This is a genomic window from Variovorax sp. CAN15, assembly GCF_030462475.1.
GTDB lineage: Bacteria > Pseudomonadota > Gammaproteobacteria > Burkholderiales > Burkholderiaceae_C > Variovorax.
Map to the genome: position 1 here is coordinate 1 of NZ_JASMRZ010000047.1, position 42,585 is coordinate 42,585.

A 42,585-nucleotide genomic window follows, 5' to 3' on the forward strand; every position below is an offset into this window, starting at 1 on the left:
GGCGGCGCCGGGGGCGGCGCCGGGGCGGGTGCCGGCCCGCCMGCGGCCGCAGCCGCCGCCGCGGCAATGGCCGCCAGCGTCGCCGGATCGGCCCCGCCGCCGCCTCCTCCGCCCCCACAACTGGCCAGCGCCGCAGCGCAACAAGCGCCGAGCGTGGCGCGCCCCGCCAGCCGCCGGATTGCCGTCGTCCGTTTCATTCTTCGCCTTTCCCTGTGATGTGTGACACGAAATCAGCGGGCCTCCTGGCACGACTCGTGCGGCCGTTCCGGGGAGGGTTCCACCTCTTTGTCTGGATGACGGCTTTATGAAAACATGCGCCCCCGACAGGTGTCGAACGAGTTTTTGTTGAACAAACTGATAACAAAAACTCAACAGACTTGGCAATCAGGGAGAAGATTCACCAATGAACACGCGTTTTCTCGAGACGCTGGTCATGCTCGACCGGCTCAAGAGCTTTCGACAGACGGCCCAGGTCCTCTGCACCACCCAGGCGGCCGTGTCCAAGCGAATCGAAGCGCTGGAAGAGGAACTGGGCGTCCCGCTCGTCGACCGCTCGCAGCGTGCGTTCAAGCTCACCATCCTTGGAGAGCAGGTGGTCAGCCAGGCCGAGCAGATGCTCACGCTGGAGCGCCAGCTCAAGCTATCGGTCCACCCCGACGCGCCGCCCTCGGGCCGGGTGCGCATCGGCGTCATCGAGACCGTGGTCCACACCTGGCTGACTCAGCTGATCCAGGCGCTGAGCGAGCGGCTGCCGGCCATCGAGCCCGACATCACGGTCGACACCGCCTACAACCTGCGCGAGCAGTTCCGCCAGCGCAGGTTCGACCTGCTGATCCAGAACGACGACATGACCGAAGCGGCCGGCGATGGCGACACGGCCGTCGCGCCGCTGTGCCGCTTTCCGATGCAGTGGATCGCGCGCCCCGCGATGCTGCCCAAGGAGCGCGACCTGCGGCTGGAAGACCTGGAACGGGTGCCTGTGCTCACCTTCTCGCGCACCTCGGGGCCGCGGGCGCATGTGCGGGCGCTGTTCGCGGGGCGCCCTGCCGAGCCGCGCGTATGCAGCTTCCCCTCGGTGCAGTCGATCATCCAGCTGACCAAGGGCGGCTTCGGCGTGGCGGCGATCCCGCCGATCTTCGTGCGCGACGAGCTGGGCGCGGGCTGTCTCGAAGTGCGCGAGGGCCCCGTGCTGCCGCCCATGACGATCACCGTGGCCCATCTGCGCGACACCGCGCCGGCCGCGCACGCTGTCAGCAGGCTGACGCGGGACATCGTGGGCGAGTACTGCGCCGAAGCTGGGGAAAGCTGGGTCAGCGACCTGACCGCTGGAAGCCCGGCATAGCCGGCATCAAGCGCGCACGGCGATGCCCTCGGCCTCCAGCCGCTCGCGGATGCGGCGTGCGAAGGCCAGCGCGTGGGCGCCGTCGCCGTGCAGGCAGACGGTCTGCGCATTGACCGGCACGACGCTGCCGTCGATGGCGGTCACGCGGCGGTCGCGCACGAGCGAGAGGGTCTGCGCGAGGGACTGCTCTTCGCTCTCGATCAGCGCGCCGGGCTGGCTGCGCGGCACGAGACTGCCGTCGGGCATGTAGCCGCGGTCGGCGAACACTTCCTCCACGGGCTCGAGGCCCGCGCGGCGGGCCGCGTCGATCATGTTGCTGCCCGCCAGGCCGAAGAACTTGAGCGAGGGGTCGAAGCGGCGCACGGCCTCACACAGCGCGTCGGCGAGTTCGGGCTCCTTCACCGCCTGGTTGTAGAGCTGGCCGTGGGCCTTCACGTGCGAGAGCTTGCCGCCCTCGGCCTTCACGATGGCCGCGAGCGCGCCCACCTGGTAGAGCACGTTGGCGACGATCTCCCCGGGCGGCAGGTGCATGGTGCTGCGGCCGAAGTTCTCGCGGTCGGGAAAGCTGGGGTGCGCGCCGATGGCCACGCCGTTGCGCATCGCCCAGCGCACGCACTGCTGCATGGTCTTCGCGTCGCCCGCGTGCCAGCCGCAGGCGATATTGGCGGAGCTCACCAGCGCGAGCAGCGCTTCGTCGTTGCCGGCGCCTTCGCCGAGGTCGGCATTCAGATCGATTTGCATCGTGGGCTTCCTTTTTCTCTCTCGCGCTTTCTCGCGATTTCCGGGCAGTCTATGCCGCGTTCGGCCAGCCCGCAGCGGCAAGGCCTTGCGCCACCTGCGACAGGTAGCGCTGCTGGCCGGCCCACGCGGCCAGCGCCTGCGGCTGGTCGACCTGTACCAGGCGCAGCCTGCCGTTGAGCGGCGCCTGCGCGAGCTTCCAGAGGTCGGCGCGGATGACCACGCCGATGCGCGGATAGCCGCCGGTGGTCTGCGCGTCGCCCATCAGGATGATCGGCTGGCCCGAGGGCGGCACCTGGATCGTGCCGGGGATCACGCCCGAGGAGAGCATGTCGCCGCCGCGCTTGCGCTTGAGCTCGACGCCTTCGAGGCGGCTGCCCATGCGGTTGCTCTGCGGCGTGATGCGCCAGCGCTCGCCCCACAGCTGCTCGCGCGCGGCCAGCGTGAACAGCTCGAACTCGGGGCCGGGCAGCACGCGCAGGGCGATGGCGCCGTCGTCCTCGGCCGGGCCCCAGTCGGGACCGCGGATGCCGAAGGGTCGGCGTTCGCGTTGCGCGGCATCGAGCGTCGAAACACCCGTCGCCAAACGGTCGCCCTTGCGCAGCGGACGGCCTTCGAGCCCGCCGAAGCCGGCCTTGAGATCGGTGCTGCGCGAGCCGAGAACCGGCGGCACGTCGATGCCGCCCGCAACCGCCAGCCAGCTGCGCACGCCGGTCTTCTTCGTGCCGGCGGCGTTCGCGCCCGCGAGCCTGAGCGTCTGGCCGGCCGCGACGGGCACGCTCCAACAGGGCCAGATCGGCACGCCGTCGAGGCTGGCGCCGAAGTCGTCTCCCGCGAGCGCGATGCGCGTATCGGTCTCGAACTGCAGCTCGCAGCCGCCCATGGTGAGTTCCAGGCCGGCCGCGCGATCGGCATTGCCCACCAGCCGGTTGGCCAGCGTGAGCGCGAGCACGTCGAGCGCGCCGCCCGGGCAGATGCCGAGCTGGCGATGGCCGTGGCGGCCCAGGTCCTGCACCGAGGCGAGCACGCCGGGTCTGCGTACGACGATCATGTCTGCACGCTCTCGGCAACGAAGCGCACGCGGTCGCCGGGGCGCAGCAGCGTCGGCGGTTCTGCCGCGGGGTCGAACAGCTCGAGCGGCGTGCGGCCGATCAGCTGCCAGCCGCCCGGCGACACCAGCGGGTAGATGCCGGTCTGCTCGCCGCCGATGCCGACCGAGCGCGCGGGCACCGCGAGGCGCGGTTCGGCGCGGCGCGGCGTGGCGAGTTCGGGAGGCAACCCGCCCATGAAGCTGAAGCCGGGCAGGAAGCCCAGCAGGTAGACGACGTACTCGGCAGCGGTGTGGCGCCGCACCACCTCAGCCGGCGTGAAACCGGTATGGGCCGCAACCTCGGCCAGGTCGGGCCCGTGCTCGCCGCCATAGGCCACGGGGATCTCGACCAATCGGCCCTCGACCGCGCCGGCGGACAGCTTCGGCCAGGCTTCGAGCACGCGCGCGGTGAGCGTGTCGAGGTCGATCTCGGTCGGATCGAAGGTAAGCGTGAGGTTGTTCATGCCCGGCAGCGTCTCGCCGACGCCGGGCCACTGCCGCGCATGCTCGGCCAGCGCCCAGATGCGCTGCTGCTGCGCCAGCGTGGCGGGCGCGGGCAGATCGCACAGCAGCGCTGCATCGCCCAGCAGATGCAGGCGGGGCAAGGGCAGGTCGTTCACTTCAAGTCGGCCCGCGGTCAAGGCCGGGCTTTTCGCGGGACACCGTGGAACCGGCTCTGCCGGGCCACCGGTGTCGCCCCCGGTGAGGGGGTTGGCGAAGCGACACGAAGTGCGCGYAGCCTGGGGGAGAGCTTATTCACGTCCGAGGCTGCGGACTTTTGCAGCGAGCTGCTGCTCCACGTTCGGGGAGACGAACTTGTGGACCTCGCCGCCGAGCATGGCGATCTCGCGCACGAAGGTGCTGGAGATGAACTGGTACTTGTCGCTCGGGGTCAGGAAGACGGTCTCGACGTCGGGCATCAGCGAGCGGTTCATGCCGGCGAGCTGGAACTCGTAGTCGAAGTCGGTCACGGCGCGCAGGCCGCGCACCATGGCCTTGCCGCCGCGCGCAACGACGAAGTCGCGCAGCAGGCCGGAGAAGCTCTCGACCGACACCTGGTCGCTGTAGGGCTTGACGGCCTCGCGCGCCATGTCCATGCGCTCGGAAAGCGTGAACAGCGCCTTCTTGTGATGGCCCGCCGCGACAGCGACGATCACCTTCGAAAAGAGCTGGGTGGCACGGCGCACCACGTCCTCGTGACCGAGGGTGATGGGATCGAAAGTGCCGGGATAAACCGCGATGACGTTGCTGGCCATGGTTGCTTCTTCCTCATGCTGCCGGTGCGGCTTGTCCGGCGGATTATGCAGTCCCCTGCGCGGCGGGCCTCAGCAGATGTGCGTGAACGGCGCCGGCCTTGAGATAGCGGAAGGCCGAGAGGCCGAGCGCCGCGAGCTCTTCGTCGCTCCAGCGGCGCGGCGCCTCGAGGTAAACCGAGCCCCCGGCGCGCAGCGCGCGCACGGCGGCACGCAAGGCCGGCTCGTGGAGCGCGGTGTTGTCGAAGGGCGGGTCGAGGAACACGACGTCGAGGCTGCCGGCCGGCACGCGTTCGAGCGCGGTGAGGCCGTTGCCGCGCTCGATGCGAACGGCCTCGGCCTCGAGCTTGGTCCTGACGGCCTGCAGCTGGGCGACGAGCGCCGCGTCCTGCTCGCACAGCAGCACACTGGCCGCGCCACGCGAAGCGGCCTCGAAGCCCAGCGCGCCGGTGCCCGCGAAGGCATCCACGCACTGCCAGCCAGGCAGCTCGCCGCCGCCTGCTCCGGCCAGGCTCGCGAGCCAGTTGAAGAGGGTCTCGCGCACGCGGTCGGGCGTGGGGCGCAGGCCGAGCTTGTCGGCCACGGCGAGGCGGGTGCGCTTCCATTGGCCGCCGATGATGCGCACCTCGCTGGGCTTCGACGGGCGCTTCACCGCGGGCTTGGGCTTGTTCCCGGCTGGCGCGGAACGGGAGGCTGGGGAGGCTTTCTTCTGGGGCTGGGGCATGCGGCGAGCTTAACGCCGCCACATCCGCCGATCTCTCAAGCCCCGGTGAGCGCACGCCGCGCCAGCATCGCCGCCAGCACGAGCATGGTGCCGCCGACCAGCGCATCGAGCATCTGCCAGGCGCGCGGCTTCGCGAACACCGGCGCGAGCAGCCGCGCGCCGAAGCCCAGCGAGGTGAACCACACCACGCTCGCCGTGGTGGCGCCCGCCACGAACCAGACCTTGAGCAGCCCCGCGTACTGCGCACCCGCGCTGCCCACGAGCAGTAAGGTGTCGAGGTACACATGCGGATTCAGCAGCGTGAAGCCAGCGGCCTGCGCCAGCACCGCCGCGCGCGACAGCGACGAAGCGCCCTGCGCCGAAGCCTGCAGCGCCGCGGGCTGCCGCGAACGCCACAGCGCCTTGAGCCCGTAGCCGCACAGGAAAGCGGCCCCCAGCCCCGCGAGCACGGTGGCCAGCATCGGCCGTCCTTGCAGCGCCTGCGCCATGCCGGCCACGCCGGCGCCGATCAGCACCGCGTCGCTGGCGGCGCAGAAGAGCACCACCGGGCCGACGTGCTCGCGGCGCAAACCCTGGCGCAGCACATAGGCGTTCTGCGCACCGATGGCGACGATGAGGACCAGGCTCATGAAGAGCCCGTTGGCGAAGGCGGTGGTGACGTGTACGGCTTGCATGCATTCGAGGATGCCGTCCGCACCGGATTAATTCAAACTAAACTTTCTTAAGCAGATTCAGTTTTTCTTCATTCCATCAGGCCCAGCCCATGCTCGACTACGCCGCCCTGAACGCCCTCGCCGCCGTCGTTCGCGAAGGCAGCTTCGAACGCGCCGCCCGCGCGCTGCACGTCACGCCCTCGGCGGTATCGCAGCGCATCAGGCAGCTGGAGGAACGCACCGGCGGGGCGCTGCTGGTGCGCGGCCAGCCCTGCGTCGCGACCGAGGCCGGCCAGCAGCTGTGCCGGCACGTCGAGCGCGTGGGCATGCTGGAACACGAGCTGCGCGACGCCCTGCCCGCCCTGGGCATGGGTGGCGACGAGGCAGGCAGCGAGCGCGTCACGATCCGCGTGGCGGTCAATGCAGACACGCTCGCGACCTGGTTCATCGCAGCCGCGGCGGCCTTCACTGCGCAGGAGCCGGGCGCACTGCTCGACCTGACGGTGGACGACCAGGACCACACGGCCGAGCGGCTGCGCAGCGGCGCGGTGCTCGCGGCGGTCACCGCGCTGGCCCAGCCGGTGGCGGGCTGCAACAGCGAGGCGCTGGGCACGACGCACTACGTGGCGGCCGCCAGCCCCGGCTTCGTGCGCGAGCATTTCGCCAAGGGCGTGGGCGCCCGCACGCTGGCGAGCGCGCCCAGCCTCGTGTTCGACCGCAAGGACAGGCTGCAGGCACGCTGGGTGCGGCGCATCTGCCACCGCAATGTCGAGACGCCGAGGCACTGGATTCCCTCGCCCAGCGCCTTCGTCGAGGCGGCGTGCTCGGGAATGGGCTGGGGCATGCACCCGGTCAGCATGGTGGCCGGGGCGCTGAAGGAAGGAAGACTGGTCGAGCTGGTGCCCGACTCGATGCTGCCGGTGCCTCTCTACTGGCAGCACGCGCGCGCGGCGCCCAAGCTGCTGGAGCGGCTCGGCGCCGCAGTGCGCGCGGCCGCCACCAGCGGCCCGCACGCATTGGACTAGGGCTGCGCCTTGGCGGTCTTGGCGTCCTTGGCGCCCACTACCACCGTCACCATGCGCTCGGGCTGCAGCTTGCGCTGGAAGGCGGCCTTCACGTCGGCGGCGGTGACCGCGTTCATGCGCGCGGTCCAGGTGTCGAGGTAGTCGAGCGGCAGGTCGTGCCAGGCGATGTTGGCGACGTTGCCGATCAGCTTGCGGTTGCTGTCGAGCAGCAGCGGGAAGCCGCCGATCAGGTTGTCCTTGGCGGCCTTCAGCTCGGCGGCGGTCGGGCCTTCGGCCACGAACTTCGCGAGCACTTCGCGCGACACCTTCACGGCCTCCTCGGCCTGGTCGGGCCGGGTCTGGAAGCCGACGCGGAACGCGCCCGCCTCGAGCCCCGGCGCGAAGCCGCTGTAGATGCTGTAGGTCAGGCCGCGCTTCTCGCGCACCTCGTTCATCAGGCGCGAGACGAAACCGCCGCCGCCGAGCACGTAGTTGCCCAGCGTGAGCGCGAAGTGGTCCGGGTCCTTGCGCGGGTAGCCGGGCTGGCCGATGAGCACGTGGGCCTGCGCCGAATCGAAGGCGATGCGCTCGTTCTTCGGCGCGGTCAGCGCCGCCACGGGGGCGACAACCGGCAGCGGCGTGCAGGCCTCGGGGCCGGGCAGGCGCGACAGCAGCGTGGTCGCGATGCTCTCGGCCTCGGCGCGCGAGACGGCGCCGACGATGCTGAGCTTGGCGCGGCACGGCACGATGAGCTGCTGGTAGCGCTGGCGCATGGCGGCGGTGTCGATTCGCGCGAGCGTCTCTTCCGTCACTTCCTGGCCGTAGGGGTGCGTGCCGTACACGTCGGCCGCGAAGGCGCGGCCCGCGACGGTCGCGGGCTTGGTGTTGGCTTCCTTGATGGCGGCGTTGATGCGCTCGCGCTCGCGCTGCCACACGTCGTCGGGGAAGGAAGGCTCGCCGATCTCGCGCGCGGCCAGCGCCACCGCCTTGTTCAGCAGCGCCGGATCGGACAGCGAGCGCAGCGAGTAGCTGGTGCGGTCGGTGCCGGCGCTCACGTCGAAGCTGGCGCCCAGATCGGCCCAGGCTTCGCCCAGGGCGTTCTGGTCGAGCGCGGGTTCGCCGCTCTTGCCGGCGCGCACGCCCTTCTCGACCATGGTCGCGGTGACGCTGGCCAGGCCGGCCTGCGGCGCCGGGTCACGGCGGCTGCCGGCGTCGAAGTCGAGCTGCGCATCGACGATGGGCAGCGCGTTGGTCGACACCAGGTAGATCCTGGCGCCGTTGGCCAGCGTCCAGTGCTGGATGGGCAGCGCGGCCTGCGCGCCGGTGATGCCCGCCACGGCGATCGCACCCGCGATCAGGGCGCGCCGCGCGGTCTTGATGAAAGTTTTCTGCATGGGAATCCTGACCTTTCAGCGCATCTCGCCCGCGGGCGCGGCGAAGCCACGGCCACGCGGCCTGGCTTCGGGCGGCAGGGGACGCAGCGTGGCGACGGTGAGCTGGTCGTCGCCGAAGTACTTGGCGGCCACGGCCTGCACCTGGGCGGCCGTGACGGATTGCAGCCGCGCGACGATGCGCTCGCTGGCATCCAGCGGCAGGCCCTGGATCCAGTTGCTGCCGAGTTCGCGCGCCTGTGCCATCACCGAGTCGCGCTTGTAGGTCTCGCTCGCCACCCACTGGGTCTTGACGCGGGCCAGTTCGGCCTCGCCCACGCCATCCTTGGCGATGCGCGCGACCTGGGCGCGCAACGCGGCCTCGACCGCTTCGGCGCTCTTGCCGGCGGCCGGCACGCCGTCGAGCACGAAGAGCTGCGGCCCGCGCCCGATGAAGCCCGAATAGGCGCCGGCCGAATCGGCGACGCGGTCGGGGCCCTGGGTCAGCGCGCGGTCGAGCCGGGCGCCGGAATAACCGTCGAGCACGGCGGAAAGCACCACCAGCGCCCAGGCGTCGCTGTTCACGTCGTCGATGCTGGCGAGCTGCGGCACGCGGTAGGCGAGCGACACGTAGGCCTGCTCGGCCGGCGCCTTCAGCTCGATGCGGCGGATACCGCGCTGCGCAGGCTCGATGCGCGGCTTGCGCGCGGGCACGGCGCGCGAGGGGATGCGGCCGTAGTACTTCTCGGCCATGGCGCGCACCTGGGCCACGTCGACGTCGCCGGCCACCACCAGCACGGCGTTGGCGGGCACGTACCACTGCCTGAAGAAGGCGCGCGCGTCCTCGGGCGTCATGGCGTCGAGGTCGCTCATCCAGCCGACCACGGGGCGGTGATAGGGAGAGGCGGTGAAGACCGCCGCGTTCTGCTGCTCGCCGAGCAGGGCGCGCGGCTGGTCTTCGGTGCGCAGGCGGCGCTCTTCCTTGACCACCTCGATCTCGCGCTTGAACTCGTCGTCGGGCCACTGGTTGTTGGCGAAGCGGTCCGATTCGAGCTTCATCACCTGCTCCAGGCTGCCGACCGGGATCTGCTGGTAGTAGCCGGTGTAGTCGCGGGTGGTGAAGGCGTTTTCCTGGCCGCCGAGGGCGGCCACGCGGCGGGAGAACTCGCCGGGCTTGATGTCCTTGGTGCCCTTGAACATCATGTGTTCGAGCGCATGGGCCACGCCGGAGGTGCCGTCGACCTCGTCGATGGAGCCGACGCGGACCCAGACCATCTGCACCGCCGTGGGCGAGCGCCGGTCGGGCTGCACGATCAGCGTCATGCCGTTGGCGAGCGTGAATTGCTGGGGGCCGGGAGCCGCGGCGGCAGCTGCGGCGGAAGGCGGGGCGGATTGGGCCCGGGCAGGCACGGCCCATGGCGCCAGGAGCGCCATCGCCAGCACCGCACCAGACGCAGCACGGCGTGGCGGAAGGTGTTTCATAGAATGGCTCGGATTGTAAAAAGCTCCTGATGTTCAGTTTCTTCAAGAAAAAACCGCCTGCCGAGACCCCCGACGCGCCGGCGCCCACCCCGCCGGCCCCGGCGGCGCCTGCTCCGGAACCTGCACCGGCACGCTCGGTGTTCTCGCCATCGAGCTGGTTCGGCTCGAAGCCGGTGGCGGAAGAAACGCCCGCGCCCTCCCCGGCACCCGCGCCCGTCGCCGCGCCGGCCCCAGTGGCTGCGCCGGCACCTGCTCCCGTCCCGGTTCCGCCGCCTGCCCCGGCCCCAGCTCCCGTTCCGGCGCCCGCACCGGCACCGGTCGCCATCGCGCCGGCTGCCGAACCCGTCATCGCCACCGAACGCAAGGGCTGGTTCGACAAGCTCAAGACCGGCCTGCGCAAGACCGGCACCGGCATCCAGGCCGTGTTCGTCAACGCGAAGATCGACGAAGAGCTGTACGAGGAACTCGAATCCGCCCTGCTGATGGCCGACACCGGCGTGAAGGCGACCGAATACCTGCTCGACGACCTGCGCGGCCGCGTGAAGCGCCAGATGGCCACCGATGCCTCGCAGGTCAAGGCGCTGCTGGCCGAGACGGTGGCCGATCTGCTGAAGCCGCTCGAGAAGCCGCTGGTGATCGGCCAGTTCACGCCCACCGTGATCATGGTGGCCGGCGTCAACGGCGCGGGCAAGACCACCTCCATCGGCAAGCTCACCAAGCACCTGGCCGACGAAGGCGCCTCGGTGCTGCTGGCGGCGGCCGACACCTTCCGGGCGGCCGCGCGCGAGCAGCTGCTGGTCTGGGCCGACCGCAACACCGTCGAGATCGTGAGCCAGGAAGGCGGCGATCCGTCGGCCGTCAGCTTCGACGCGGTGAACGCCGGCAAGGCGCGCGGCAAGGACGTGGTGCTGGTCGACACGGCGGGCCGCCTGCCGACGCAGCTGCACCTGATGGACGAGCTCAAGAAGATCAAGCGCGTCGTCACCAAGGCCGACGGCACCGCGCCGCACGAAGTGCTGCTGGTGATCGACGGCAACACCGGCCAGAACGCGCTGGCGCAGGTCAAGGCCTTCGACGAGACGCTGGGCCTTACGGGCCTGATCGTGACCAAGCTCGACGGCACGGCCAAGGGCGGCGTGCTGTGCGCCATCGCGCGTGAAAGGCCGATTCCGGTCTACTTCATCGGCGTGGGCGAGAAGCTGGAAGACCTGGAAACCTTCAACGCCCGCGAGTTCGCGCAGGCGCTGCTCGGATAAACCGGGCCGACAAGAAAAAAGCGGCCCCGGCTTGCGCCGGGGCCGATCACTTTTTCTCTCTCTCCCCTACCTACTCCTGTCGCGGAAACGCGATGCAGTGAAGATAGGTCACGGCGCAGATGTCCGCCAGTGCCGAAAGTCATGGGGTGCGCAGAAGACGACGCCTACACATCGCTTCTGCCGCCAAAAATAATAAAAACGAATTCAATTGCTGGCTGACGGAGGCCGGTGCCAGCTATCTCGCGCCCGTGAGCTCGGCCATCGCCTGCAGCAGCTGGTCGGCCGCCACCGGCTTGAAGAGCACGGGCACCTGCGACTCGCGCACCCGCTGCAGCCGGTCCGGCGAGGTTTCGCCGGTGATGAGCAGCAGCGGCATTGCCGCGCCGTCGACCTGGCTCAGGCGCAGGCCGGCATCGAGCCCGTCGACGCCGTCGGCCAGGCGGTAGTCGCACATCAGCAGGTCGAAGGGCCGGCCTTCGCGCGCGGCGTGGCGCAGGGCCGCATGGGCGGCAGCCTCGTTCGCCACGGCATGGGCTTCGATGGAGTGGGAGCGCAGCAGGCCCATCATGGCCTCGCGGATCTCCAGTTCGTCGTCGAGCAGCAGCACCCGGCCGGGCAGTGCCAGCATCGGCACCCTGCGCTCATCGGCCGCGCTCCCTCCGGCCAAGGAAGCCGGCAGCAGCCCGGCGGGCGCCCGCTCGGGGGCGCCCGCGACGGGCACCACCACCCGGAAATGCGTGCCCCGCCCCGGACGCGAATGCATCTGCACCGGATGCCCCAGCAGCCGCGACAGGCGCTGCACGATCGACAGCCCGATGCCCAGCCCCCGCGAGCGGTCGCGGCCCGGATTGTTGATCTGGTAGAACTCCTCGAAGATCCGCCCCGACTGCTCGGGCGCGATGCCGATGCCGGTGTCGCGAACCTCGATCCACACCGACTCTCCGCGCTCTCGCGCCGTGACGGTCACGCCGCCGCGCATCGTGTACTTGAGCGCGTTGTCCATCAGGTTCGACAGCATGCGGTGCAGCAGCTGCGGATCGCTGTGCACCCACAGGCCGCTGGCACGCACGCGCAATTGAAGCTCCTTCTGCTCGGCGCGTGCCGAGAAGGTGTGGTTGAGCGGCAGGAACAGCGCATCGAGCTGCACCGGCTGAGGCGTGGGCGTGATCACGCCTGCGTCCAGGCGCGAGACGTCGAGCATGGTGTCGAGCGAGGCGCCCAGCGCGTTCACCGCACGCATCAGGCGCTCGGCGTTGCGGCCTTCGGGGCGGTCGCGCAGTTCGTTCTCCAGAGCGGCGCCGAAGAGCGCGATGGCGTGCAGCGGCTGGCGCAGGTCGTGGCTGGCGGTGCCGAGGAAGCGCGTTTTCTCCTCGCTCGCGCGCTCGGTGGCGGCGATCTGCTCGCCAAGCCGCGCGGCCAGCGCCTCGTTCTCGAAGCGCAGCATCAGCGACTCGGTCAGCAGCTTGTGCTGGCCGATGCCGGCATGGAGTGTCAGCAGCAGGTAGGCCGCGCCGGCCGCCGCAAGGAACAGGTGCAGCCCGTCGCCCTGCCAGGCCAGCGCCGTGATCATGCCCAGCGACATCGGCATGGTGTAGCCGAAGAGCGCCGGCTTCAGCGGCCACAGCGACTGCGCCGCCCGCGCGCAGCTGCCGACGATCACCGCCATCAGCAGCGAGGTCATCGGCAGGTTGTTGTGCGGCACGATGAGCCAGGGCACCACCGCCGTGACCATGCTCACCAGCGTGACCACGCGCGAGATCTTGCGCGCCCAGTAGGCGCTCTCGCGCACAGGCCGCGACGGGGTCCAGCGCGGCGTGAAGAAGACATAGATGTCCGCCATCAGCAGGCCGGCGAGCCAGAACAGCAGGCTCGGGTCCCTCAGCTGCGAATAGATGATGGCGCCGAACACGACCACGAAGGCCATGTGCGTGAGCGTCGAGGCGCTGTAGGTGCTGTAGACCGAGGCGACGTGCTCGCGCAGCACCCGCTGGCCGAGCGCATGGTCGGCGGTCGGGGCGTTCGGCGTGGCGGGCGGCACGCTCAATGCAGAGTGCTGATCAGCTGGGCACGCGAGCGCATGCCGAAGAGCAGCAGGATGGTCGAGACATGGTTCTTCACCGTGCCTTCGCTCAGGTTCGCGAGCTGGGCGATTTCCTTGTTGGCCTTGCCTTCGAGCACCCACTGCAGCACCTGCATCTGCCGTGGCGTGAGCTCCTGCCAGGCGCTGGCATGGGCGAACTCGGCGTAGCCGCTGAGGGCCTTGCCGGGCAAGGCCGGGGCCGCCGCCGGTTGCTGCTGCTGTTGCGTGGCGTCGGGGCCGCCGTCGAGCAGGCCGCAGGCGCGGATGAAGCTCACGACCTCCTTCAGGTCGGCCGACTTCGGCAGGAAGGCGGCGGCGCCCAGCGCGAGCACGCCCTGCGCCAGCGTACTGTTGCCTGTGCCCGAGAGCACCACGATCCGTGCCTCGGGAAAGCGCATGCGGAACTCGGCCAGGCCGCTCAGTCCGTGGGTGTCCGGAAGCGCCAGGTCGAGCAGCACCAGGCCGATGGAAGACTGGTGGGCTTCGTAGAGCCGAAGCGCCTCGGCGACGTTGCTGGCCTCGAAGACTTCGATGCGCGCGTCGGAGGGACTGGCCTGGGCCTGCACCAGGGCGCAGACGCCCAGGCGCAACAGGTCGTGGTCGTCCACGACCAGGATCGCCCGAGGCGTGCGGGCGGCCGTACCGGACTCCGCGGCCGGCGATCGGGATGCGGGGGGAGAGTCGAAGGAAGGCACCAGCCGATCTTAGCCGTGCAACCTTCTGGAGACAGTGCCAAAAGTCAGGACGAGTGGCGTGGCTGTAGTGCTTTATGCTACTTATTTGATAGCATTTTCACATGGCATGCGCACTTGCCATCGGGCTTCTCTGTGGGCACCATGGAAAGTCCCGCCGCACCGCACGGCGCCCACGGAGACTCGCCATGACGCACACCGCCGCAGCCCCCCTCGAAGCCAGCGATCGCAAGGTCGACCGCCTGCTCGCCCATTACGAGGAGAGCCACCGCAACCCGACCAACGAGCTGATCCACTTCGTGGCCATCCCGGCCATCATGCTGAGCATCGTCGGGCTGCTGTTTTCGATCCATCCCTGGGTGGCCTACGGCTTCGTGGCCGCCAGCCTCGTCTACTACGCGTTGCTGCGCTCGCCGGCTTTCCTGCTGGCCATGGTGGCACTGACCGCCTTGGCCCTCGTGGTGGTGCATGCGCTGGGGGAACTTGTATTGCCGGTTTCCGCCGCTATCTTTGTAGTGGCCTGGATCTTCCAGTTCGTGGGCCACAAGATCGAAGGCAAGAAGCCGTCGTTCTTCGAAGACATTCAATATCTCTGGGTCGGTCCCCTTTTCGTCTTGTCCAAGCTCTTCCTAAGGCTGGGAATCGGCTGGTAGGCTTTGACTATTCTGGCGATAGGAATTCAAGGGAACCCTTGGATTAGCACTCCCTCTAATCGAGTGCTAATATGGCCAATACAAAGGAGTTTCCCCTGATGACAACGCTGTCTGGAGTCTCTGCCAACCAGCTGGCCGTCGCCAACCCTTGGTCGATGGTTCCCCCGCTGGGCAACCTGGACGCCTACATTTCGGCCGCCAACCGCCTGCCCATGCTCACGCTCGAAGAAGAGCAAGGCTACGCACGCAAGCTGCGCGACCACAACGACCTTGAAGCCGCAGGCGCACTCGTGCTGTCGCACCTGCGCCTCGTGGTGTCCATTTCCCGCCAGTACCTGGGCTACGGCCTGCCGCACGGCGACCTGATCCAGGAAGGCAACGTCGGTCTCATGAAGGCCGTGAAGCGCTTCGACCCCGACCAGGGCGTTCGGCTTGTGAGCTACGCGATGCACTGGATCAAGGCCGAGATCCACGAGTACATCCTGAAGAACTGGCGCATGGTCAAGGTCGCGACGACCAAGGCCCAGCGCAAGCTGTTTTTCAACCTGCGCTCGATGAAGCAGGGCTTCAAGGCCGACTCGGCCATTGCCGACACCGGCACGCACCGCGACACCCTGAGCCCCGACGAGGTCTCGCAGATGGCAACCCGCCTGAACGTGAAGCCCGAGGAAGTGCTCGAGATGGAAACCCGCCTTTCGGGCGGTGACGTGATGCTCGACCCGGGCCCGACCGACGACGGCGAAGAAGGCTTCGGCCCGATCGCCTACCTGGCCGACGCCTCGCAGGAACCCACCGCCCTGCTTGAATCGCAGCAGCGCGATCGCCTCTCGAGCGACGGCATCGCGACCGCCCTCGAAGCGCTGGACGACCGCAGCCGCCGCATCGTGGAAGAGCGCTGGCTCAAGGTCAACGACGACGGTTCGGGCGGCATGACGCTGCACGACCTGGCTGCCGTGTACGGCGTGAGCGCCGAGCGTATCCGCCAGATCGAGGTGGCGGCCATGAAGAAGATGAAGAAGGCGCTTGCGGAATACGCGTAAGCCCCCTGCCCATCACGAACAAGGCCCGGCACTGCCGGGCTTTTTCATTTCGAGAGCGTCCGCAGCGCCCGCTTCGCGATGTAGCGGGTTTCGGCGGCATCCGACTCCGCCAGCCACCGCGCGCAGAGCTTGTCGACCCACTCGGGCTGGCTCTTGCTCGCGTCGTTGAGCCAGTTCGCCACCGAGTTCTGCACATAGCGGCTGGTATCGGCGCGCAGCGGTTCGATCAACGCCAGCGCGCGCCAGGGCTCGGCCTTGAGCGCTTCGATCTGCGCACACCACACACCGCGCGGCCGCGTGAGCTCGCTGGCAAAGCGGCGGATGTTGGGATCGGCATCGAACACCCAGGGCTGCAGCAGCTCGAGCGCTTCGTCGAGCGATGCGTTCACCGCATCGCGCACCGCCATCCACGCGATCTCGCGCACGCCGAAGTGCGGGTCGGCGGCGAAGCGGCGCACCGACTCCAGCTGCGCCGCCAGCGGCAGGCCCGAGAGCGTGATCCACTGCGCCGCCCAGCAACGTGCCACGTCACTCGCATGCGTGGCCAGCCGGTGCGCGACGGCATCGCGCTTGTCGTGCAGCGCGGCCAGGTCGTAGAGCGCGCGCGAGATATGCCCATGCCGCTGCATCGGCTTGAAGGCACTCAACATCGCGATGGTGTCAGCCAGCCGTTCGCTCTCGGCGTCGAGCCCGATATGCCCTGCCACGCTGCGCGCGAGCCGGGGCAGTTCGAGCGCGAGGAATTCGTTGAGGTTGACGGTTTCGATCAGCCCGTCGTTGAGGGCATCGAGTACCTCGGGCGGGATGAGCGCGATGCGGAAGGCGCCCTTGCGTCCCTTCAGGTGCCCGAGCGGATCGGTGACGGCCATCGGATGTCGGCGCTTCTCAGGAAGCCAGCAGCGTCTTCAGGTCGGCCACCATCGGCGCCACGCCCGCGCCATAGCGCGCGTAGAGCCGCAGCCGGCCTTGCGTGTCGTAGACGTAACTGGCGGCCGAATGGTCCATCGAGTAGCTGGTCGGCGTCTTGCCGTCGACCTTCTTGTAGTAGACCTTGTAGTCCTTCGCCACTGCGGCCAGCTCGTCGGCCGTGGGGATCAGCGCGACGAAGCTCGGGTCGAACGCGCCCATGTAGGCCTTCAGCACCTCGGGCGTGTCGCGCGCGGGGTCGACCGTGATGAACAGCACCTGCAGCTTGTCGCCGTCCTTGCCGAGCTGCTGCTTGACCTGCGCCATCTCGGTCATGGTGGTGGGACAGACGTCGGGGCACTGCGCGTAGCCGAAGAACAGCACGACCAGCTTGCCCTTGAAGTCGGCCAGGGTGCGGACCTTGCCGTCGGCATCCTTCAGTGAGAAGTCCTTGGCGTAGTCTGCGCCGGTGATGTCGACGGCGTTGAAGCTGTGCCTGGTTTCGCTGCACGCCGAGAGACCCAGGCCGAGCGCGGCGCTGACGCCCACCCAGCCGGCGCCGGCGGCCATCAGTCGAAGAGCGTTGCGCTTGTTCATTGAAACTTGGTGCTCACTGGATGTAGTGATCCACGAGCAGCGCCAGGAACAGCACGCTCAGGTGGATCAGCGAGAAGCGGAAGGTCTTGCGCGCCAGCGCGTCGGAGTAGTTGCGCCACAGCGCGAAGGCGTAGCCGGTGAAGCCGATGCTCACCGCGACCGCCACCGCCAGGTAAAGCCAGCCGCTCATGCCGTGAATGAAGGGCATCAGGCAGGCCGCGAAAAGAATGAAGGTGTAGAGCAGCACCTGCAGCCGCGTGAACTCGTTGCCGTGCGTCACGGGCAGCATCGGAAGGCCGGCCTTGCGGTAGTCCTCCACGCGGTAGAGCGCCAGCGCCCAGAAGTGCGGCGGCGTCCACAGGAAGATGATGAGAAAGAGAATCCACGCGCCCGGATCGAGGCTGCCCGTCATCGCGGCCCAGCCCAGCACCGGCGGCATCGCGCCCGAGGCGCCGCCGATCACGATGTTCTGCGGCGTGAGCGGCTTGAGGATCACGGTGTAGACCACCGCATAGCCGACGAAGGTGGCGAAGGTCAGCCACATGGTGAGCGGGTTGACCATGAACCACAGCAGCGCGGAGCCCGCCACGCACAGCAGCGCCGAAAAGACCAGTGCCTGCCGGTCGCTGAGTTCGCCGCGCGCCGTGGGGCGCCAGGCGGTGCGCTTCATCTTCGCGTCGATGCCCTTCTCGACCAGGCAGTTGAACGCCGCGGCCGCGCCGGCCACCAGCCAGATGCCGATGCAGGCAACCACCGCGCGCTTCACCTCGGCCCACGACGGCAGCCCGGGAACGGCCAGCACCATGCCGATCAGCGCGCAGAACACGATCAGCTGCACCACGCGCGGCTTGGTCAGCGCGTAGTACTGGCGCAGCACGTTGGCGCTGGCGGTTTGCTGAACGGAAATCGGGGTGCTCACGCGGCGGCCTTCCTTTGACTGTTGTTGTTGCGACCGGCCGTATTTTCACTGGCATGGGCGATCCGCGCCGCCGGAGCGCGCCGGCTCTCGCACAGCGCCCAGGTGAGCACCACGGCTAGCGCCGCAGCGCCGCCGGTATGGAGCACGGCTGCGGCCAGCGGCCAGCCCAGCAGCACATTGCCCAGGCCGGTGGCCAGTTGCAGCAGCGCGAGGCCCGCGAGCCATCGCGCCTGCGGGCGCAGCGTGTCGACGCGGCGCATGCGCCAGGCCAGCACGCCGAGCGCGACGAACACCGCGTAGGCCATCAGCCGGTGCGCATAGTGGATGGCGGTGAGCGCGGAGAAATCGAGCGGCTGGCCCTCACCGGTCACGCCCAGATGGCGCCAGATCTCGAAGCCCTGCGCAAAATTCATCGGCGGCCACCAGCTGTCCTGGCAGGTCGGGAACTGCGTGCAGGCCAGCACCGCATAGTTGGTGCTGACCCATCCGCCCAGCGCGATCTGCAGCACGAGCAGCACCGTGGTCGCGATAAGGCCGTTGCGCAGCGCGGGCGACACAGGAATGGGCAGCCGGTCGGCGGCGGCCTGCCGGTAGTGCACTGCCTGGATGCACAGCAACGCCAGCAGCACCACGGCGCCAAGCAGGTGCAGCGTGACGATCGCGGGGAACAGCTTCCAGGTCACCGTGAGCGCGCCGAAGGCCCCTTGCAGGCACACCCAGACCAGCGTGAAAGCCGGCCACCACGCGCTCAGCGTGGCGTGGTGCTCCGCGCCCTTCTCCGGCGGGATGCGGCTCTGGCGCCGACGCACGATCCAGGTGGCGCCAGCAAGCGTGAGGATCAGCACGCCGACGCCGGTAGCCAGATAGCGATGGACCATCTCGACCCACGCCTTGCTGTGCGTGACCGGGCCGGTCGGCTGCGCGGACTGCGCCATCGCGATCTCGTGGCGCGCGCCGTGGGGGCTGGCGTTGCCGTAGCAGCCCGGCCAGTCAGGGCAGCCCAGGCCCGAATCGGTGAGCCGCGTGAAGGCGCCGAACAGCGTGAGGTCGAAGGTGAGGAACAGCGTGAGCACGGTGAGCGCATGCAGCCGCCGCGCCGGGCCGGCGCCCGCGTTGCGCCGCCACACCCACACCAGCGGGCCGAGCGCGATCAGCACGCCGGCCGCCATGAGCCAGGCGATGGGCGTCAGATCGTAGAGCGAGCTGGTGGTGTCCATGTTGCGGCGTGCCTGTCGTGTCTTCTCAGCGGCCCGGCTCGTCCCACGAGGCCGAGGCGCGCAGCAGGCGGTCGAGGTCGCGCTTGGCGCGGCTCGCGCCGGCGGCGTCCATGCGGGCGGGGAAGCGCATCATCAAGTTGCCCATGGGGTCGACCACGTACAGGTGCTCGGCCAGCGAATGGCCCTGCGCGGGCGCGAGCCACTTCGCCAGTTGCTCGGCCGGCACGCGCAGCACGGTCGCGCCATGCAGGCCGTTGTTCAAACGCTCGGGCACGGGAGCGGCGTCGCTCACGAGCCAGACGCGGTCCATGCGGTCCTTTTCGCGGCCAAGGCTTTCGCGCAGTTGCCGCGCCAGGTAGAGCTGCTGCTCGCACAGCGTGTCGCATGCGGCATCGGCCACCGACACCAGCAGCCACTGCCCCTTGAGCGTGCTCAGCTCGACGGGCGCGCCGCCGCGATCGGTGGCAACGATCTTCGGCAGTTCGCGCTGCGGATCGATCAGCTCGCCGTAGACGCTGCGCCCCTCGGGCCGGATCACGTAGTAGGTGAAGTACGAGGCGATGACCGGCGACGCGCACATCAGCATCACCGCGATCATCTTCCAGCGCCCGACGGCCGTGCGCCGGCCCTCCGCGCCGTCGAGCGCCTGGTTGGGCGACGGCATCGAATGCACCGTCAGGCCCAGCGGCTCGTCAGAAGCGGCCATCGCGTGCGCGGCGCCTTGAGCGGCGGAGGGGCGTGATGAATTGGAACCAGACATAGAGGATGACGACGAGGGCCGACAGGCCGAACCACTGGAATGCGTAACCGTAGTGCCTCTCGAGGCCCAGCGCCGGGGCCGGCCAGTCGCGCTGCAGGCCCTCGGAAGCCGGCCCGCCCTGTTGCAGCGACACGTCGGTGCGCAGGGGCAGCCTGGTTTCGGCACGGAAGGCCTCGAGGTCGAGATTCTGCCGGATGGGCGAATACCCTTGGGCGACCGGTGCCACAGCTGCGGCGGGCTCGGAAGCCCCTGCTGCAGGCGAAGAGGCAACGGGCGCGGGCGCCGTCGCGGAGGAGCCCAGCTCCAGCAGGTGGCTCGGCGGCGGCTCGATCAGGCCCGTGACTTCGACGATCCCGGCCGGCGTCTCAACCGCGCCCAGCTTCGTGCGGTCGACGAAATTGCGCTGGATCCAGCCGCGCTGCACCATCACCGTCTGCTCCGTGCCCTCGAGGGCGAAGGGCGTCAGCACATAGAAGCCGGGCGTGCCGTGCATCTGCCGGTTGTCGAGGTACACCGTCTGCGGCGTCAGCCAGAGGCCGCGCAGCCGTACTGCGCGATGCAGCGCGTCGGAGGCCTTGCCGAGGGCGAGGAACTCGGCCTGCGTCAGCGGCGGCTTCTGCCTCTCGGCGTCGATGCTGGCTTGCAGCGCTTCCTTCTGCGCGGCGCGCGAGAGCTGCCAGCGGCCTAGCGAAATGGTCGCCGACACGGTCATCGCGGCGGCAATGGTCATCACCAGGAAGCGGCCCCGGCGGGGGCGTTCTTCGGAATACAGGGGTACGGGATTCACTGGAGGGGACGGGGCGTGAGGCCGATAATGCAGGTCATGAAATACTTCGTCGCCCTGGTGTTCGTGGGCATCTTCGCGAGCCTCGCGTTTGCCCTGTACTTCATGCTGAAGGACGGGCGCAACGGGCGCGCCAAGAGCGGCGGCATGGCGCGCGCACTCACCGTTCGGATCGGCCTCTCGGTGTTTTTGTTCCTCTGCATGCTGCTCGCCTGGAAGTTCGGATACATCCAGCCAACCGGGCTCCCGCTTGGCAAGTAGATGGTGTTCATACCAGGAGAACCAAGAAAAAGGCGCCTTGCGGCGCCTTTTTTGTGGAATGCCGCCGGGGTCTGTCACCAATGAAACACCCTCGCGAAACCTTGTCGCGGGGCGCAGTATGCGTGACGGACCCTGGGCTCCTCGCTCAAAGCCAATAAACCAGCAGGTAGAGGCCGAGCCAGACCACGTCCACGAAGTGCCAGTACCAGGCTGCGCCTTCGAAGCCGAAATGGCGCTCCGGCGTGAAGTGGCCCTTGCGCAGGCGCAGCGTGATGAACAGCAGCATCAGCATGCCGATGAACACGTGCAGGCCGTGGAAGCCGGTCAACATGAAGAATGTCGAACCATAGGTGCCCGAGCTGAGCTTGAGGTTCAGTTCGGTGTACAGGTGGTGGTACTCGTAGCCCTGCACGCCCAGGAAGATCACGCCCAGCAGCACGGTGAGCCACATGAAGCGGATGGTCTGGGCGCGATGGCCGGCACGCAGCGCATGGTGAGCGATGGTGAGCGTGACGCCCGAGCTCAGCAGCAGCGCGGTATTGATCGTGGGCAGCCAGAATGGGCCGACGGTCTGGAAGGGCTCGACGATGCCGGCCGGCGAGCCGGTGGCACCAGCGGCGACGCTGGGCCACACGGCCTTGAAGTCGGGCCACAGCAGCGCGTTGTCCAGGCTGCCGAGCGTCGGCAGGGCATGGGTGCGGGCCCACCACAGCGCGGTGAAGAACGCACCGAAGAACATCACCTCGGAGAAGATGAACCAGCTCATGCTCCAGCGGAACGAGAGATCCACCTTGTGGCCGTACTGGCCGCTCTCGCTCTCTCCGATGGCGGCACGGAACCACACGAACAGCGTGCCGAGCCAGATCACCATGCCGGCCAGCAGCGACCATGCGCCCCACTCGTGCCCATTGATCCATTGAGCGGCACCCAGGATCACGAAGAACAGGCCGATCGCGGCCGAAACCGGATAGGACGAAGGTCCGGGCACGAAGTAGTAGGGCGTGGTTCCGTGGGTCGTTGAACTCATTTCAGCTCCTGGCTTTCTTTCTTCTCTCGATTCAATGGATTCTGCTTGTTGCGGAAGGCTTGTCTTCCGTCAGGCCCCGGCCGACGCGACCACATGACGCACCACCAGCACCAGAGCGACCACGAAGACAACCACCGCAACGAACGCCACCGCGATGATGTGCAGCGGATTCAGCTTGCGCAGGTCTTCCTGGTAGGCGCCGTTCTTGCGCACCCCGAAGAACGACCAACCCACCGCCTTCACCGTGTCCCACAGCGAAGCCTTCGGCCTGTTGGAGGGATCGGTCACGAGCGCGGCTCATTCGCGGTGCCGGAAACGGCGGCCACCGGGGCCGCGGGCGTCTTGCCGCCCACCTCGAAGAAGGTGTACGACAGCGTGATGGTCTTCACGTCCTTGGAAATCTTCGGGTCGATCACGAACGCGACCGGCCACTGCTTCTTCTCGCCCGGATCGAGCGTGTACTGATTGAAGCAGAAGCACTCGAGCTTGTTGAAGTACGGTGCGGCCTGCTGCGGCGCGTAGCTCGGAATGGCCTGCGCGGCCATGCGGCGGTTCTGCACGTTCTGGAACTCGTACATCACTGTGTTGAGCTCGCCCGGGTGCACCTGGATGGTCCGCTCCGCGGGCTTGAAGTCCCACAGGCCGCCGCGCACGTTCGAATCGAACTCGACCGTGATGGTGCGGCTCTTGTCGACCTGCGTGTTGTCTGGCACGCGCACGTTCTTGCCGCCGCTCGCGCCGCCCGGCACTTCGAGCTCGGAGAGCGCGAGGATGTTGATGCCGGTTATCTCGCAGATCGCGCGGTACATCGGCACCAGCGCGTAGCCGAAGGCGAACATGCCGCAGGCCACCACGGCGAGCTTGCCGACCATGCGGACGTTGGCGCGGCGGATGCGAGGACCGAGGCTCATGCGCTGTGCTCCCGTTCGATGATGACTGCTTGCGTGACCGACTGGAGCGCTCAGCGGCCGCTGAACCAGACCATGCGGACGATGAAGCCGACGAAGAACACCACGGCGATGGAGGCCAGCGTGAGCCCCATGCGGCGGTTGTTCCTTTTCTGTTCGGGCGTCATCGTGCTACGCGGACCAGCCGGTTCAACCGATCACCTTGGTGGCGGTCGCGTCGAGCTTGGGCGGGTTCTCGAAGGTGTGGAACGGCGCTGGCGAAGGCACTTCCCACTCGAGGCCTTCGGCGGCTTCCCATGGCTTCTGCGCGGCCTTTTCGCCCTTGCCGCGCATGGTGGGCAGCACGATGAAGAGGAAGAAATAGACCTGCGCGAAACCGAAGAAGAACGCACCGACCGAAGCCACGGCGTTGAAGTCCGCGAACTGCATCGGGTAGTCGGCATAGCGTCGCGGCATGCCGGCCAGGCCCAGGAAGTGCATCGGGAAGAAGGTCACGTTGAAAGAGATCAGCGACCACCAGAAGTGCACCTTGCCGCGCGTCTCGTTGTACATCACGCCGGTCCACTTGGGCGCCCAGTAGTAGAAGCCCGAGAACATGGCGAACAGCGAACCGGCCACCAGCACGTAGTGGAAGTGGGCCACCACGTAATACGTATCCTGCAGCTGCGTATCGATGGGCGCAACCGCCAGGATCAGGCCGGTGAAGCCGCCCATGGTGAACACGAAGATGAAGCCCACCGCGAACAGCATCGGCGTCTCGAAGGTCATCGAGCCCTGCCACATGGTGGCGATCCAGTTGAAGATCTTCACGGCCGTGGGCACCGCGATCAGCATGGTCGCGTACATGAAGAACAGCTGGCCGGTCAGCGGCATGCCGGTCGTGAACATGTGGTGCGCCCACACGATGAACGACAGGATGGCGATCGACGAGGTGGCATACACCATCGAGGCGTAGCCGAAGAGCTTCTTGCGGGCGAAGGCCGGCACCACCTGGCTGATGATGCCGAAGGCCGGCAGGATCATGATGTAGACCTCGGGGTGGCCGAAGAACCAGAAGATGTGCTGGTACATCACCGGGTCGCCGCCGCCGGCGGGGTTGAAGAAGCTGGTGCCGAAGTGGCGGTCGGTCAGCGTCATGGTGATGGCGCCCGCGAGCACGGGCATCACGGCGATCAGCAGGTACGCGGTGATGAGCCAGGTCCAGCAGAACATCGGCATCTTCATCAGCGTCATGCCGGGAGCGCGCATGTTGAGGATGGTCACGATGATGTTGATCGAGCCCATGATCGACGAGGCGCCCATGATGTGCATCGCGAAGATGCCGGCGTCCATCGAGGGACCCATCTGCAGCGTGAGCGGCGCGTACAGCGTCCAGCCCGCGGCGGGTGCGCCGCCGGGCATGAAGAACGAGCCCACCAGCATCAGCGCCGCCGGGATCAGCAGCCAGAAGCTGAAGTTGTTCATGCGCGCGAACGCCATGTCGGAGGCGCCCACCTGCAGCGGGATCATCCAGTTCGCGAAGCCCACGAAGGCCGGCATGATCGCGCCGAACACCATGATCAGGCCGTGCATGGTCGTGAACTGGTTGAAGAGTTCGGGGTTCACCAGCTGCAGCCCGGGCTGGAACAGCTCGGCGCGGATCAGCAGCGCGAGCACCCCGCCCACCATCAGCATCGTGAAGCTGAAGAGCAGGTAGAGCGTGCCGATGTCCTTGTGGTTGGTCGCGAACACCCAGCGGCGCCAGCCGGTGGGCGCGTGGTGGTCGTGATGATCATCGTGTGCGTGATCGCCGTGGGCTGCGTGACCGTGGGGGTCGAGGACTGCGCTCATGTCGTTGTTCCTTGCAATTTCTTCGTCGCGGGGCGCTGCCCGGTCACTTGCCGCGCAGGGCCTGGACTTCGGCCGGCTGCACCAGCTGGCCCGTCTTGTTCGACCAGCTGTTCTTGGTGTAGGTGGCCACGGCCGCGAGGTCGGTGTCGCTCAGCTGCTTCCAGGACGGCATGGCGCCGTTGTTCTGGCCGTTGAGCAGCACGTGCAGCTGCACCGTGTGGTCGGCGTCGAGCACCTTCGGGTCGCCGTCGAGCGCCTTGATCGGGCCTGCACCCTTGCCGTTGGCCTGATGGCAGGCGGCGCAGTTGGCGGCATAGACCTTCTCGCCGCGAACCAGCATGTCGGGCAGGGTCCAGACCTTGGTCGGGTCGTCGAGCTTGGCGGCGGCGATCTTGCGCTGGTTGGCCACCCAGGCGGTGTAGTCGGCGGCCGAAACCACCTTCACGTGGATGGGCATGTAGGCGTGCTCCTTGCCGCACAGCTCCTGGCACTGGCCATAGTAGTCGCCCACGGTTTCGGCGCGGAACCAGGTGTCGCGCACGAAGCCGGGAATGGCGTCCTGCTTGAGGCCCAGCTGCGGCACGGCGAAGGCGTGGATCACGTCGTTCGCGGTGGTGATGATGCGGACCTTCTTGTTGACCGGCACCACCAGTGGGTTGTCGACCTTGAGCAGGTAGTCGTCGGGCATCTGGCCCTTGGCGCCGGCGTCGGACATGGCGCGCTGCGAGCTGTCGAGCGTCGAGATGAAGGCCAGGCCCTCGCCTTCGCCGTTCAGGTAGTCGTAGCCCCACTTCCACTGATAGCCCGTGGTCTTGATCGTGAGGTCGGCGTTGGTGGTGTCCTTCTGGGCCACCAGCACCTTGGTGGCGGGCAGCGCCATGATGATGACGATGAGGAAGGGCACGATGGTCCAGATGACCTCGACCACGACCGATTCGTGGAAGTTGGCGGCCTTGTGGCCCACCGACTTGCGGTGCTTCCAGATCGAATAGAACATCACCGCGAACACGCCGACGAAGATGACCGTGCACAGGATCATCATGATCGTGTGGAGCAGATGCTGCTCCTGCGCGATCTTGGTCACGCCGACCGGAAGATTCAACTGGCGCACCGAAGGGCCGCCGGGCAGATCGTTGACTGCGTGCGCCGCGCTGCTGAAAGCCGCGCCGGCCGCCAGCAACAGATTCGCCGGCCTGTACTTATTGCGCCAAATGCTCTTCATCGTGTTCACGTTTCTTCAATTTTTCGACAAACCCAACCGTGCAGCACTGCGCGAGCCCCCTCAGGCGCCGCGTAACGCCATTCGAATCTCGCGGGCCAAGGCGGCACGCAACTCCGGGCGTACATAGCGCCCCACCCTGACCGATCGACCCTGCCCCGAGACCTCGATCAGCGAGCGATCGCCGGCCTGGGGTTCGATCCGCACCTGGTGCGGAAGAAATTCCGTGCGCTCGTAGTGCCCGCCGTTTTCGAGCTCCACGACGAGCCGTCCTTCCTGCAATGCGATCTTCTCGCCATCCGTCGCATGCCTTGCGTAGACCATGAAGGCAAATCCGACAGCGGCCAGCTCGAGCCAGGCAAAAGGCAGCACCATGGGCGCACCGTGCAGCCAGAACAGGGTGCCGATGCCGAGAGATACCACGCACAGCGAGGCGTAGAGCCAGCCCAGCTGGCTCGGCGTCACCGAGCAGTTGCGCTTCAGGAACCAGTGGATGCTCTGGCCTGAAACGGTGGCAAATCGAAACACGGAATTCGACACGGGCGAGTTCAGCAAATCGGTGCGTCGACGGTGGCCAAACCCTCTCGTACAAACAGGATCCGACACCCCTCGATCGCGGGACAATACCCGCGAGTTTCACGCAACGGCGGATTGTAGCGGGTAGATACCTGCGCCCGAGTGCCCTGTGGGACGCCTACGGGTCACTACTAGTAGGCAAGAAACGCCCTGTACGACATGCGTTTTCGGCACGTGTTTTCACACGCGCTCGCTGCCGCGCCAACGTCGATCGGCCACGCGACCGATCAGGCTCCCGGACGACCGCGCTGGAGCATCGATCGCATCTCGCGCAGCGACACCGCGCTCTCGGCCGACAGCGACACGCGCGGCACCGGCTTGAACGCGTGGCCGTAGACAACCTCGAAGGTCAGCGCGATGCGCCCGTCGCCACCTTCCGCCGGCGCGAGCTCGGGCAGCGCCTTCTTCAGCGACTGGAGCCAGCCCCTGCCGCGCAGCGCCGGGAAGCGCGCCGGATGCAGGTTGCGCCCGAGCGTGCGCAGTTCGGCGAGCGCCGCCTCGGGCGTGGCCCAGGTCAGCACGATGCGCTCCATGTCCATCACCGGCTCGGCGAAGCCGGCGTGGACCAGCATGTCGCCCCAGTCGTGCATGTCGGTGTACTCGTGGCCCGCGGCCGGCCAGCCCAGTCGGGCATGCAGCGCGCGCAGCTCGCGCAAGGTGTCGGGGCCGAGGCAGGAGAACATGAGGAAGCCGTCGGTCGCCACCAGCTTGTGCCAGTGCGAGATCAGCGCCTCGGGGTCGGCCGCCATGTGCAGCGACATGTTGGCCCAGAGCAGGTCGACGCCGCCCTCGGGTGGCGCCTCGAAGCGCGCCTTGCCGGCCTGCCAGCGCCGCGCGCTCCACCACGGCGCGGCGAGCGCCTGGCCGGTGGCCGCGGCGAGCGCGGGCTCGGGTTCGATCACGTAGGAAGCCGCGTCCTTGTAGCGGCGGGCGACGAGTTCATGGGCCTCGAGGCCGCTGCGCAGCGGGGCCCAGTCGGCCCAGCTGCGAGGCTGGGCCTTGATCCATTGCAGCCGGTCTTCCATGCGGCGGCCGATTTCCTCGTGCAGCCAGGGAGAAGCGCCGTCGGCGGGCGCGAGCCGGCGCCAGCGGGCGGCCGCCGTGGCATCGATGGTCGGCGGTCGTCTTGTGGGGTCGGTGGCCATGGGGCCGTGAGTATATTGAGCCGATGTCCAGCCACCGGGCCATGTGGCCTTTCGCTCCTCTTTCCCCTTTCGCGCCCTTCGCCTCGCTGCTCGCGCGGCTGCCCAGCCAGTGCGCGGTGTGCCGCGCCTGGCCCTCGCGCCCGGTGTGCGACGCCTGCGTGGCCCGCTTTGCCCCGCCCGTCGCGCGCTGCGGCGGCTGCGCCCTGCCCGTGCCCGATGGCGTGAGCCGCTGCGGCGAGTGCGTGAAGAACCCGCCGCCGCTGGATGCCTGCCTCGCCGCCTGCACCTACGCATGGCCCTGGCCGGACGCCATCGCGGCCTTCAAGTTTCGCGGCGAAGCCGGCTGGGCCGGCCCCTTCGCCATGCTGTTGCGTAGCGCGCCCTGGGTGGAACCTGCGCTGGAGGCCTGCGACATCGTGCTGCCGATGCCGCTGGCGCCCGGCCGGTTGCGCGAACGCGGCTTCAACCAGTCGCACGAACTGGCGCGCCGGCTGGCGCCGCCGAAGACCGACGCCACCCTGCTCCTGCGCACGCGCGAAACGCCAGCCCAAAGCGGCCTGTCGCGCGCCGAGCGGCTGCGCAACCTGCGCGGCGCCTTCGCCGTGGAACCGCTGCGCGCCCAGGAACTGCGCGGCCGGCGCATCGTGCTTGTGGACGACGTGATGACCAGCGGCGCATCGATCTTCGCCGCCGCCGGCGTGCTGCGCGAGGCCGGCGCGGCCCACGTCACCGGCATCGTGCTGGCCCGGACCGATCCGCCCCGCTGAGCCGGCCCGCCGACAATCGCCGCATGTTCAATATCGTCCTGGTCCACCCCGAAATCCCGCCGAACACCGGCAACGTGATCCGGCTCGCAGCCAACACCGGCTGCAAGCTGCACCTCGTGGAACCGCTGGGTTTCTCGATGGACGACCGCCTGCTGCGCCGTGCCGGCCTCGACTACCACGAGTACGCGGAAGTCAGGCGCCACGTCGACTGGCAGGCCCTGCTCGCCGCCGAGCAGCCCGCCGCCGACCGCATGTTCGCGCTCACCACGCGCGGCTCGCGCCCGGTGCACGAGATACGCTTCCAGCCCGGCGACTGGCTGGTGTTCGGCTCGGAAACCAGCGGCCTGCCGTCCGCACTGCGCGACGGCTTCCCCGAGGCCCAGCGCCTGCGGCTGCCGATGCGCGAGGGCCAGCGCAGCCTGAATCTCTCGAACGCGGTGGCGGTGACGGTGTTCGAGGCCTGGCGGCAGAACGGCTTCGGCTGAGGCGGCTGCCCCTTCCGGCAGCAGGGGCAGGACACATCCATTCGGCGAATCGCGTCGTATGTAAGACATGCCGGGCGCAAACCGCTCCGGCATTCATCCCCATCCACCCTGAACCAAGGAGTCCCGCCATGAACGCCAAGCCGATCGCTCTCGCCGCCCTCGCAACGCTCGCCTTCGCAGGCAGCGCGCAGGCATTCCAGGGAGAGCAGAACCCGCTCCCGCCCACCCCCTTCGAGTCGACGCTGTCCCGCGCGCAGGTCCAGGCCGACGCGCGCCAGCCGCTTCGCATCGGCAATGGCGGCACGGGCGTGATGCAGGCCAGGACCGGCGAAGCCGATCGCGACGCCGTGCGCGCCAGCGCACTGAGCATCACCCGCCAGGGCGCAGCCACCTACGGCGAAGTGACCGACCGCCGGATGTAAGAAGAAAGAAAAAAGAAGGAAAAGGGCGCGGCTGCTTCAGCGGTAGCGGCGCACCACCGACTCGGCCACGCAGGCCGGCTTGGCAGCGCCTTCGAGCTCGATGGTGGTTTCCCAGGTCATCTGGAAACCATCGTCGGCAATGGGCTCCGCCGTCAGCAGCTTCATGCGCGCCCGCAGGCGCTTGCCCACAGGCACCGGCGACATGAAGCGCACCTTGTTCAGGCCGTAGTTCACGCCCATGCGCGACTCGACCACGTCCAGCGCCGTCTCGTAGAAGCGCGGCAGCAGCGACAGCGTGAGGAAGCCGTGCGCGATCGGCCCGCCGAAGGGGCCGGCCTTGGCCCGCTCGATGTCGACGTGGATCCACTGGTGGTCGCCCGTCGCCTCGGCGAACTGGTTGACCTGCTCCTGCGTGATGGCGATCCAGTCGCTCACGGCGACTTCCTGGCCGACGCACGCGGCGAGATCCTGAAGGGTCTGGAATGTCTTCTTGGTCATGCGGGGCATTCTGGCGTCTGGGGTCGCCGCGCGGCTGTCGGCATCGCGACAACCGGGCTCAGGGTAAACCGGGAGCAGGCGGGAACGCCGCTCAGGCGTCGAGCCATTCGCAGATCGGCTGCCACTGCTCCAGGTCGCGCTGCACGCGGCCGGGCGCGATGTCGAACAGCGTGAGCCCGCGCGCGGCGAGCTGCACGTAGTTCTGCGTGTCGCGCAACTCGCCGATCACCGGCACGCCGAGCCCCGCGATGAACTCGTGGAGCCGGTCGGCCGCCAGCGTGCGGGCGTTCACCCGCATGCCGACGAGGCCGATCCTCGTCTTCTCGGCACGGCGGCTTTCAAGMAGCCGGTCGAGGAAGTCGCGCGTCGCGTAGATGTCGAAGATGCTGGGCTGCAGCGGCACGATCACCCGGTCGGCCAGCGCCAGCACCTCCTTGAAGCGCCAGCCGTGCAGGCCGGCGGGCGTGTCGAGCACCGCGTGCGTGGTGCCGCGCGGCGGGCGCACCACGGTGCTTTCGCCGGTGGCTTCCCAGGTGGAGATCGGCCGGGCCACCGGCGGGCGCAGGCCCAGCCACAGGCGGGAGGACTGCTGGCGGTCCACGTCGCCCAGCATCACGGCGTGGCCCCGGCTTGCGAAGTAGCCCGCGACATTCGTCGCGATCGTCGATTTGCCCACGCCTCCCTTGGGATTGGCGACCAGAACCACCGGCATAAAGCACTCCTCCAGAACGGCAACAGCGCGAATGGTAGTCGCTGGGCGTTTATGCCCGGTGAAACGCCCCCGGGCGCACTCTTGAGCTATGTTCGCGGGATGACGACAACAACATCCATGGGAACCGCAGCCGAGAGCACCGCGGGCGGCTCCGGCGGCATTTATGTGCTGGCCGCCCACCCCCACTGGCGCGACTCCCGCGTCAACCGCCGCATGCTCGCCGCCGCGCGCGGCGTGCCGGGGGTCGACGTGAACGACCTCTACGGCAGCTACCCCGACTTCGCCATTGACGTCGACGCCGAGCAGGCCCGGCTCGCCAGGGCCAGCCTGGTGGTGCTGGTGCACCCGATCCAGTGGTACTCGATGCCCGCGCTGCAGAAGCTATGGCTCGACGACGTGCTCGCCTACGGCTGGGCCTACGGCCCCGGCGGCACCGCCCTGCAGGGCAAGGACCTCTGGCTGGTCGCCACCACCGGCAGCCCCGAGGCCAGCTACCACCCGCAGAACTACCACCGCTATTTCTTCGACGCCTTCCTGCCGCCCTACGAGCAGACCGCCGCGCTGTGCGGCATGCGCTTCCTGCCGCCGATGATCTTCTATGGCGCGCGCAGCGCCAGCGAGGCGGCGGTGAAGGCGCATGTCGACACCTTCGCCCAGCGGCTGGGCAGCTACCCCGACTGGCCCGAGATCGAGGAAATCGACGCCTGCATCGCCTGCCCCGTCCCTGAGAGCGACCGGCCGGCCGAGAACGACGAGGTCGGCAAGGTGGTCTCCAACGCATTCCGCGCGGCGATGGCCCATGGCCTGGCCAGCACCATCGCCTCCACTGGCAGCGGCGAAAAGGCGGCCTGAGCATGGAACACGCACCCGCCTGGCTGACCAACAGCCTGATCTACCTGAGCGCCGCCGTGCTGGTGGTGCCGCTGTCGAAGGCCCTGGGCCTGGGCTCCATCATCGGCTACCTCGTGGCCGGCATCGCCATCGGGCCCTGGGGGCTGGGGCTGGTCTCCAGCGTCGAGGACGTGCTGCACTTCGCCGAGTTCGGCGTGGTGCTGATGCTCTTCCTCGTGGGACTCGAGCTCGAGCCCAGGCGCCTGTGGAACCTGCGCCGCCCCATCTTCGGCTGGGGCACGGCGCAGGTGCTGAGCTGCGCCGCCGTGCTGTTCGCGGTCGGCTGCGCCGTGGGCGCCGGCTGGCGCGTGGCGCTGGTGGCCGCGCTGGGCCTGGCGCTCTCGTCCACCGCCATCGCGCTGCAGGTGTTCGGCGAACGCAACCTGCTGAAGACGCCCAGCGGCCAGGCCGGCTTCTCGATCCTGCTGTTCCAGGACGTGGCGGCCATTCCGATCCTGGCGCTGCTGCCGCTGCTGGCCGGCGCCACGGCAGCCGAGCAGTCGATCACCGGGCTGGAGCGTGCGCTGGAAGCCGCGAAGATCATCGGCGTGATCGGCGGCATCATCCTCGGCGGCCGGCTGCTGCTGCGGCCCATCCTTCGCTGGATCGCGCGCAGCGACACGCCCGAGATCTTCACCGCCGCCGCCTTGCTGCTGGTGGTGGCCATCGCGGCGCTGATGCAGCTGGTGGGCCTGTCGATGGCGCTGGGCGCCTTCCTCGCCGGCGTGCTGCTGGCCGAGAGCGAATACCGGCGCGAACTCGAGACCGACATCGAGCCCTTCAAGGGCCTGCTGCTGGGCCTCTTCTTCATCGCGGTGGGCATGTCGATCAACTTCGGCGTGCTGATCGCGAGCCCGTGGGTCATGGCGATGCTGGTGGTCGGCTTCATGGCCATCAAGCTGGTCGTGATCTATTCGCTCGCCAAGGCCATGGGCATCGCCTACCAGGAGCGGCCGGTGTTCACGCTGCTGATCGGCGCGGTGGCGCTGTCGATGCTGCTGTCGCCGCTGCTGCTGGTGCTGCTCGACCGGTTCGTGCTGCCGCGCTACAGCCGCAACACGGGCACCAAGCTCGAAGAGATTTCGGAGCAGCAGGACGCCAAGGTGCTGATCTGCGGCTTCGGCCGCTACGGCCAGATCGTCGGTCGCATGCTGATGTCGCAGGGCCTGCGCGTGACCGTGCTCGACCACGACGCCGACACCGTCGAAGGCCTGCGGCAGTTCGGCTTCCGCGTGTTCTACGGCGACGCGACGCGGCTCGATCTGCTGCGCACCGCGGGCGCGGGCACGGCCAAGGTGATCGTGGTGGCGGTGGACGACATCGAGCAGTCGCTGGAAATTGTCGACCTGGTGAAGGAGAACTTCCCGCAGGCCCGCATCATCGCCAGGGCACGCAACGTGACGCACCTGTTCCAGCTGCGCGACCGCGGCGTGACGGAGGTGGAGCGCGAGGTGTTCGAGTCCTCGCTGCGCAGCGCCCGCTCGACGCTGGAAGCGCTGGGCTGGCCGGCGCACGAGGCGCGCGAATCGGCGATGCGCTTTCGCCGCCGGAATATCGAGCTCAGCAACGAGATCTACCCGCACTACAAGGACCGCGCCAAGCTGATCGCCGCCAACAAGGCCGGCCGCCAGCAGTTCGAGGAGCAGATGGCGCGCGAGCGCGAGGAGCGCCAGCGGCGGCTGGGCCGCGACTGGGGCCAGCTCGACGGCGACGACGCCGAGCAGCAAGCCGCGGCAAGGGAAGAAAAGGCGGACGCTTAGAAAGAAGCGCCCCGCGCGGGTCAGCCCTGCAGCTTCAGCAGCCTGACCGCGTTCCCCTTGAGGATGCCGGGCATCACCTCGGGCTTGAAGCCCGCGTTCTCGAAATCGCGCATCCAGCGGTCTGGCGTGATCAGCGGGTAGTCGCTGCCGAACAGGATTCGGTCCTTTAGCAGCGTGTTGGCGTATTGCACCAGCTGCTTCGGAAAGTACTTGGGGCTCCAGCCCGAAAGGTCGATCCAGACGTTGGGCTTGTGCGTGGCCACGCTCAGCGCCTCGTCCTGCCAGGGAAAGCTGGGGTGCGCCATGACGATCTGCATGTCGGGGAAGTCGATGGCCACGTCGTCCAGATGCATCGGGTTGCTGTACTCTAGCCGCAGCCCGCCGCCGCAGCGCATGCCCGAGCCGATGCCGCTGTGGCCGGTGTGGAAGATGGCCGGCAGGCCGTACTCGGCGATGACCTCGTAGATGGGCCAGGCCATGCGGTCGTAGGGGTGGTAGCCCTGCACCGTGGGATGGAACTTGAAGCCCTTCACGCCGTGCTCCTCGATGAGCCTGCGCGCCTCGCGAGCGCCCATCTTTCCCTTGTGCGGATCGACGCTGCCGAAGGCGATCATGATGTCGCTGTTGTTCTTCGCGGCCTCGGCGATCTCCTCGTTCGGGATGCGCCTGCGGCCCATGTTCGATTCGGCGTCGACCATGAACATCACCAGGCCGATCTTTCTTTCACGGTAGTACGCCACGCTCTCCGCGATGGTGGGCCGCCCGCTGGAGCCGAAGTACTTGTCGGCCGCGCGGTCGTACTCCTCGCCGTAGTTGTCGAACGGGTTCCAGCAGCTGACTTCTGCGTGGGTGTGGATGTCGATCGCGATCAGGTTCTGGTGGTCCATGTCTTGTCTCCGGTACGGGTAAATCCCTAGGCTCTGGGGGCTCCAAATTCCTTGAATTGATTATTTCCCATAACCATAATTCGACGCAACCCCGGACTCATCATGACCAATCCAGACCTTCAACTCGACATCCGCGACGAAGTCGCCATCGTCCGCCTGACGCGCGGCTCCAAGCGCAACGCGCTGTCCGACGGACTGATCCTCGCGCTGCGCGACACCTTCGAGCAGTTGCCCTCCAGCGTGCGCGCGGCGGTGATCGACGGCGAGGGCCCGCATTTCTGCGCTGGCCTCGACCTGAGCGAGCTGAAGGAGCGCGATGCCGGCCAAGGCATGCAGCACTCGCGCATGTGGCACGCCGCTCTCGACCTGATCCAGCACGGCCCGGTGCCGGTGATCGCCGCGCTGCACGGCGCGGTGGTCGGCGGCGGGCTCGAACTGGCCAGCGCCTGCCACATCCGCGTGGCCGACCGCTCCACCTTCTACGCGCTGCCCGAGGGCTCGCGCGGCATCTTCGTGGGCGGCGGCGGCTCGGTGCGCATCCCCAAGCTGATCGGCGTGGCCCGCATGACCGACATGATGATGACCGGCCGCGTCTACAACGCCGAGGACGGCGAGCGCGCCAACTTCGCGCAGTACCTCGTCGACGAGGGCCAGGCCTTCGACAAGGCCTTCGAGCTCGCCAAGCGCGTGGCCACCAACGCCCCGCTCACCAACTACGCGCTGATGCACGCCCTGCCGCGCATCGCCGAGCAGTCGGCCGACCACGGCTTCTTCACCGAGGCGCTGATCTCCGGCATCACGCAGGCCGCGCCCGAGGCCAAGCAGCGCGTGCGCGACTTCCTCGAAGGGCGCGGCGCGAAAGTGAGCAAGGGATGAGCGCCCCTGCCGTCCGATACCGCCCGCTGGTCTTCGGCGTCACCCGCGCCGTGCTGCGCGACGGCGCGCCGGGCACGCAGTACCTGAGCGCCGAGACGCAGCTCGCGCCCTACCGCGAGCGCATGACCGACCGCCTCGCCCACTGGGCCGAGGCCACGCCCGAGCGCACCTTCATCGCCCGCCGCGAACGGCTCGCCGACGGCAGCACCGGCGACTGGCTGCGCGTGAGCTATGCGCAGGCGCTGGAAGAAGCACGCGGCATCGGACAGGCGCTGCTGGAGCGCGGCCTGAGCGCCGAGCGCCCGGTCGCGATCCTCAGCGAGAACGGCATCGAGCACGCGCTGATGGCGCTGGGCTGCCTCTACGCCGGCGTGCCCTACTGCCCCGTGTCGCCGCCCTACTCGCTGGTGAGCCAGGACTTCGAGAAGCTGCGCCACGTCTTCGACACGCTCACGCCGGGCCTCGTGTTCGCGAGCGACGCGGCGCGCTTCGCCAAGGCCATCGCCGCCGTCGTGCCCGCCGGCACCGAGGTCGTGCTGGCCGACGGCCGGCTCGACGACCGTCCCGTCACGCCGTTCAGCGCCCTCGCCGCCACGCCGGCCACGCCCGCCATCGACGCGGCGATGCGCGCCACCGGCCCCGACACCATCACCAAGTTCCTCTTCACCTCGGGCTCCACCAAGATGCCCAAGGCCGTCATCAACACGCACCGCATGTGGTGCGCCAACCAGCAGCAACTGCGCCAATCGATTCCCGCCCTGGGCGACGAGCCGCCGGTGCTGGTCGACTGGCTGCCCTGGAACCATACCTTCGGCGGCAACCACAACGTGGGCATCGTGCTGGACAACGGCGGCACGCTCTACATAGACGACGGCAAGCCCACGCCCGCGGGCATGGCCGAGACGCTGCGCAACCTGCGCGAGATCGCACCCACCATCTACTTCAACGTGCCCACCGGCTTCGAGGCCATCGCGCACGCGATGGAAACCGATGCGGTGCTGCGCCGCAACCTGCTGTCGCGCGTGAAGATGTTCTTCTATTCGGGCGCCGCGCTGTCGCAGCCCGTATGGGACAGCCTGCACAAGACGCAGGAGTCGGAAGTGGGCGAGCGCATCGTCATGGGCACTGGCCTGGGCATGACCGAATCGGGCCCCTTCGCGCTGTACGTGACCGGCCCCGACGTGAAGTCGGGCGACGTGGGCCTGCCCGCGCCCGGCATCGAACTCAAGCTGATCGAGGTCGACGGAAAGACCGAGGTGCGCTATCGCGGCCCCAACATCACGCCCGGCTACTGGCGCGCGCCCGAGGCCACGGCCGAGGCCTTCGACGAGGAAGGCTTCTTCTCCACCGGCGACGCGGTCAAGTGGATCGACGAGGGCAACATCCACCGCGGCCTGCGCTTCGACGGCCGCATCGCCGAAGACTTCAAGCTCGCCACCGGCACCTTCGTGAGCGTGGGCCCGATGCGCGCGAAGATCATCGCGGCCGGCGCGCCCTACGTGCAGGACGCAGTGCTGACCGGCATCAACCTGAAGGAAGTGGGAGCGCTCATCTTCCCGACCCAGAAGGTGCGCGATCTCGCCGGCCTGCCCGCGGACGCCACCATGCAGCAGGTGCTGGAAAGCGCCCCTGTGCAAGCGCACTTCCAGCAGGTCGTCGACACGCTGGCCGCAGCCTCGACCGGCAGCGCCAACCGCATCGCGCGGCTGCACCTGATGGCCGAGCCGCCCTCCATCGACAGGGGCGAAGTCACCGACAAGGGTTCCGTCAACCAGCGCTCCGTGCTCAAGCACCGCGCCGCGCTGGCCGATGCGATGCACGACGGCACGCTGCCCTTCACTCTCAAGCCCCGCTAGACACTCCAGGAGACAAGACACCATGAAGATCGAAGGACAAGCCGCACTGGTCACGGGCGGCGCATCGGGCCTGGGCGAAGCCACCGCGCACGAACTCGCGCGGCTGGGCGCCAAGGTCGCCGTGCTCGACCGCAACGCTGCACTGGCCGAGAAGGTGGCCGCCGAGATCGGCGGCGTCGCCTGCGTCTGCGACATCACCGACACCGACAGCGTGACCGCCGCGCTCGACAAGGCCGAGGCCGCGCACGGCACCGCGCGCATCCTGATGAACGTGGCCGGCATCGGCAGCGCCAAGCGCATCGTCGGCAAGGACGGCAACCCCGCGCCGCTCGAAGACTTCGTGCGCGTGGTCAACATCAACCTCATCGGCGGCTACAACATGGCGCGCCTGTTCGCAGCGCGTTGCGCGAAACTGCCGGCGCTCGACAACGGCGAGAAGGGCGTGATGCTCTTCACCGCCTCGGTCGCCGCCTTCGACGGCCAGGTGGGCCAGCAGGCCTACAGCGCCTCCAAGGGCGGGCTGGTCGGCATGACGCTGCCGATGGCGCGCGACCTTGCGCAGCACGCCATCCGTGTGTGCACCGTGGCGCCGGGCCTCTTCGCCACGCCGCTGCTGCTGGAGCTGCCCGAGCCGGTGCAGCACTCGCTGGCCGCGTCCATCCCCTTCCCGCCGCGCCTGGGCAAGCCCTCGGAGTTCGCCGAGCTGGCCTGCCACATCGTCACCAACGGCCACCTCAATGGCGAGGTGATCCGCATCGACGGCGCGCTGCGCATGGCGCCGCGCTGAGCCCACCCTTTTTCGCGTTCGTTCCGCCTGCTTCACAACGTACCCAGGAGACATCCATGACCTTCAAGAAGACCACCCTCGCCGCCGTGCTGGCGCTCATGGCCATGGGCGCCGCCCATGCCGACATCACCATCGGCGTGGTGCAGCCGCTCACCGGCCCGGCCTCAGGCCTGGGCATTCCGGTGAAGAACGGCATCGCCATCTGGCCCAAGACCATCGCGGGCGAGACGCTCAAGGTGGTGGTGCTCGACGACGCCACCGACCCGACCACGGGCGTGAAGGACGCGCAACGCCTCATCACCGAGGACAAGGCCGACGTCATCGTCGGCTCCAGCGCCACGCCGGTCGCCATTCCGATGGCTGACGTGACGGCCGAATCGGGCACGCCGCAGATCGCCACCGCGCCCGCCGGCCTGCCGCCGGGCAAGGACAAGTGGTTCTTCCGCATGCCGCAGTCGAACGACGTGATGGCCTATGCGCTGGTCGCGCACATGAAGAAGCAGAACGTGAAGACCGTCGGCTTCCTCGGCTACACCGACGCCTACGGCGAACTGTGGCTCAAGGCGCTGACGGCCGAGGCCGCGAAGAACGGCATCAAGATCGTCGCCACCGAGCGCTTCGCGCGCGCCGACACCAGCGTGACCGGCCAGGTACTCAAGCTGACCTCCGCCAACCCGGACGCGATCCTGATCGTGGCCTCGGGCAGCGGCGCCGGCATGCCGCAGAAGGCGGTGATGGAGCGCGGCTACAAGGGCAAGGTCTACCAGACGCACGCCGCCGCCACGCAGGACCTGATGCGCACCGCCGGCAAGGACGCCGAGGGCACCTTCGTCGTCTCGGGCCCCGCCACCGTGGCCGAGCAGCTGCCCGACAGCCATCCCTCGAAGGCCGCCGCCGTCGCCTTCGTGCAGGCCTACGAGAAGGCCTACGGCCCCGGTTCGCGCAACCAGTTCGCCGGCCACTCGGCCGACGTGCTCACGGTGCTCGAGAAAGCCGTGCCGGTCGCCCTCAAGAAGGCCAAGCCCGGCACGCCGGAGTTCCGCGCCGCGCTGCGCGACGCGCTCGAAAACATGGGCCGCACGGTGCTCGCCCACGGCGTGCTGAACTGGACGGCGCAGGACCACTGGGGCTACACGAACGAGACTGGCGTGATGCTCAAGGTGGTGAACGGCGCGTTCAAGGTCGAGCAGTAATCCCCTTCCTCAGCCGCGACCTCACGCCATGGACCTTTCAATCGCCAGCATCCTGACGCTGGACGGCCTCACCAATGGCGCGATCTATGCCCTGCTGGGCATGGGCATCGTGCTCGTCTTCACGGTGACCCGCGTCATCTTCATCCCGCAGGGCGAATTCGTGGCGTACGGCGCGCTGACGCTGGCGATCTTCCAGACCGGCAAGACGCCGGGCACGGTGTGGCTGCTGCTCATCCTGGCCGGCGTCGCCGCGCTGATGGACCTGGTCACCACCTGGCGCCACAACGGCAGCGCGGCGGCCGGGCTGAAGGCCGCCCTGCGCACCTTCGCGGCGCCGGCCGTCATATGCGCCGTCTCGGCCTGGGCCGGGCCGCGCAACCTGCCAATCGGCGTGCAGGCGCTGCTCACGGTGTTCATCGTCACGGCCTTCGGGCCGCTGGTGTACCGCGTGGCCTACCAATCGCTGGCGGGCGCGAGTTCGCTGGTGCTGCTGATCGTCTCGGTGGGCGTGCACTTCGCGATGACCGGGCTGGGCCTGCTGTTCTTCGGCGCGGAGGGTTTCCGCAACCCGCCGTTCTGGGACGAGCGCATGGCGCTCGGGCCGCTCAACGTGAGCGGGCAGGCGCTCATCATCTTCGGCGTATCGGCCGCGCTGATCGTGCTGCTGTACCTGTTCTTCGAACGCAGCCTGTACGGCAAGGCGCTGCGTGCCACCGCCGTGAACCGGCTCGGCGCGCGGCTCATGGGCATCTCCACCCAGGCAGCCGGGCAGCTCACTTTCGCGATGGCGGCGCTGATCGGCGCGCTCTCGGGCCTCCTGATCGGACCGACCACCACGGTGTTCTACGACTCGGGTTTCCTCATCGGCCTGAAGGGCTTCGTGGCCGGCGTGATCGCGGGCCTTGCCAGCTACCCCGGCGCGCTCGTCGGCGCGCTGACGGTGGGCGTGATCGAGGCCTTCGGCTCCTTCTGGGCCAGTTCGTTCAAGGAAGTGATCGTGTTCACCATCATCCTGCCGGTGCTGCTGTGGCGCTCGCTCAAGAGCGGCCATTCGGACGAGGAGCATTGAAATGAAACTCCCCCAGGCTGCGCGCACTTCGTGTCGCTTCGCCACCCCCCTCGCCGGGGGCAGCACCAGCGGCCCGGCAAAGCCGGTTCCGCGGTGTTCCCCCCACCGGCCGTGCCGCGTTGATGAACCGTCTGCGATGAGCACCGCGAGGGGCATCTGACATGGAAGCACTTTTGAATCCCTCGACGGCCCAAGCGCCCGACAAGAGCGCGCTGCGCACCTGGGGCCCGCTCGCGCTGGTCCTGGTGCTCGTCGCGCTGCCTCTGCTGCCGCTGCCCGATTTCTGGATCATCCAGCTCAACTACGTCGGCATCTACACGCTGCCGGTGCTGGGCCTGGTGCTGCTCACCGGCGTGGGCGGCCTCACCTCCTTCGGGCAGGCGGCCTTCGTGGGCATCGGCGCGTACACCACCGCCTACCTCACGGTGAACACCGGGCTGTCGCCGTGGGTCACGCTCTTCATCGGCATGGCTCTCACGGGCGTCAGCGCGGCGATCATCGGCGCGATCACGCTGCGCATGTCGGGCCACTACCTGCCGCTGGCCACCATCGCGTGGGCGCTGTCGCTGTACTACCTGATGGGCAACCTCGAGGCGCTGGGCAAGTACGACGGCATCCTCGGCGTGAAGGGCCTCACGGTGTTCGGCTTCGAGGTCGGCCAGCAGCGCATGTTCTATGCGGTGGTGTGGATCTTCGCGCTGCTCGCGGCCTTCGCGGTGATCCGCCTGCTCGACTCGCGCAGCGGCCGCGCCATCCGAGCGCTGGCCGGCGGCTCGCAGATGGCCGAGGCCATGGGCGTGAACACGCTGCGCTTCAAGATCGGCATCTTCGTGCTGGCGGCGCTCTTCGCATCGGTCTCGGGCTGGCTGTTCGCGCACTTCCAGCGCACGGTGAACCCGTCTCCCTTCGGGCTGAAGATGGGCATCGAGTACCTGTTCATGGCGGTGCTCGGCGGCGCGGCCCACGTGTGGGGAGCCATTGCCGGCGCGGGCGTGGTCAAGCAGCTCGAAGACCAGTTGCAGGTGCTGCTGCCCAAGCTGATCGGCACGGCCGGCAGCTACGAGCTGATCGTCTTCGGCATCATGATCGTGCTGGTGCTCAAGTACCTGCCCGACGGGCTCTGGGCTTTTGTCGACCGCCGCCTGCCGCGCCCGCGCCGCGCGGTCGACTGGCAAACTGCCGGCGACCTGCCCGCGCGCGCCAGGCCGGCGGCCGGCGAGGTGGTGCTCGACGTGCGGGCCATCCGCAAGACCTTCGGCGGGCTGGTGGCGGTGAACGACATCAGCTTCCAGACGCGCGCCGGCCAGATCGTCGGCCTGATCGGGCCGAACGGCGCGGGCAAGTCGACCACCTTCAACCTGATCACCGGCGTGCTCGGGCTCTCGGGCGGCGCGGTGAGCTTCCGCGGCGAGGCCATCGGCGGAATGGGCGCGCGGCAGATCGCGCAGCGCGGCGTGTCGCGCACCTTCCAGCACGTGAAGATGGTGGCCGACATGACGGTGCTGGAGAACGTGGCGCTGGGCGCGCACCTGCGCGGGCGCAAGGGCGCCGTCGCCGCCATGCTGCGCATCGACCGCGCCGAGGAGCGCGCGCTGTTCCGCGAGGCCGAGCGCCAGCTGCAGCGCGTGGGCATGGGCGACTACCTGCACGAGATCGCTGGCAACCTCGCCATGGGCCAGCAGCGCCTGCTCGAAATTGCGCGCGCCCTGTGCGCCGACCCGGCCCTGCTGCTGCTCGACGAGCCCGCCGCCGGCCTGCGCCACAAGGAGAAGGAAGCGCTCGGCAAGGTGCTGCGCCAGCTGCGCGGCGAGGGCATGAGCATCCTGCTGGTCGAGCACGACATGGGACTGGTGATGGACATCTGCGACCACATCGTGGTGATGGAATTCGGCACGCACCTGATGGAGGGCACGCCCGCCGAGGTGCAGGCGAGCGACAAGGTCCGTGCCGCCTACCTTGGAACGGAGCACTGACATGACATCTCCATTGCTCCGCATCCGCGACCTGCACGCCGGCTACGGTCGTGCCGAAGTGCTGCACGGCATCGACCTGCAGGCCGGCCAGGGCAGCGTGGTCACGGTGATCGGCCCCAACGGGGCCGGCAAGTCCACGCTGCTGAATTCGCTGATGGGCGTGCTGCCATCGAAAGGCACGATCGAGTTCAACGGCCAGCCGGTCAACGGCCTGTCGCTGGAAGAGCGCGTGATGCTCGGCATCGCGCTGGTGCCCGAGAAGCGCGAGCTGTTCGGCACCATGCCGGTCGAAGACAACCTCGTGCTCGGCGCCTTCCGCCAGGTGCGGCTGCGCAACCGCCAGTGGCGCGACCGCATCGACGAGGTCTACACGCTGTTCCCGCGCCTGAAGGAGCGCCGCGCGCAGCTGGCCGGCACGCTCTCGGGCGGCGAGCGGCAGATGCTGGCGGTGGGCCGCGCGCTGATGTCGCGCCCCACGCTGCTGATGCTCGACGAGCCCAGCCTCGGGCTGGCGCCGCTGGTGGTGCAGGAGATCTTCCGCACCGTGGAGGCGCTGCGCGCCACCGGCGTGACCATCCTGCTGGTGGAACAGAACGCGCGCGCCGCGCTCGAGGTGGCGGATCACGGCTACGTGCTCGAGATGGGCAGCGTGAGCCTCGAGGGCGAAGCGAAGAAGCTGGCCGTCGACCCGCGCGTGATCGACACCTACCTCGGCGCCGCGAGAAAAGCCGCCTGAGCCGACGACAACGCCGCGACCCGCGCGGCAGCAAGGAGACGACAGCATGAAGAAGCCACAGCGCCGCTTCCACCCTGCCCTGTGCGCGACCGCGCTCGGCGCCGCCGCGCTGCTCGCGGCCTGCGCGAGCCGGTCCAACGCGCCTCC

At 68.5% G+C, this 42,585-nt stretch carries 45 protein-coding genes; 18 read left to right on the forward strand and 27 right to left on the reverse strand.

Annotated elements, in window-relative coordinates; all coding sequences use genetic code 11:
* Positions 1–403 precede the first annotated feature (403 nt).
* Positions 404–1,342, forward strand: a complete 939-nt coding sequence (locus tag QMO14_RS22755; RefSeq protein WP_301509912.1) for a LysR family transcriptional regulator — start codon at positions 404–406, stop codon at positions 1,340–1,342.
* Positions 1,343–1,348: 6 nt separating this feature from the next.
* Here QMO14_RS22755 and pxpA read toward each other — a convergent pair whose 3' ends face one another.
* The 6 genes from pxpA to QMO14_RS22785 all read right to left on the reverse strand — a co-directional run bounded on the left by pxpA (position 1,349) and on the right by QMO14_RS22785 (position 5,821).
* Positions 1,349–2,083 (reverse strand): 5-oxoprolinase subunit PxpA, encoded by a 735-nt coding sequence (pxpA, locus tag QMO14_RS22760; protein WP_301509913.1) that lies wholly within the window; start codon positions 2,081–2,083, stop codon positions 1,349–1,351.
* A gap of 49 nt (positions 2,084–2,132) precedes the next feature.
* On the reverse strand, positions 2,133–3,131 hold the full coding sequence (locus QMO14_RS22765; RefSeq protein WP_301509915.1) for a biotin-dependent carboxyltransferase family protein: 999 nt from the start codon (positions 3,129–3,131) through the stop codon (positions 2,133–2,135).
* Entirely contained in the window at positions 3,128–3,775 is a 648-nt protein-coding gene (pxpB, locus tag QMO14_RS22770; protein ID WP_301509977.1) for a 5-oxoprolinase subunit PxpB, read from the reverse strand. The genes QMO14_RS22765 and pxpB overlap by 4 nt, the downstream gene beginning before the upstream one ends.
* A 147-nt stretch (positions 3,776–3,922) precedes the next feature.
* The gene (gene coaD, locus QMO14_RS22775; RefSeq protein ID WP_126025542.1) at positions 3,923–4,426 is read right to left on the reverse strand and encodes a pantetheine-phosphate adenylyltransferase; all 504 of its coding nucleotides are present in this window, start codon (positions 4,424–4,426) and stop codon (positions 3,923–3,925) included.
* A 43-nt stretch (positions 4,427–4,469) separates the two neighbouring features.
* Positions 4,470–5,147, reverse strand: coding sequence for an RsmD family RNA methyltransferase (locus tag QMO14_RS22780; protein ID WP_301509917.1), 678 nt, complete (start codon positions 5,145–5,147; stop codon positions 4,470–4,472).
* Positions 5,148–5,182: 35 nt separating this feature from the next.
* Positions 5,183–5,821: a LysE/ArgO family amino acid transporter gene (locus QMO14_RS22785; protein ID WP_301509918.1), complete on the reverse strand. Its 639-nt coding sequence runs from the start codon at positions 5,819–5,821 to the stop codon at positions 5,183–5,185.
* Positions 5,822–5,910: 89 nt separating this feature from the next.
* On the opposite strand from QMO14_RS22785, the gene QMO14_RS22790 reads away from it, so the two are divergent.
* Positions 5,911–6,825, forward strand: coding sequence for a LysR family transcriptional regulator ArgP (locus QMO14_RS22790; protein WP_301509920.1), 915 nt, complete (start codon positions 5,911–5,913; stop codon positions 6,823–6,825).
* On the opposite strand, the gene QMO14_RS22795 is transcribed toward QMO14_RS22790, so the two are convergent.
* Positions 6,822–8,198 carry a pitrilysin family protein gene (locus QMO14_RS22795; RefSeq protein ID WP_301509921.1) on the reverse strand — a complete coding sequence of 459 codons (1,377 nt, stop codon included), beginning with the start codon at positions 8,196–8,198 and terminating at the stop codon, positions 6,822–6,824. The two genes, QMO14_RS22790 and QMO14_RS22795, sit on opposite strands and share 4 nt — an antisense overlap.
* 15 nt (positions 8,199–8,213) lie before the next feature.
* Entirely contained in the window at positions 8,214–9,656 is a 1,443-nt protein-coding gene (locus QMO14_RS22800; RefSeq protein WP_301509922.1) for a pitrilysin family protein, read from the reverse strand.
* A 29-nt stretch (positions 9,657–9,685) separates the two neighbouring features.
* Between QMO14_RS22800 and ftsY the strand changes: the two genes are divergently transcribed.
* Positions 9,686–10,912: a signal recognition particle-docking protein FtsY gene (ftsY, locus tag QMO14_RS22805; RefSeq protein WP_301509923.1), complete on the forward strand. Its 1,227-nt coding sequence runs from the start codon at positions 9,686–9,688 to the stop codon at positions 10,910–10,912.
* Positions 10,913–11,147: 235 nt separating this feature from the next.
* Here the strand turns inward: ftsY and QMO14_RS22810 are convergent, their stop codons facing one another.
* Positions 11,148–12,956, reverse strand: a complete 1,809-nt coding sequence (locus QMO14_RS22810; protein ID WP_301509925.1) for a hybrid sensor histidine kinase/response regulator — start codon at positions 12,954–12,956, stop codon at positions 11,148–11,150.
* Positions 12,953–13,600: a response regulator transcription factor gene (locus tag QMO14_RS22815; protein ID WP_301509927.1), complete on the reverse strand. Its 648-nt coding sequence runs from the start codon at positions 13,598–13,600 to the stop codon at positions 12,953–12,955. Before QMO14_RS22815 ends, QMO14_RS22810 begins: the two co-directional genes overlap by 4 nt.
* 272 nt (positions 13,601–13,872) lie before the next feature.
* Here QMO14_RS22815 and QMO14_RS22820 point away from each other — a divergent pair, with 272 nt between their 5' ends.
* Together QMO14_RS22820 and rpoH are read left to right on the forward strand one after the other, a co-directional pair.
* Complete coding sequence (locus tag QMO14_RS22820; RefSeq protein ID WP_301509929.1) at positions 13,873–14,337, forward strand: DUF962 domain-containing protein; 465 nt, start codon at positions 13,873–13,875, stop codon at positions 14,335–14,337.
* Positions 14,338–14,435: 98 nt separating this feature from the next.
* Positions 14,436–15,377, forward strand: coding sequence for an RNA polymerase sigma factor RpoH (gene rpoH, locus QMO14_RS22825; protein WP_301509932.1), 942 nt, complete (start codon positions 14,436–14,438; stop codon positions 15,375–15,377).
* Between the two features lie 44 nt (positions 15,378–15,421).
* On the opposite strand, the gene QMO14_RS22830 is transcribed toward rpoH, so the two are convergent.
* The 6 genes from QMO14_RS22830 to QMO14_RS22855 are packed head-to-tail and all read right to left on the reverse strand — an operon-like array spanning position 15,422 to position 20,563.
* Entirely contained in the window at positions 15,422–16,246 is an 825-nt protein-coding gene (locus QMO14_RS22830) for a DNA alkylation repair protein (protein ID WP_301509933.1), read from the reverse strand.
* A 16-nt stretch (positions 16,247–16,262) separates the two neighbouring features.
* Positions 16,263–16,880, reverse strand: a complete 618-nt coding sequence (locus tag QMO14_RS22835) for an SCO family protein (protein ID WP_301509934.1) — start codon at positions 16,878–16,880, stop codon at positions 16,263–16,265.
* A 13-nt stretch (positions 16,881–16,893) separates the two neighbouring features.
* Positions 16,894–17,799: a heme o synthase gene (cyoE, locus tag QMO14_RS22840; protein ID WP_301509936.1), complete on the reverse strand. Its 906-nt coding sequence runs from the start codon at positions 17,797–17,799 to the stop codon at positions 16,894–16,896.
* Positions 17,796–19,016: a heme A synthase gene (locus tag QMO14_RS22845; RefSeq protein WP_301509937.1), complete on the reverse strand. Its 1,221-nt coding sequence runs from the start codon at positions 19,014–19,016 to the stop codon at positions 17,796–17,798. Before QMO14_RS22845 ends, cyoE begins: the two co-directional genes overlap by 4 nt.
* 25 nt (positions 19,017–19,041) lie before the next feature.
* Positions 19,042–19,722: a hypothetical protein gene (locus QMO14_RS22850; protein WP_301509939.1), complete on the reverse strand. Its 681-nt coding sequence runs from the start codon at positions 19,720–19,722 to the stop codon at positions 19,042–19,044.
* Complete coding sequence (locus QMO14_RS22855) at positions 19,709–20,563, reverse strand: SURF1 family protein (protein ID WP_301509941.1); 855 nt, start codon at positions 20,561–20,563, stop codon at positions 19,709–19,711. Before QMO14_RS22855 ends, QMO14_RS22850 begins: the two co-directional genes overlap by 14 nt.
* 27 nt (positions 20,564–20,590) lie before the next feature.
* Here QMO14_RS22855 and QMO14_RS22860 point away from each other — a divergent pair, with 27 nt between their 5' ends.
* Positions 20,591–20,821 (forward strand): twin transmembrane helix small protein, encoded by a 231-nt coding sequence (locus QMO14_RS22860; protein WP_301509944.1) that lies wholly within the window; start codon positions 20,591–20,593, stop codon positions 20,819–20,821.
* A 145-nt stretch (positions 20,822–20,966) separates the two neighbouring features.
* On the opposite strand, the gene QMO14_RS22865 is transcribed toward QMO14_RS22860, so the two are convergent.
* The 8 genes from QMO14_RS22865 to QMO14_RS22900 all read right to left on the reverse strand — a co-directional run bounded on the left by QMO14_RS22865 (position 20,967) and on the right by QMO14_RS22900 (position 27,526).
* Positions 20,967–21,848: a cytochrome c oxidase subunit 3 gene (locus QMO14_RS22865; RefSeq protein WP_301509946.1), complete on the reverse strand. Its 882-nt coding sequence runs from the start codon at positions 21,846–21,848 to the stop codon at positions 20,967–20,969.
* A 69-nt stretch (positions 21,849–21,917) separates the two neighbouring features.
* Complete coding sequence (locus QMO14_RS22870) at positions 21,918–22,136, reverse strand: DUF2970 domain-containing protein (RefSeq protein WP_301509948.1); 219 nt, start codon at positions 22,134–22,136, stop codon at positions 21,918–21,920.
* Positions 22,133–22,759, reverse strand: coding sequence for a cytochrome c oxidase assembly protein (locus tag QMO14_RS22875; protein WP_301509950.1), 627 nt, complete (start codon positions 22,757–22,759; stop codon positions 22,133–22,135). Before QMO14_RS22875 ends, QMO14_RS22870 begins: the two co-directional genes overlap by 4 nt.
* Before the next feature lie 50 nt (positions 22,760–22,809).
* Positions 22,810–22,923 carry a cytochrome oxidase small assembly protein gene (locus QMO14_RS22880; protein WP_286516058.1) on the reverse strand — a complete coding sequence of 38 codons (114 nt, stop codon included), beginning with the start codon at positions 22,921–22,923 and terminating at the stop codon, positions 22,810–22,812.
* A 22-nt stretch (positions 22,924–22,945) separates the two neighbouring features.
* Positions 22,946–24,586 carry a cytochrome c oxidase subunit I gene (ctaD, locus tag QMO14_RS22885; protein ID WP_176663310.1) on the reverse strand — a complete coding sequence of 547 codons (1,641 nt, stop codon included), beginning with the start codon at positions 24,584–24,586 and terminating at the stop codon, positions 22,946–22,948.
* A 43-nt stretch (positions 24,587–24,629) separates the two neighbouring features.
* Complete coding sequence (gene coxB / locus QMO14_RS22890) at positions 24,630–25,808, reverse strand: cytochrome c oxidase subunit II (RefSeq protein ID WP_301509951.1); 1,179 nt, start codon at positions 25,806–25,808, stop codon at positions 24,630–24,632.
* 60 nt (positions 25,809–25,868) lie between these two features.
* A complete protein-coding gene (locus tag QMO14_RS22895; protein ID WP_020723207.1) occupies positions 25,869–26,345 on the reverse strand; it encodes a DUF2244 domain-containing protein in 477 nt (158 codons plus the stop codon).
* Positions 26,346–26,608: 263 nt separating this feature from the next.
* Positions 26,609–27,526: a methyltransferase domain-containing protein gene (locus QMO14_RS22900; protein WP_301509953.1), complete on the reverse strand. Its 918-nt coding sequence runs from the start codon at positions 27,524–27,526 to the stop codon at positions 26,609–26,611.
* A 41-nt stretch (positions 27,527–27,567) separates the two neighbouring features.
* On the opposite strand from QMO14_RS22900, the gene QMO14_RS22905 reads away from it, so the two are divergent.
* The 3 genes from QMO14_RS22905 to QMO14_RS22915 all read left to right on the forward strand — a co-directional run bounded on the left by QMO14_RS22905 (position 27,568) and on the right by QMO14_RS22915 (position 29,200).
* Positions 27,568–28,293, forward strand: a complete 726-nt coding sequence (locus QMO14_RS22905; RefSeq protein WP_301509978.1) for a ComF family protein — start codon at positions 27,568–27,570, stop codon at positions 28,291–28,293.
* 23 nt (positions 28,294–28,316) lie between these two features.
* Positions 28,317–28,778 carry a tRNA (uridine(34)/cytosine(34)/5-carboxymethylaminomethyluridine(34)-2'-O)-methyltransferase TrmL gene (trmL, locus tag QMO14_RS22910; RefSeq protein ID WP_301509955.1) on the forward strand — a complete coding sequence of 154 codons (462 nt, stop codon included), beginning with the start codon at positions 28,317–28,319 and terminating at the stop codon, positions 28,776–28,778.
* 128 nt (positions 28,779–28,906) lie between these two features.
* A complete protein-coding gene (locus QMO14_RS22915) occupies positions 28,907–29,200 on the forward strand; it encodes a DUF4148 domain-containing protein (protein WP_301509957.1) in 294 nt (97 codons plus the stop codon).
* A 36-nt stretch (positions 29,201–29,236) separates the two neighbouring features.
* On the opposite strand, the gene QMO14_RS22920 is transcribed toward QMO14_RS22915, so the two are convergent.
* Entirely contained in the window at positions 29,237–29,707 is a 471-nt protein-coding gene (locus tag QMO14_RS22920; protein WP_093206665.1) for a MaoC family dehydratase, read from the reverse strand.
* A gap of 82 nt (positions 29,708–29,789) precedes the next feature.
* Complete coding sequence (locus tag QMO14_RS22925) at positions 29,790–30,410, reverse strand: ParA family protein (protein WP_301509959.1); 621 nt, start codon at positions 30,408–30,410, stop codon at positions 29,790–29,792.
* A 99-nt stretch (positions 30,411–30,509) separates the two neighbouring features.
* Between QMO14_RS22925 and QMO14_RS22930 the strand changes: the two genes are divergently transcribed.
* Together QMO14_RS22930 and QMO14_RS22935 are read left to right on the forward strand one after the other, a co-directional pair.
* On the forward strand, positions 30,510–31,262 hold the full coding sequence (locus tag QMO14_RS22930; RefSeq protein WP_301509961.1) for an NAD(P)H-dependent oxidoreductase: 753 nt from the start codon (positions 30,510–30,512) through the stop codon (positions 31,260–31,262).
* 2 nt (positions 31,263–31,264) lie between these two features.
* On the forward strand, positions 31,265–33,061 hold the full coding sequence (locus QMO14_RS22935) for a monovalent cation:proton antiporter-2 (CPA2) family protein (protein ID WP_301509962.1): 1,797 nt from the start codon (positions 31,265–31,267) through the stop codon (positions 33,059–33,061).
* 20 nt (positions 33,062–33,081) lie between these two features.
* Here QMO14_RS22935 and QMO14_RS22940 read toward each other — a convergent pair whose 3' ends face one another.
* Complete coding sequence (locus QMO14_RS22940; RefSeq protein WP_301509964.1) at positions 33,082–33,948, reverse strand: amidohydrolase family protein; 867 nt, start codon at positions 33,946–33,948, stop codon at positions 33,082–33,084.
* Positions 33,949–34,050: 102 nt separating this feature from the next.
* Here QMO14_RS22940 and QMO14_RS22945 point away from each other — a divergent pair, with 102 nt between their 5' ends.
* The 7 genes from QMO14_RS22945 to QMO14_RS22975 all read left to right on the forward strand — a co-directional run bounded on the left by QMO14_RS22945 (position 34,051) and on the right by QMO14_RS22975 (position 42,438).
* Entirely contained in the window at positions 34,051–34,824 is a 774-nt protein-coding gene (locus tag QMO14_RS22945; protein WP_301509966.1) for a crotonase/enoyl-CoA hydratase family protein, read from the forward strand.
* Complete coding sequence (locus tag QMO14_RS22950; protein ID WP_301509968.1) at positions 34,821–36,680, forward strand: feruloyl-CoA synthase; 1,860 nt, start codon at positions 34,821–34,823, stop codon at positions 36,678–36,680. Before QMO14_RS22945 ends, QMO14_RS22950 begins: the two co-directional genes overlap by 4 nt.
* Before the next feature lie 22 nt (positions 36,681–36,702).
* Positions 36,703–37,467 carry an SDR family NAD(P)-dependent oxidoreductase gene (locus QMO14_RS22955; RefSeq protein WP_301509969.1) on the forward strand — a complete coding sequence of 255 codons (765 nt, stop codon included), beginning with the start codon at positions 36,703–36,705 and terminating at the stop codon, positions 37,465–37,467.
* A gap of 56 nt (positions 37,468–37,523) precedes the next feature.
* The gene (locus QMO14_RS22960) at positions 37,524–38,660 is read left to right on the forward strand and encodes an ABC transporter substrate-binding protein (protein ID WP_301509970.1); all 1,137 of its coding nucleotides are present in this window, start codon (positions 37,524–37,526) and stop codon (positions 38,658–38,660) included.
* A 28-nt stretch (positions 38,661–38,688) separates the two neighbouring features.
* A complete protein-coding gene (locus tag QMO14_RS22965) occupies positions 38,689–39,729 on the forward strand; it encodes a branched-chain amino acid ABC transporter permease (RefSeq protein WP_301509972.1) in 1,041 nt (346 codons plus the stop codon).
* Between the two features lie 161 nt (positions 39,730–39,890).
* Positions 39,891–41,702, forward strand: coding sequence for an ATP-binding cassette domain-containing protein (locus QMO14_RS22970; RefSeq protein ID WP_301509974.1), 1,812 nt, complete (start codon positions 39,891–39,893; stop codon positions 41,700–41,702).
* A gap of 1 nt (position 41,703) precedes the next feature.
* Positions 41,704–42,438 carry an ABC transporter ATP-binding protein gene (locus tag QMO14_RS22975; RefSeq protein WP_301509976.1) on the forward strand — a complete coding sequence of 245 codons (735 nt, stop codon included), beginning with the start codon at positions 41,704–41,706 and terminating at the stop codon, positions 42,436–42,438.
* Positions 42,439–42,585: the final 147 nt, after the last annotated feature.

What these genes read in the sequence shown, in the direction of transcription:
- QMO14_RS22835 (WP_301509934.1), bottom strand. Translation starts at nt 16,880, where the DNA reads ATGAACAAGCGCAACGCTCTTCGACTGATGGCCGCCGGCGCCGGCTGG.
- QMO14_RS22755 (WP_301509912.1), top strand. Translation starts at nt 404, where the DNA reads ATGAACACGCGTTTTCTCGAGACGCTGGTCATGCTCGACCGGCTCAAG.
- QMO14_RS22970 (WP_301509974.1), top strand. Translation starts at nt 39,891, where the DNA reads ATGGAAGCACTTTTGAATCCCTCGACGGCCCAAGCGCCCGACAAGAGC.
- QMO14_RS22765 (WP_301509915.1), bottom strand. Translation starts at nt 3,131, where the DNA reads ATGATCGTCGTACGCAGACCCGGCGTGCTCGCCTCGGTGCAGGACCTG.
- QMO14_RS22820 (WP_301509929.1), top strand. Translation starts at nt 13,873, where the DNA reads ATGACGCACACCGCCGCAGCCCCCCTCGAAGCCAGCGATCGCAAGGTC.
- QMO14_RS22875 (WP_301509950.1), bottom strand. Translation starts at nt 22,759, where the DNA reads ATGAGCCTCGGTCCTCGCATCCGCCGCGCCAACGTCCGCATGGTCGGC.
- QMO14_RS22935 (WP_301509962.1), top strand. Translation starts at nt 31,265, where the DNA reads ATGGAACACGCACCCGCCTGGCTGACCAACAGCCTGATCTACCTGAGC.
- pxpA (WP_301509913.1), bottom strand. Translation starts at nt 2,083, where the DNA reads ATGCAAATCGATCTGAATGCCGACCTCGGCGAAGGCGCCGGCAACGAC.
- QMO14_RS22940 (WP_301509964.1), bottom strand. Translation starts at nt 33,948, where the DNA reads ATGGACCACCAGAACCTGATCGCGATCGACATCCACACCCACGCAGAA.
- QMO14_RS22955 (WP_301509969.1), top strand. Translation starts at nt 36,703, where the DNA reads ATGAAGATCGAAGGACAAGCCGCACTGGTCACGGGCGGCGCATCGGGC.
- QMO14_RS22830 (WP_301509933.1), bottom strand. Translation starts at nt 16,246, where the DNA reads ATGGCCGTCACCGATCCGCTCGGGCACCTGAAGGGACGCAAGGGCGCC.
- ctaD (WP_176663310.1), bottom strand. Translation starts at nt 24,586, where the DNA reads ATGAGCGCAGTCCTCGACCCCCACGGTCACGCAGCCCACGGCGATCAC.
- QMO14_RS22795 (WP_301509921.1), bottom strand. Translation starts at nt 8,198, where the DNA reads ATGCAGAAAACTTTCATCAAGACCGCGCGGCGCGCCCTGATCGCGGGT.
- QMO14_RS22950 (WP_301509968.1), top strand. Translation starts at nt 34,821, where the DNA reads ATGAGCGCCCCTGCCGTCCGATACCGCCCGCTGGTCTTCGGCGTCACC.
- QMO14_RS22860 (WP_301509944.1), top strand. Translation starts at nt 20,591, where the DNA reads ATGCAGGTCATGAAATACTTCGTCGCCCTGGTGTTCGTGGGCATCTTC.
- QMO14_RS22965 (WP_301509972.1), top strand. Translation starts at nt 38,689, where the DNA reads ATGGACCTTTCAATCGCCAGCATCCTGACGCTGGACGGCCTCACCAAT.
- QMO14_RS22920 (WP_093206665.1), bottom strand. Translation starts at nt 29,707, where the DNA reads ATGCCCCGCATGACCAAGAAGACATTCCAGACCCTTCAGGATCTCGCC.
- QMO14_RS22780 (WP_301509917.1), bottom strand. Translation starts at nt 5,147, where the DNA reads ATGCCCCAGCCCCAGAAGAAAGCCTCCCCAGCCTCCCGTTCCGCGCCA.
- QMO14_RS22930 (WP_301509961.1), top strand. Translation starts at nt 30,510, where the DNA reads ATGACGACAACAACATCCATGGGAACCGCAGCCGAGAGCACCGCGGGC.
- QMO14_RS22850 (WP_301509939.1), bottom strand. Translation starts at nt 19,722, where the DNA reads ATGGCCGCTTCTGACGAGCCGCTGGGCCTGACGGTGCATTCGATGCCG.
- ftsY (WP_301509923.1), top strand. Translation starts at nt 9,686, where the DNA reads ATGTTCAGTTTCTTCAAGAAAAAACCGCCTGCCGAGACCCCCGACGCG.
- QMO14_RS22785 (WP_301509918.1), bottom strand. Translation starts at nt 5,821, where the DNA reads ATGCAAGCCGTACACGTCACCACCGCCTTCGCCAACGGGCTCTTCATG.
- QMO14_RS22915 (WP_301509957.1), top strand. Translation starts at nt 28,907, where the DNA reads ATGAACGCCAAGCCGATCGCTCTCGCCGCCCTCGCAACGCTCGCCTTC.
- trmL (WP_301509955.1), top strand. Translation starts at nt 28,317, where the DNA reads ATGTTCAATATCGTCCTGGTCCACCCCGAAATCCCGCCGAACACCGGC.
- QMO14_RS22845 (WP_301509937.1), bottom strand. Translation starts at nt 19,016, where the DNA reads ATGGACACCACCAGCTCGCTCTACGATCTGACGCCCATCGCCTGGCTC.
- QMO14_RS22800 (WP_301509922.1), bottom strand. Translation starts at nt 9,656, where the DNA reads ATGAAACACCTTCCGCCACGCCGTGCTGCGTCTGGTGCGGTGCTGGCG.
- QMO14_RS22905 (WP_301509978.1), top strand. Translation starts at nt 27,568, where the DNA reads ATGTGGCCTTTCGCTCCTCTTTCCCCTTTCGCGCCCTTCGCCTCGCTG.
- QMO14_RS22790 (WP_301509920.1), top strand. Translation starts at nt 5,911, where the DNA reads ATGCTCGACTACGCCGCCCTGAACGCCCTCGCCGCCGTCGTTCGCGAA.
- QMO14_RS22900 (WP_301509953.1), bottom strand. Translation starts at nt 27,526, where the DNA reads ATGGCCACCGACCCCACAAGACGACCGCCGACCATCGATGCCACGGCG.
- coaD (WP_126025542.1), bottom strand. Translation starts at nt 4,426, where the DNA reads ATGGCCAGCAACGTCATCGCGGTTTATCCCGGCACTTTCGATCCCATC.
- QMO14_RS22960 (WP_301509970.1), top strand. Translation starts at nt 37,524, where the DNA reads ATGACCTTCAAGAAGACCACCCTCGCCGCCGTGCTGGCGCTCATGGCC.
- QMO14_RS22945 (WP_301509966.1), top strand. Translation starts at nt 34,051, where the DNA reads ATGACCAATCCAGACCTTCAACTCGACATCCGCGACGAAGTCGCCATC.
- QMO14_RS22865 (WP_301509946.1), bottom strand. Translation starts at nt 21,848, where the DNA reads ATGAGTTCAACGACCCACGGAACCACGCCCTACTACTTCGTGCCCGGA.
- QMO14_RS22880 (WP_286516058.1), bottom strand. Translation starts at nt 22,923, where the DNA reads ATGACGCCCGAACAGAAAAGGAACAACCGCCGCATGGGGCTCACGCTG.
- QMO14_RS22975 (WP_301509976.1), top strand. Translation starts at nt 41,704, where the DNA reads ATGACATCTCCATTGCTCCGCATCCGCGACCTGCACGCCGGCTACGGT.
- rpoH (WP_301509932.1), top strand. Translation starts at nt 14,436, where the DNA reads ATGACAACGCTGTCTGGAGTCTCTGCCAACCAGCTGGCCGTCGCCAAC.
- coxB (WP_301509951.1), bottom strand. Translation starts at nt 25,808, where the DNA reads ATGAAGAGCATTTGGCGCAATAAGTACAGGCCGGCGAATCTGTTGCTG.